General features: G+C 70.2%; 54 protein-coding genes and 1 riboswitch (2 of these 55 only partly in view). Of the genes, 20 read left to right on the forward strand and 34 right to left on the reverse strand.

The window, feature by feature from the left end:
* Positions 1 to 380: the 3' portion of an anthranilate synthase family protein gene (locus AB0I66_RS15055; RefSeq protein WP_363208259.1), read on the forward strand. The gene continues 1504 nt to the left of window position 1, outside the view; only the last 380 of its 1884 coding nucleotides appear in the window; its start codon lies off the left edge, out of view; the stop codon is at positions 378 to 380.
* On the opposite strand, the gene AB0I66_RS15060 is transcribed toward AB0I66_RS15055, so the two are convergent.
* The 5 genes from AB0I66_RS15060 to AB0I66_RS15080 form a co-directional block, all read right to left on the reverse strand.
* A complete protein-coding gene (locus AB0I66_RS15060; protein WP_363208260.1) occupies positions 377 to 1381 on the reverse strand; it encodes a 2-hydroxyacid dehydrogenase in 1005 nt (334 codons plus the stop codon). The genes AB0I66_RS15055 and AB0I66_RS15060 overlap by 4 nt on opposite strands.
* Before the next feature lie 107 nt (positions 1382 to 1488).
* On the reverse strand, positions 1489 to 2526 hold the full coding sequence (locus tag AB0I66_RS15065) for a 6-phosphofructokinase (protein ID WP_363208261.1): 1038 nt from the start codon (positions 2524 to 2526) through the stop codon (positions 1489 to 1491).
* Positions 2527 to 2671: 145 nt separating this feature from the next.
* Positions 2672 to 3355: a response regulator transcription factor gene (locus AB0I66_RS15070; RefSeq protein ID WP_363208262.1), complete on the reverse strand. Its 684-nt coding sequence runs from the start codon at positions 3353 to 3355 to the stop codon at positions 2672 to 2674.
* Positions 3352 to 4572 carry a DUF5931 domain-containing protein gene (locus AB0I66_RS15075; RefSeq protein ID WP_363208263.1) on the reverse strand — a complete coding sequence of 407 codons (1221 nt, stop codon included), beginning with the start codon at positions 4570 to 4572 and terminating at the stop codon, positions 3352 to 3354. The genes AB0I66_RS15070 and AB0I66_RS15075 overlap by 4 nt, the downstream gene beginning before the upstream one ends.
* Before the next feature lie 64 nt (positions 4573 to 4636).
* Positions 4637 to 5383, reverse strand: a complete 747-nt coding sequence (locus AB0I66_RS15080) for a lysophospholipid acyltransferase family protein (RefSeq protein ID WP_363208684.1) — start codon at positions 5381 to 5383, stop codon at positions 4637 to 4639.
* Between the two features lie 156 nt (positions 5384 to 5539).
* Here AB0I66_RS15080 and AB0I66_RS15085 point away from each other — a divergent pair, with 156 nt between their 5' ends.
* Together AB0I66_RS15085 and AB0I66_RS15090 are read left to right on the forward strand one after the other, a co-directional pair.
* On the forward strand, positions 5540 to 6319 hold the full coding sequence (locus AB0I66_RS15085) for an alpha/beta fold hydrolase (protein ID WP_363208265.1): 780 nt from the start codon (positions 5540 to 5542) through the stop codon (positions 6317 to 6319).
* On the forward strand, positions 6312 to 6977 hold the full coding sequence (locus tag AB0I66_RS15090) for a hypothetical protein (RefSeq protein WP_363208266.1): 666 nt from the start codon (positions 6312 to 6314) through the stop codon (positions 6975 to 6977). Before AB0I66_RS15085 ends, AB0I66_RS15090 begins: the two co-directional genes overlap by 8 nt.
* Before the next feature lie 5 nt (positions 6978 to 6982).
* On the opposite strand, the gene AB0I66_RS15095 is transcribed toward AB0I66_RS15090, so the two are convergent.
* From AB0I66_RS15095 to AB0I66_RS15120, 6 genes are all read right to left on the reverse strand, one after another.
* The gene (locus tag AB0I66_RS15095) at positions 6983 to 7738 is read right to left on the reverse strand and encodes an endonuclease/exonuclease/phosphatase family protein (protein ID WP_363208267.1); all 756 of its coding nucleotides are present in this window, start codon (positions 7736 to 7738) and stop codon (positions 6983 to 6985) included.
* A 92-nt stretch (positions 7739 to 7830) separates the two neighbouring features.
* Complete coding sequence (locus AB0I66_RS15100; RefSeq protein WP_363208268.1) at positions 7831 to 8772, reverse strand: ROK family glucokinase; 942 nt, start codon at positions 8770 to 8772, stop codon at positions 7831 to 7833.
* 54 nt (positions 8773 to 8826) lie between these two features.
* Positions 8827 to 9297 (reverse strand): DUF5304 domain-containing protein, encoded by a 471-nt coding sequence (locus AB0I66_RS15105; RefSeq protein WP_363208269.1) that lies wholly within the window; start codon positions 9295 to 9297, stop codon positions 8827 to 8829.
* Positions 9298 to 9370: 73 nt separating this feature from the next.
* Complete coding sequence (locus AB0I66_RS15110) at positions 9371 to 10498, reverse strand: ArsA-related P-loop ATPase (protein WP_363208270.1); 1128 nt, start codon at positions 10496 to 10498, stop codon at positions 9371 to 9373.
* A 60-nt stretch (positions 10499 to 10558) separates the two neighbouring features.
* Positions 10559 to 10999 carry an SRPBCC family protein gene (locus tag AB0I66_RS15115; RefSeq protein WP_363208271.1) on the reverse strand — a complete coding sequence of 147 codons (441 nt, stop codon included), beginning with the start codon at positions 10997 to 10999 and terminating at the stop codon, positions 10559 to 10561.
* A 90-nt stretch (positions 11000 to 11089) separates the two neighbouring features.
* Positions 11090 to 11860 (reverse strand): metallophosphoesterase, encoded by a 771-nt coding sequence (locus tag AB0I66_RS15120; protein WP_363208272.1) that lies wholly within the window; start codon positions 11858 to 11860, stop codon positions 11090 to 11092.
* Positions 11861 to 12169: 309 nt separating this feature from the next.
* Here AB0I66_RS15120 and AB0I66_RS15125 point away from each other — a divergent pair, with 309 nt between their 5' ends.
* The gene (locus AB0I66_RS15125) at positions 12170 to 13966 is read left to right on the forward strand and encodes an AMP-dependent synthetase/ligase (protein ID WP_363208273.1); all 1797 of its coding nucleotides are present in this window, start codon (positions 12170 to 12172) and stop codon (positions 13964 to 13966) included.
* A gap of 296 nt (positions 13967 to 14262) precedes the next feature.
* Here the strand turns inward: AB0I66_RS15125 and AB0I66_RS15130 are convergent, their stop codons facing one another.
* Positions 14263 to 15405 carry a glycosyltransferase family 4 protein gene (locus AB0I66_RS15130; RefSeq protein WP_363208274.1) on the reverse strand — a complete coding sequence of 381 codons (1143 nt, stop codon included), beginning with the start codon at positions 15403 to 15405 and terminating at the stop codon, positions 14263 to 14265.
* 86 nt (positions 15406 to 15491) lie between these two features.
* Here AB0I66_RS15130 and AB0I66_RS15135 point away from each other — a divergent pair, with 86 nt between their 5' ends.
* On the forward strand, positions 15492 to 16760 hold the full coding sequence (locus AB0I66_RS15135; protein ID WP_363208275.1) for a glycosyltransferase family 87 protein: 1269 nt from the start codon (positions 15492 to 15494) through the stop codon (positions 16758 to 16760).
* On the opposite strand, the gene AB0I66_RS15140 is transcribed toward AB0I66_RS15135, so the two are convergent.
* From AB0I66_RS15140 to AB0I66_RS15160, 5 genes are all read right to left on the reverse strand, one after another.
* Complete coding sequence (locus AB0I66_RS15140; protein ID WP_363208685.1) at positions 16717 to 17874, reverse strand: hypothetical protein; 1158 nt, start codon at positions 17872 to 17874, stop codon at positions 16717 to 16719. The two genes, AB0I66_RS15135 and AB0I66_RS15140, sit on opposite strands and share 44 nt — an antisense overlap.
* Before the next feature lie 74 nt (positions 17875 to 17948).
* Positions 17949 to 18974 carry an NlpC/P60 family protein gene (locus AB0I66_RS15145; protein ID WP_363208276.1) on the reverse strand — a complete coding sequence of 342 codons (1026 nt, stop codon included), beginning with the start codon at positions 18972 to 18974 and terminating at the stop codon, positions 17949 to 17951.
* Between the two features lie 224 nt (positions 18975 to 19198).
* Positions 19199 to 20230, reverse strand: coding sequence for an NlpC/P60 family protein (locus tag AB0I66_RS15150; protein ID WP_363208277.1), 1032 nt, complete (start codon positions 20228 to 20230; stop codon positions 19199 to 19201).
* 317 nt (positions 20231 to 20547) lie between these two features.
* A complete protein-coding gene (locus tag AB0I66_RS15155; RefSeq protein WP_363208278.1) occupies positions 20548 to 21897 on the reverse strand; it encodes an NYN domain-containing protein in 1350 nt (449 codons plus the stop codon).
* A gap of 34 nt (positions 21898 to 21931) precedes the next feature.
* Positions 21932 to 22171 carry a hypothetical protein gene (locus AB0I66_RS15160; RefSeq protein ID WP_363208279.1) on the reverse strand — a complete coding sequence of 80 codons (240 nt, stop codon included), beginning with the start codon at positions 22169 to 22171 and terminating at the stop codon, positions 21932 to 21934.
* A 138-nt stretch (positions 22172 to 22309) separates the two neighbouring features.
* Here AB0I66_RS15160 and AB0I66_RS15165 point away from each other — a divergent pair, with 138 nt between their 5' ends.
* The 7 genes from AB0I66_RS15165 (at position 22310) to AB0I66_RS15195 (ending at position 28629) form a co-directional block, all read left to right on the forward strand.
* Positions 22310 to 23053, forward strand: coding sequence for a rhomboid family intramembrane serine protease (locus AB0I66_RS15165; RefSeq protein ID WP_363208280.1), 744 nt, complete (start codon positions 22310 to 22312; stop codon positions 23051 to 23053).
* Positions 23054 to 23090: 37 nt separating this feature from the next.
* Positions 23091 to 23372, forward strand: coding sequence for an Lrp/AsnC ligand binding domain-containing protein (locus tag AB0I66_RS15170; RefSeq protein ID WP_363208281.1), 282 nt, complete (start codon positions 23091 to 23093; stop codon positions 23370 to 23372).
* Positions 23373 to 23477: 105 nt separating this feature from the next.
* Positions 23478 to 23810, forward strand: coding sequence for a small secreted hydrophilic protein (locus tag AB0I66_RS15175; protein ID WP_363208282.1), 333 nt, complete (start codon positions 23478 to 23480; stop codon positions 23808 to 23810).
* Positions 23743 to 25242 carry an ATP-binding protein gene (locus tag AB0I66_RS15180; RefSeq protein WP_363208283.1) on the forward strand — a complete coding sequence of 500 codons (1500 nt, stop codon included), beginning with the start codon at positions 23743 to 23745 and terminating at the stop codon, positions 25240 to 25242. The genes AB0I66_RS15175 and AB0I66_RS15180 overlap by 68 nt, the downstream gene beginning before the upstream one ends.
* Entirely contained in the window at positions 25239 to 25901 is a 663-nt protein-coding gene (locus AB0I66_RS15185; protein WP_344520200.1) for a response regulator transcription factor, read from the forward strand. Before AB0I66_RS15180 ends, AB0I66_RS15185 begins: the two co-directional genes overlap by 4 nt.
* 75 nt (positions 25902 to 25976) lie before the next feature.
* Positions 25977 to 27389, forward strand: a complete 1413-nt coding sequence (locus AB0I66_RS15190) for an SLC13 family permease (protein WP_363208284.1) — start codon at positions 25977 to 25979, stop codon at positions 27387 to 27389.
* A gap of 31 nt (positions 27390 to 27420) precedes the next feature.
* Positions 27421 to 28629 carry a glycerate kinase gene (locus AB0I66_RS15195; protein ID WP_363208285.1) on the forward strand — a complete coding sequence of 403 codons (1209 nt, stop codon included), beginning with the start codon at positions 27421 to 27423 and terminating at the stop codon, positions 28627 to 28629.
* On the opposite strand, the gene AB0I66_RS15200 is transcribed toward AB0I66_RS15195, so the two are convergent.
* The 6 genes from AB0I66_RS15200 to AB0I66_RS15225 form a co-directional block, all read right to left on the reverse strand.
* Complete coding sequence (locus AB0I66_RS15200; protein ID WP_363208286.1) at positions 28581 to 29978, reverse strand: aminotransferase class V-fold PLP-dependent enzyme; 1398 nt, start codon at positions 29976 to 29978, stop codon at positions 28581 to 28583. The genes AB0I66_RS15195 and AB0I66_RS15200 overlap by 49 nt on opposite strands.
* A gap of 167 nt (positions 29979 to 30145) precedes the next feature.
* Positions 30146 to 30262: riboswitch (SAM riboswitch) on the reverse strand.
* A gap of 74 nt (positions 30263 to 30336) precedes the next feature.
* A complete protein-coding gene (trpD, locus tag AB0I66_RS15205) occupies positions 30337 to 31401 on the reverse strand; it encodes an anthranilate phosphoribosyltransferase (RefSeq protein ID WP_363208287.1) in 1065 nt (354 codons plus the stop codon).
* Positions 31402 to 31537: 136 nt separating this feature from the next.
* On the reverse strand, positions 31538 to 33169 hold the full coding sequence (locus AB0I66_RS15210; RefSeq protein WP_363208288.1) for a cytochrome bc complex cytochrome b subunit: 1632 nt from the start codon (positions 33167 to 33169) through the stop codon (positions 31538 to 31540).
* The gene (locus AB0I66_RS15215) at positions 33166 to 34221 is read right to left on the reverse strand and encodes a Rieske 2Fe-2S domain-containing protein (protein WP_363208289.1); all 1056 of its coding nucleotides are present in this window, start codon (positions 34219 to 34221) and stop codon (positions 33166 to 33168) included. The genes AB0I66_RS15210 and AB0I66_RS15215 overlap by 4 nt, the downstream gene beginning before the upstream one ends.
* Positions 34218 to 35027, reverse strand: a complete 810-nt coding sequence (locus AB0I66_RS15220) for a c-type cytochrome (protein ID WP_363208290.1) — start codon at positions 35025 to 35027, stop codon at positions 34218 to 34220. The genes AB0I66_RS15215 and AB0I66_RS15220 overlap by 4 nt, the downstream gene beginning before the upstream one ends.
* 82 nt (positions 35028 to 35109) lie before the next feature.
* Positions 35110 to 35730, reverse strand: a complete 621-nt coding sequence (locus AB0I66_RS15225; protein ID WP_363208291.1) for a heme-copper oxidase subunit III — start codon at positions 35728 to 35730, stop codon at positions 35110 to 35112.
* Positions 35731 to 35909: 179 nt separating this feature from the next.
* Here AB0I66_RS15225 and AB0I66_RS15230 point away from each other — a divergent pair, with 179 nt between their 5' ends.
* Positions 35910 to 36311 carry a hypothetical protein gene (locus AB0I66_RS15230; protein WP_363208292.1) on the forward strand — a complete coding sequence of 134 codons (402 nt, stop codon included), beginning with the start codon at positions 35910 to 35912 and terminating at the stop codon, positions 36309 to 36311.
* Positions 36312 to 36371: 60 nt separating this feature from the next.
* Here AB0I66_RS15230 and AB0I66_RS15235 read toward each other — a convergent pair whose 3' ends face one another.
* The 4 genes from AB0I66_RS15235 to coxB all read right to left on the reverse strand — a co-directional run bounded on the left by AB0I66_RS15235 (position 36372) and on the right by coxB (position 40844).
* Positions 36372 to 37619, reverse strand: coding sequence for an Ig-like domain-containing protein (locus AB0I66_RS15235; protein WP_363208293.1), 1248 nt, complete (start codon positions 37617 to 37619; stop codon positions 36372 to 36374).
* A 134-nt stretch (positions 37620 to 37753) separates the two neighbouring features.
* Entirely contained in the window at positions 37754 to 38152 is a 399-nt protein-coding gene (locus AB0I66_RS15240; protein ID WP_363208294.1) for a cytochrome c oxidase subunit 4, read from the reverse strand.
* Positions 38149 to 39885, reverse strand: a complete 1737-nt coding sequence (ctaD, locus tag AB0I66_RS15245) for a cytochrome c oxidase subunit I (RefSeq protein WP_363208295.1) — start codon at positions 39883 to 39885, stop codon at positions 38149 to 38151. Before ctaD ends, AB0I66_RS15240 begins: the two co-directional genes overlap by 4 nt.
* A complete protein-coding gene (gene coxB / locus AB0I66_RS15250) occupies positions 39882 to 40844 on the reverse strand; it encodes a cytochrome c oxidase subunit II (protein WP_363208296.1) in 963 nt (320 codons plus the stop codon). The genes ctaD and coxB overlap by 4 nt, the downstream gene beginning before the upstream one ends.
* A 315-nt stretch (positions 40845 to 41159) precedes the next feature.
* Here coxB and AB0I66_RS15255 point away from each other — a divergent pair, with 315 nt between their 5' ends.
* On the forward strand, positions 41160 to 42542 hold the full coding sequence (locus tag AB0I66_RS15255; RefSeq protein ID WP_363208297.1) for an aminotransferase class V-fold PLP-dependent enzyme: 1383 nt from the start codon (positions 41160 to 41162) through the stop codon (positions 42540 to 42542).
* On the opposite strand, the gene AB0I66_RS15260 is transcribed toward AB0I66_RS15255, so the two are convergent.
* Positions 42543 to 43517, reverse strand: coding sequence for a carbohydrate kinase family protein (locus AB0I66_RS15260; protein WP_363208298.1), 975 nt, complete (start codon positions 43515 to 43517; stop codon positions 42543 to 42545).
* A 135-nt stretch (positions 43518 to 43652) separates the two neighbouring features.
* Between AB0I66_RS15260 and AB0I66_RS15265 the strand changes: the two genes are divergently transcribed.
* Together AB0I66_RS15265 and AB0I66_RS15270 are read left to right on the forward strand one after the other, a co-directional pair.
* Entirely contained in the window at positions 43653 to 43871 is a 219-nt protein-coding gene (locus AB0I66_RS15265; RefSeq protein ID WP_363208299.1) for a hypothetical protein, read from the forward strand.
* A gap of 143 nt (positions 43872 to 44014) precedes the next feature.
* Complete coding sequence (locus tag AB0I66_RS15270) at positions 44015 to 45538, forward strand: hypothetical protein (RefSeq protein WP_363208300.1); 1524 nt, start codon at positions 44015 to 44017, stop codon at positions 45536 to 45538.
* 101 nt (positions 45539 to 45639) lie between these two features.
* On the opposite strand, the gene AB0I66_RS15275 is transcribed toward AB0I66_RS15270, so the two are convergent.
* Positions 45640 to 45996, reverse strand: coding sequence for an iron-sulfur cluster assembly accessory protein (locus tag AB0I66_RS15275; protein ID WP_030933606.1), 357 nt, complete (start codon positions 45994 to 45996; stop codon positions 45640 to 45642).
* Positions 45997 to 46324: 328 nt separating this feature from the next.
* Here AB0I66_RS15275 and nadA point away from each other — a divergent pair, with 328 nt between their 5' ends.
* Entirely contained in the window at positions 46325 to 47521 is a 1197-nt protein-coding gene (gene nadA / locus AB0I66_RS15280; RefSeq protein WP_363208301.1) for a quinolinate synthase NadA, read from the forward strand.
* 79 nt (positions 47522 to 47600) lie between these two features.
* Here nadA and AB0I66_RS15285 read toward each other — a convergent pair whose 3' ends face one another.
* The 5 genes from AB0I66_RS15285 to AB0I66_RS15305 all read right to left on the reverse strand — a co-directional run bounded on the left by AB0I66_RS15285 (position 47601) and on the right by AB0I66_RS15305 (position 53976).
* Positions 47601 to 50747, reverse strand: a complete 3147-nt coding sequence (locus AB0I66_RS15285; RefSeq protein WP_363208302.1) for an efflux RND transporter permease subunit — start codon at positions 50745 to 50747, stop codon at positions 47601 to 47603.
* A 151-nt stretch (positions 50748 to 50898) separates the two neighbouring features.
* On the reverse strand, positions 50899 to 51579 hold the full coding sequence (locus tag AB0I66_RS15290) for a response regulator transcription factor (RefSeq protein WP_363208303.1): 681 nt from the start codon (positions 51577 to 51579) through the stop codon (positions 50899 to 50901).
* Complete coding sequence (locus AB0I66_RS15295) at positions 51576 to 52814, reverse strand: sensor histidine kinase (protein ID WP_363208304.1); 1239 nt, start codon at positions 52812 to 52814, stop codon at positions 51576 to 51578. Before AB0I66_RS15295 ends, AB0I66_RS15290 begins: the two co-directional genes overlap by 4 nt.
* 63 nt (positions 52815 to 52877) lie before the next feature.
* Positions 52878 to 53156: a hypothetical protein gene (locus AB0I66_RS15300; RefSeq protein ID WP_363208305.1), complete on the reverse strand. Its 279-nt coding sequence runs from the start codon at positions 53154 to 53156 to the stop codon at positions 52878 to 52880.
* A 28-nt stretch (positions 53157 to 53184) separates the two neighbouring features.
* Positions 53185 to 53976: a PspA/IM30 family protein gene (locus AB0I66_RS15305; RefSeq protein WP_351159509.1), complete on the reverse strand. Its 792-nt coding sequence runs from the start codon at positions 53974 to 53976 to the stop codon at positions 53185 to 53187.
* Between the two features lie 219 nt (positions 53977 to 54195).
* On the opposite strand from AB0I66_RS15305, the gene AB0I66_RS15310 reads away from it, so the two are divergent.
* The 3 genes from AB0I66_RS15310 to AB0I66_RS15320 form a co-directional block, all read left to right on the forward strand.
* On the forward strand, positions 54196 to 54870 hold the full coding sequence (locus AB0I66_RS15310; RefSeq protein WP_363208686.1) for a DUF3043 domain-containing protein: 675 nt from the start codon (positions 54196 to 54198) through the stop codon (positions 54868 to 54870).
* A 74-nt stretch (positions 54871 to 54944) separates the two neighbouring features.
* A complete protein-coding gene (locus AB0I66_RS15315; RefSeq protein ID WP_363208306.1) occupies positions 54945 to 55655 on the forward strand; it encodes a class I SAM-dependent methyltransferase in 711 nt (236 codons plus the stop codon).
* A gap of 119 nt (positions 55656 to 55774) precedes the next feature.
* Positions 55775 to 55907 carry the start of a trypsin-like peptidase domain-containing protein gene (locus AB0I66_RS15320; RefSeq protein ID WP_363208307.1) on the forward strand. Its footprint extends 920 nt past the window's final position, so only the first 133 of its 1053 coding nucleotides appear in the window; the start codon lies at positions 55775 to 55777; its stop codon lies off the right edge, out of view.

Here is a 55907-nt window from a genome sequence, read left to right on the forward strand (position 1 = left end):
TCCGCGATCACCGCCACGGCGTCCTCGGTGTCTGCCTCGGCCATGAGCTCCTGGCCTCGGAACTGGGCCTGGGGATCGTCCGCAAGGAGGTGCCCTACCAGGGCGCCCAGACGCGGATCGACCTGTTCGGGCGGCCGGAGACGGTCGGCTACTACAACAGCTTCGCGGCCCACTGCGACGAGGAGACGTCGCTCGAACTGGCGGCGCACGGCATCGAGGTCAGCAGGGACCCGGCCACGGGCGAGGTGCACGCGCTGCGGGGGCCGGGCTTCGCGGGGGTCCAGTTCCACCCCGAGTCGGTGCTCTCGCTGCGCGGGACGGCGATCGTGCGGGAGCTGCTCTCCGGACTGCTGGTCCAGGGTCTCCGACAGCAGGCCTAGGGCTTGGGGGCCGCCGGGACCAGCACGTTCTCGCTGCGGCGGCCCTCCTTGTAGTCCAGGACGTTCTGCACCGTGGTGTCGATGATCTGGCCGACCGCGTCCACGGTGTAGTACGCCTGGTGCGAGGTGACCACGACGTTCGGGAACGTCACCAGGCGGGCCAGGATGTCGTCCTCGATGGCTTCGAGCGACTTGTCGAGGAAGAAGAGCCCCGCCTCCGCCTCGTACACGTCGAGCCCGACGCCCGCGAAGCGCCCCACCCGCAGCTCCGAGACCAGTGCGTCCGTGTCGATCAGGCCGCCGCGGCTGGAGTTCACCAGGATCGCGTCGTCCTTCATCGCCCGCAGCGCGTCGGCGCCGATGATGTGCTGCGTGGCGGGGAGCAGCGGAACGTGCAGGCTGATCAGGTCGGCCTCGGCGAAGAGTTCCTCCTTCGCGACGTACTTCATGCCCAGCTCGACGCAGGCGGGATTCTCGGCGACGTCCCAGCCGAGCAGCTTCATCCCGAAGCCGTGCGCGATCCGCGTGAACGCCTCGCCGATCTTCCCGGTGCCGAGCACGCCGACCGTGCGGCCCCGCAGGTCCCTGCCCATCAGGCCGTCGAGCCGGAAGTCGAAGTCGCGGGTGCGGTTGCTGGCGCGGACGATGCGGCGATTGACGGCCATCGCCAGGGTCCAGGCGAACTCGGCCACGGAGTACGGCGAGTAGTACGAGACGCGGGCGATGGTGAATCCGAGGCGCTCGGCGACCAGGAGATCGATGTTGTTGAAGCCCGTCGAGCGCTGCGCGATCATCTGCGTCCCGCCCGCCGCGAGGGTCTGCAGGACGCGGTTGCCGAGATCGGCGTTGACGCTGGTCGAGATGATCTCGTAGCCGGCGGCGATGGGGGCGGTGTCCTCGGTGAGGAAGACGTCGAGACAGCGCACGTCGTGGTGCGCGGCGAAGGCCTTCTCGATCAGCGGCTTCTCGTCGGCCTGCACGCCGAAGGCGAGGATCTCCATGGGGCGAGTGTAGGTATGACGGGGTGGATCGGCACTGCGGGGAACGGGTGGGCGGGTGGGAGAGATCCGCCGCGAAGCGGCGGCACAGGGCACCCGCCCACCGGAGATCAGCCGAAGAAGACGCCCACCTCGGAGTAAAGCTTCGGGTCCACGGTCTTCAGCTTCGCCGTCGCGTCAGCGATCGGTACCCGCACGATGTCCGTGCCCTGCAACGCGACCATCTTCCCGAAGTCGCCGTCCCGCACGGCCTCGATCGCGTGCAGCCCGAAGCGCGTGGCCAGCCACCGGTCGAAGGCGCTCGGCGTACCGCCGCGCTGGACGTGCCCGAGGACGGTCGTCCGCGCTTCCTTGCCCGTCCGCCCCTCGATCTCCTTGGCCAGCCATTCCCCGACGCCCGAGAGCCGCACATGCCCGAAGGAGTCCTGCGTGCCGTCCTTGAGGACCATCTCGCCGTCCTTGGGCATGGCCCCTTCCGCGACGACGACGATCGGCGCGTACGACGCCTTGAACCGCGAGGTCACCCAGGCGCACACCTGGTCGACGTCGAAGCGCTGCTCGGGGATGAGGATGACGTTCGCGCCGCCCGCGAGCCCGGAGTGCAGCGCGATCCAGCCCGCGTGCCGCCCCATGACCTCGACCACGAGGACCCGCATGTGCGACTCGGCGGTCGTGTGCAGCCGGTCGATCGCCTCGGTGGCGATGCCCACCGCGGTGTCGAAGCCGAAGGTGTAGTCCGTGGCGGAGAGGTCGTTGTCGATGGTCTTCGGTACGCCGACGACGTTGATGCCGTACTCGTCGGTGAGCCGGGCGGCGACGCCGAGGGTGTCCTCGCCGCCGATCGCGATGAGGGAGTCGACCTCATGCTTGGCGAGGTTCTCCTTGATGCGACGGATGCCGTTCTCCGCCTTGAGCGGGTTGGTGCGCGAGGAGCCGAGGATGGTGCCGCCCCGGGGCAGGATGCCCCGCACGGCCGGGATGTCGAGCGGGACGGTGTCACCCTCCAGCGGACCGCGCCAGCCGTCGCGGAAGCCGACGAAGTCGTAGCCGTACTCCTGCACGCCCTTGCGGACGACGCCCCGGATGACGGCGTTGAGCCCGGGGCAGTCGCCGCCTCCGGTCAGTACTCCGATTTTCTTGGCCGCCATGGAAACGTCCCTTCGCCTCAGTGACCTGATGCGAGTCACGCTAATGGTGATCCAGGTCACTCGGGGACGGTCGGGATGGTCAATTCCTTGCCGTTCAAGGGGAGTTGATCACGCGAGTTCACCCTTATGAGGGGTCGCCCGAGGCTCACGCGTCGTCGAGACCTCGCTCGATCGCGTACCGCACGAGCTCCACGCGGTTGTGCAGCTGGAGCTTGCCCAGGGTGTTCTGCACGTGGTTCTGCACGGTGCGGTGCGAAATGACCAGGCGCTCGGCGATCTGCTTGTAGCTCAGGCCCTTGGCGACGAGCCGCAGCACCTCGGTCTCGCGGTCGGTCAGCTGCGGGGCCTTCGGCTCGTCCGGGGCGCCGGGCACCGGATCGGACGCCAGGCGGCGGTACTCGCCGAGGACGAGGCCCGCGAGCCCCGGGGTGAAGACCGTGTCGCCGACGGCAGTGCGGCGCACCGCGTCGGTCAGCTCGGCGGTCGAGGCCGACTTCAGGAGATAGCCGGTGGCGCCGGACTTGACCGCCTCCAGGACGTCGGCGTGCTCGCCGCTCGCCGAGAGGACCAGTACGCGCAGGGCCGGGTTGGCGGCGACGAGTTCCTTGCAGACCTGGACGCCCGGCTTCAGGGGCAGGTTCAGGTCGAGGACCAGGACGTCGGGCGCGGCGGCCTGTGCGCGGCGTACGGCCTGCTCGCCGTCGCCCGCCGTGGCGACCACGTCGAACCCGGCCTCCGCGAGGTCGCGGGCGACCGCGTCCCGCCACATCGGGTGGTCGTCGACCACCATGACCCGGACGGCGCCGTCCTGCTGTGGTTGCTCGCTCATCGTTCCTTTCCTGCCTTCCCCCGTGGGACTCTCAGTTCTACTTCCGTGCCCTGGCCGGGCACCGAGATCAGCTCGGCCGTGCCGCCGATCTCCCGCAGGCGCCCCCTGATCGACAGGGCGACGCCGAGCCGCCCCTCCCCCTCGGCCTCCGCGAGCCGGCCCTCGGGGATGCCGGGGCCGTCGTCCCGCACCGTCACGATCACGGCGTCCGGCTCGTCCTCGACCAGGATCCAGGCTCCGGCGTCCGGGCCCGCGTGCCGGTGGACGTTGTCCAGGGCGGCGCCCACCGCGGCGGCAAGCTCCCGGGCGGCCTTCGGCGCGAGGGCGACCGGAGCGCCCGGCTCCGAGACGGTGATCTTCGCGCCCGCGTACGGGAAGAGCAGCGACCGCAGGTCACAGCTGTCCCCGTCAGCGGTGTCGTCGTCCGGTTCCTCCACCGCGCGGACCACGGCGCCGAGCGAGGCGTCCTCCGACTCGTGCGAGGGCAGGACCAGGCCGCCCGCCACCAGCGTGCGGAGCGCGACCTCCTGCTCCCCCGCCATCCTGCCGAGCTCCGCCGCCTCGCCGCCGATCGCGGTGCCGCGCCGCTGCACCATCGCGAGGACCTGCAGCACGCTGTCGTGGATGTCGCGGGCCAGCCGCTCCCGCTCGCGGGTCGCGGCCTCGATCTCCAGGGCGCGGGCGAGGGTGCGTTCGGAGGCGCGGGCCACCTCGACGACGTAACCGATGGCGATGGAGGCGATGCAGACGAGCAGGACGTTGTGGAGGGTGTCCTGGGTGGGCCTGCCGCGCTGCGCGATGTTGGCCACGCCGACGAGCGCCGAGGCGAACGCCGCCCAGCGCCAGCCGCCCTTGATCGCGAACGCGAGCACCGCGCCCGCCGTCCATATCGACGGCAGCGTCGGGCCGTCGTGCACGATCCGCTGGTGCGAGTCGGCGACCGGCGTGAGCAGGATGCCGACCAGCGCGATGGTCAGGTCGGTGATCAAAAACCGCTTGGTGCAGCTCGCCGCGTTCGCGACCTTCGGGAGCGTGCCGAGGGTCCAGCCGGCGAGCACCGCGTAGAACGCGACGGCCACCCAGGGGCGGTCGAACTTGTCGTACGCGGCCACGAACAGGCCGATCGCGTACAGCATCGTCAGCACGCGGTAGCCGGTCAGCGCACGCCACAGCGGCTGCTCGACCGACATCCTCATGACGCGCACACGCTTGGCCATGGCCCCCCACCCCTTGGGCCGCCGACGGCCACCCCTTGCGCTCGCTCCCCCATGACGGACGCGATTACGCGCCGGACCGTTCCTTCTCGGCCGCCGCGGCCGCTTTCTCCGCCTTCTTCTCCGCTTCCTTCTCGGCCTTCGCCTCGTCCGAGAGGCGGCGCTTGGCCGCCGTCGCGTACTCGTCGACGTACTCCTGGCCGGAAAGCTTCATGATCTCGTACATGACCTCGTCGGTCACCGCCCGCAGGACGAACCGGTCCTGCTCCATGCCGTGGTAGCGGCTGAAGTCGAGCGGCTCGCCGATCTTGATGCCGGGCCGCATCAGCTTCGGCATCACCTTGCCGGGCGGCTGGATCTTCTCCGTGTCGATCATGGCCACGGGGAGCACGGGCGCCCCGGTGGCGAGGGCCACGCGCGCGAGCCCCCCGGGCTTGCCACGGTAGAGCCTGCCGTCGGGCGAACGGGTGCCTTCCGGGTAGATGCCGAAGAGCTCGCCGCGCTCCAGGACCTCGATGCCGCTCTTGATGGCCGCCTCGCCCGCGCCCCGGCCGCCGGAGCGGTCCACGGGCAGCTGGCCCACGCCCTTGAAGAAGGCCGCCGTGAGCCTGCCCTTCACGCCCGGGGACGTGAAGTACTCCGCCTTCGCGATGAAGGTGACCTTGCGGTCGAGCACCGCGGGCAGGAAGAAGGAGTCCGAGAAGGAGAGATGGTTGCTCGCCAGGATGGCCGGTCCCTCGGCGGGTACGTTCACAAGGCCCTCCACCCAGGGCCTGAAGCCGAGCTTCAGCGGCCCTCCGATGGCGACCTTCATTGCGCCGTAGATCAAACCGAGTGCCTCCTGTTAAGTGTGGATCAGACCTTAACCCGCAGTAAGGCCAAAGGGCCCGACGACCCTGGTCGGTGTCAGTCCGGTCGCGTACGGTGAAGTACTCCCACCCCGCAGCAACATCTGACGAAGGAGACCGAAGTGCCGGTCCTCCCCGGAGCCGAGCCGTACCGCCACGAGGGCGGCGAGGTCGGCGTCCTCCTCTGCCACGGCTTCACCGGAAGCCCGCAGTCACTGCGCCCCTGGGCGGAGTTCCTCGCGGCCCGCGGCCTGACCGTCTCGCTCCCGCTGCTGCCGGGGCACGGCACACGCTGGGAAGACCTCCAGGTCACCGGCTGGCAGGACTGGTACGCGGAGATGGAGCGCGAGCTGCGCGCACTCCTCGAGCGGTGCACGGAGGTCTTCGTGTTCGGCCTCTCCATGGGCGGGGCGCTGGCGCTGCGGCTCGCGGCGAAGCACGGCGACGAGGTGCGCGGCGTCGTCGTGGTGAACCCGGGGAACAAGGTGCACGGCCTCGCGGCGCACGCGCTGCCGGTCGCCCGGTATCTGGTGCCGTCCACGAAGGGCATCGTGAGCGACATCGCACTGGAGGGTTCGGAGGAGGTCGGCTACCACCGGATCCCGCTGCACGCGGCGCACTCCCTGCGCCGGTTCTTCCAGCGGGTGGACGGTGAACTGCCGCAGGTGACGCAGCCGTTGCTGCTGCTGCACAGCCCGCAGGACCATGTGGTGCCGCCGGCCGACTCGGCCAGGATCCTCGGCCGGGTCTCGTCCACGGACGTCACCGAGATCCTCCTGGAACAGAGTTACCACGTCGCGACGTTGGACCATGATGCGGACCGGATCTTCGAGGAGAGCTACGCGTTCATCGGCCGGCTCGCCCCCAGTGTCGGTAAGGAAGGGACGGCCACCGGTGGCTGAGCAGGACCGAATCGAACCCGACGGCGAGAGCCGCGAGCCCGAGAAGCGGCAGGAGCCCGCAGAAGGCCTGGGGCTGCCGCTCGACGAGGACGCGGCCTGGCAGGCGATCGTCGCGGGGTACGGCCAGGAGCCGGCGGACCCGCCGGGCGCCAAGCCGTTCAAGTCCATCGAGGACCTGGCCCTGCTGGAGCCGGAGACGAACGACACCCCGGCCGGCGACAAGAGCGACGCCGGCGACAAGGGCGGCAAGAGCACCAAGAACCCCACGGCTCCCGACGACCCGGACGACTCCGGGTCCAAGAAGACACTGGGCGGCTCCGTCTCCTTCGCCCCCGGCGTGGGCGGCGGCGGCCCGCGTGACTATGACGCGCCCGAGGCGTCGGACGACGACCTGGGCGCCGACGACGAGGGCCACTTCGTCCCGCCGGAGCCGCCGCCGCTGCCCGCCGCGGACGTGACGGCGAAGTTCGCCTGGCTCGCGGTGCTCGGCGGCCCGCTGCTGCTCCTGCTCACCGTGCTGCTCGGCTGGCAGATGACGTGGTGGCTGGCGACCCTCAGCATCGGCGGTTTCCTCGGCGGCTTCGCCACGCTGGTGTCGCGGATGAAGGGCGACGACGACGAGGAGAACGAGGACCCGGGCCGCGGCGCCGTGGTCTGAGGGCCCTACGCCTTCGGGGCGGCGGGAATCCTGAGGGCGGCGAGCACCGGCAGGTGGTCGGTGGCCGCCCGCAGATCCGCCTCGCTCACCCCTTCGAGATCCAACGGCACGCCGCAGCCGAGGACTTCGACGCCCGAGGTGGCGAAGATCGCGTCGATGCGCTGATGCGGGTCCCCCGGCGTCGAGGTGTTCTCGCCGCCCCAGGGCGCGGTCGCCCAGCAGTCCCGCAGCTCCGAGGCGAGCCTTTGGAACGTGCGCCCCTTGGGCCGGTCGTTGAGGTCACCGCCCGCGACGGCGTGTTCCACGCCCATCCCGGCAAGCCGGTCGAGCAGCATCCCGCCCTGCTCGTACCGCTCGTCGCTCTGCAGGCTCAGATGGCAGCTCAGCACGCCCAGCCGGGCCCCGCCGAAGCGCACGACGGCGGTGGCGAAGCCGCGCCGGTGCAGCCCCGGCGTCAGCGGAAGCAGCACGTCCTCGGTCCGCTCGACGGTGGCCCGCAGCGAGCAGAGCAGCGCGGGCCCCGACGCGGTGGCACCGCCCGAGAGCATCACCAGATCGGCGGCGCGTGCCAGCCGTGCCAGCTTCTTGCGCCACCGGAAGAACCGGGGCGCCTCCTGGACGAGTACGAGGTCGGGCGCGCAGGCGGCGATCACCCGGGCCAGCGCCTCGGTGTCGTCCCGCATGGACCGGATGTTGTAGCTGAGCACCCGGATCACGGCTGAACCGTCGTCTTCGGTGCGGGAGTTGGGCAGCGTCACCATGGGGATCAAGATACGCGCCGCGCGGTGCCGCCACGACGAGGCCCGCCGCCCCCGGAAGGGAACAGCGGGCCTCGTTCGAGATCAGCCGGAGGTCACCCCTGGCGCGCCAGGTCGGCGGCGCCCACGAGCCCCGCCTTGTTGCCCAGCTGCGCGGCGAGCACCTGCGCGTGCGGACGCCACTGCCCGCCGATGAGCCACCGGCGGAACGACTTGCGGATCGGGTCGAGCACCAACTCGCCCTCGTCGGAGAGACCGCCGCCCACGATGAACGCGGAGGGGTCGAAGAGCGAGGCCAGGTCGGCGAGGCCCGCGCCGACCCAGCGGGCCAGCTCGCGGTAGGAGTCGACGGCGACGGGGTCGCCGTGCCGGGCCGCCTCGCTGATGTGCTTGCCCTCGATGCCCTCCACGGTGCCGTCACCGAGACCGAGCAGGATCTCCGCGTTCTCCGGCGTCGCGTTGGCGCGCTGCCGCCCGTACCGCAGAAGGGCGCGCCCCGAGGCGTACTGCTCCCAGCAGCCCTGGCTCCCGCAGCCGCACAGCAGCCCGTCGGGAACCACCCGGATGTGTCCGAACTCGGCGGCCACGCCGAAGCGCCCGCGCCGCAGCTTGTTGCCGATGATGATGCCGCCGCCCAGGCCCGTGCCGAGCGTGATGACGATGACGTCCTCGTGGCCCTGGCCCGCGCCGAAGCGGTACTCGCCCCAGGCCGCGGCGTTCGCGTCGTTCTCCACGACGACCGGCAGGCCGACCCGCTGCTCGACCTTGTCCTTCAGCGGCTCGTGGCGCCAGTCGATGTTCGGTGCGAAGAGAACGGTGGCGCGCTTGTCGTCCACGTAGCCGGCGGCGCCGATGCCGACGGCCTCCACGTCGTTCCCCTTGCCGGCTCCGGAGACGGCGGCACAGATCGCGTCCACGATGCCTTCGGCGGTCGGCGGCGTGGGCACCTTGTGGGTGTCGAGAATGGTGCCCTCTTCGTCGACCACTCCGGCCGCGATTTTGGTGCCGCCGATATCGACGCCGATGGTGAGTCCCATGTGTCCCTCAGTTTCGGTCGAGCCCCGCTATGGGCAACCGTACCCGAGGGGTGTTCAGTCCAGGTCGATGTGTTCGGCGGGACCGGGGCCCTCGTCGCGCGGGTCGGGGCCCTTCGCGGCGTCGCTCCCGCGGGTCCAGCGGCCCTCCTGGCCCTCGACCGCGGAGCGGTAGGCGGCGAGCAGTTCGCTGCCGGCGGATGCGAGGTGGTCGAAGACGTCGGGGTTGCGCTCGATGACGGGCTCGACGGCGGCCTTCGCCTGCTGCACGACCTGCCGCACGGTCTGCTCGACGGCGCCCTGCGCGACCGCGCCGAACAGCGGGCCCTGGAGCCCGGACAGCTTCTCCGAGACGGCGTCGACGAGCTTGCGCAGCTCCTCGCCGGCCGATGCGGGCGGCGGCCCGTACTGGGCACGGCGCCGGGCCTTCTCCGCCGCGAGATCCTCGGCGCACGCCTTCTCCCACGCGTCGGCGTCGGTGTCGGCCACTTCGGGTTCGGGCACTTCGCGCTCGGTGGCATCACTCATGACGGAAGACTCCTGCGGAGGGCGGTCCAGGTGGATTCGTACCCTCGACGTTACCCGAACGGCGGTTGTGCGTTCACCGTGTCCGCGGCCACAGATCGGGGTCCGGCGCGAACCTGACCCGCAGCTCGCCGTCGCGCAGCCCGGCGCCCGCGACGGAGCAGCGGCGCAGGGCGGACGGCAGGGGCACGATGCGCCGGAGGGTGCCGACGGTGAGGACGAGCTCGTCCCCGCGCCGGATCAGGCCGAGCTCCTCGCGTACGGCGCCGGGGAGCGGGATGTGCCAGACCAGTACGCCTTCGTCCGCCAGTGCGTCGACCACGCGCCACGGGACGGGGGCCGGGGCCGCGGCGGGGGCGGGCGCCCCCAGGGCGGCCAGGTCGTCGGCGCCCCGCGGGTCGCGGCCCAGGTGCGGGAGCGTGCCGAGGCTGTCGCCGTACGTCTGTGCCCACTCGACCAGCGTCTTGCGCTGCTGGGCGACGAGCCCGGAGAGCCAGATGTCGGCGGTGTCGTCCGGGAGGACCCGGTTGGCGTGCAGGGCGTCGGTGCGCAGGCCCTGCAGGGCGAGGCCGGTGGCGGCGGCGCGCACGGCGTCGGAGCCCGCGGGTCCGGGCTCGGCGACCAGGCGGACCGTCGTGCCGGGGTGCTCGATCACCGCCTGCGCGGCGGCGAGTTCGGTGTCCCAGCGGGCCGCGGTCTCGTACAGCCAGGAGGCGGGCATCGGGACGCCCGCGATGCGGCCGAGCATGGGCCGCAGGGCGCGGGCCGCCTGCCGCTCGGGCGGCAGCAGCCTGCGCAGATAGCGGCGCAGCTGCTCGGGGAGGGCGAGGACCGCGAGGGCGCGGGGCACCGGGGGCAGGTCCACCACGACGGTGTCGTACGCGCTCTGTCCGGCGTCGCGCAGGGCGCGCAGCAGGGCCAGTTCGTCGCTGCCGGGCAGGGGGGTGAGCTCCTCGCCGTCGAGGCGTCCGGCGCCGAGCAGGTCGAGCGCGGAGCCCGCGCGGTTCTGCAGGGCCAGGAGGTCGTCCCGGAACTCGTCGCCTGGGGTCAGTCCGCGCAGGGTGAGGTTCGCGTGGTCCGCGTCGAGGGGGTCGGCGGAGATCAGCAGCGTCCGGTGCCCCTCGCGGGCCGCGGACAGCGCGGTGGCCGCGGCGACGGTGGTCCGGCCCGAGCCGCCGGGGCCGGTGACGAGGAGGGTGCGCATGGGAGTGAACGGTACGTGAGGTGAGTCCCGCCGCCGCGCGGCGGATCTCCCCCGCCGGTGCTACTTCGCGCCGGACTCCACGCGCTTCTTCAGGCCCGCGAGCGCCCGGTCGGTGATGACCTTCTCCGCCTTGCGCTTGATCATGCCGAGCATGGGGATCTTGACGTCGACGGTCAGCCGGTAGGTGACCTCCGTGCCGGTCCCCACGGGCTTCAGGAGGTACGAGCCGTCGAGCGAGCGCAGCATCTGCGACTTGACGAGGGTCCAGCTGACCTCGTTCGCGCCGGTCCAGGTGTACCCGAGCGTCTGGTCGTCCTTGATCGCGCCCGCGTCCATGACGAGGCGGACCTGCTTGGCGCGGCCCTGCTCGTCGGTGTCGAGCACCTCCGCCTCCTTCACCTCACCCGTCCAGTCCGGGTAGCGCGCGAAGTCGGCGATCACCCCCATCACCTCGGCCGGTGCCGCCTCGATCGTGATGCTCGAGCTGGTGTGTTCCGCCATCTCTGTGGCTCCTCCAGATGCGGTCCGGTACGGGGGGTGGTGTGTACGTGTGTGACGCGTGAAGGCTACCGCGCACGAAGTGGCCCACCATCACCACTCCAGGGCCCATGGTCTGCCCGAGCTCGCGAAGTGCCCCACGTTCACACACTCCGTCGCCCCGATCCGCATGCGCCGGGTCAACGGCTGGTGAACGTGGCCGAAAAGTGCGTATCGCGGGCGGGTCTTGTGAATGGCGGCGAGCAGGGCTCGGCTGCCGCGCTCGAAGCGGCGCGCGACGGTGTCGTACACCAGCTCGGGGACGTCCGGCGGGATGTGCGTGCAGAGCACGTCGACCTCGCCGACGGCCTCGATCTTGGCCGCGTACTCCTCGTCGCTGATCTCGTACGGCGTCCGCATGGGCGTGCGCAGGCCGCCGCCGACGAAGCCGAAGACCCGGCCGCCGATCTCGGCCCGGCCGCCGTCGATGACGGTGGTGCCGGGGTTCGCGTACTCGGACCAGAGGGTCGGTATGTCGACATTGCCGTAGGTGGCGTACGTCGGTGTGGGAAGGGCGGCGAACATCTCGGCGTACTGCTTGCGCACCGCTTTCTCGATGGCGGGCGCGCGGTCTATCCCCGCCCACAGCCGGGATCCGAACTCCCTGGCCTCCTCGAACCGGCGGGCGGTGCGCAGCTCGACCAGGTGATCGGCGTTCTCCTTGCCGAAGAGGTCGGGGAAGATGCCGCGCGAGTGGTCGGCGTAGTCGAGGAAGAGGACCAGGTCACCGAGACAGACGAGCGCGTCGGCTCCCTCGCCCGCGCGGGCGAGGTCCTTCGTGTTGCCGTGCACGTCACTGACCACATTGACCCGGAAACCTGGCATGCCGATCACCCTAGAACGAGCGGGCAGACGTGGGTAGAGGCCCGCAGAAGGGGGCGGACCTGCGGTTACTTCCGAGTCGGGAATGGCGTGGCGTACTGTGCGGTTCAGACCACAACGTCGTGTGACGCACCGAACATCTGGCCCGGACCCCCTACCGAACAAGCCATACCCATGGGTAACGTCCGGGCAGTCCAGTAGTGCTCCAGCTGTCTTTCCCCCCATTTCCCCCGGAGCACCTGCCCGATCTTGGACCGCACCGTCGCATCGCACAACGTCGTGGCGCCGGCGCCCTATGTAGGAGCAGCAGTCTTGCGCGAGTTCAGCCTTCCGGCCCTGTACGAGGTCCCTGCGGACGGCAATCTGACCGACATCGTCCGCAGAAATGCCGCACAGCACCCGGATGTCGCCGTCATCGGCCGCAAGGTGGACGGCACCTGGCAGGACGTCAACGCCAAGACCTTCCTCGCCGAGGTACGCGCGGCGGCCAAGGGGCTCATCGCCTCCGGAGTGCGCCCCGGCGACCGTGTCGCCCTGATGTCCCGCACCCGTTACGAGTGGACGCTCCTCGACTTCGCCATCTGGAGCGCGGGCGCGGTCACCGTGCCCGTGTACGAGACGAGTTCGGCCGAGCAGATCCAGTGGATCCTCGGCGACTCCGGCGCCGCGGGCATCATCGTGGAGCTCGACGCGCACCGCGCGGCCGTCGAATCCGTGCGCGACCGTCTTCCCGACCTGGTCAACGTCTGGCAGATCGACGGCGGCGGCGTCGACGAGCTGAACCGCACGGGCGCCGAGGTCTCCGAGGAGACCGTCGACGAGCGCAGCGCGGTCGCCGGAGCCGACGACCCGGCCACCATCGTCTACACCTCCGGCACCACCGGCCGCCCCAAGGGCTGTGTGCTCACCCACCGCAGCTTCTTCGCGGAGTGCGGCAACGTGGTGGAGCGCCTCAAACCCCTCTTCCGTACCGGCGAGTGCTCGGTGCTCCTCTTCCTGCCCGTCGCGCACGTCTTCGGCCGCCTGGTCCAGGTCGGCGCGCTGATGGCGCCGATCAAGCTGGGCCACGCGCCCGACGTCAAGAACCTCACGGACGAGCTGGCCTCGTTCCGGCCGACCATGATCCTGGGCGTCCCCCGCGTCTTCGAGAAGGTCTACAACTCGGCGCGCGCCAAGGCGCAGGCCGACGGCAAGGGCAAGATCTTCGACAAGGCCGCGGACACGGCGATCGCGTACAGCCGCGCGCTCGACACCGCGAGCGGGCCCTCGCTCGGCCTGAAGATCAAGTACAAGACGTTCGACAAGCTGGTCTACAGCAAGCTGCGGGCCGTCCTCGGCGGGCGCGGCGAGTACGCCATCTCGGGCGGCGCGCCGCTGGGTGAGCGGCTGGGCCACTTCTTCCGCGGCATCGGCTTCACCGTCCTTGAGGGCTACGGCCTGACGGAGTCCTGCGCGGCCACCGCCTTCAACCCGTGGGACCGCCAGAAGATCGGCACGGTCGGTCAGCCGCTGCCCGGCTCGGTCGTCCGGATCGCCGACGACGGCGAGGTGCTGCTGCACGGCGAGCACCTGTTCACGGAGTACTGGAACAACGAGGGCGCGACCGAAGAGGCGCTGGCCGACGGCTGGTTCCACACCGGTGACATCGGCACGCTCGACGAGGACGGCTACCTCCGGATCACCGGCCGCAAGAAGGAGATCATCGTGACGGCGGGCGGCAAGAATGTCGCTCCCGCGGTGATCGAGGACCGTATCCGCGCGCACGCGCTTGTCGCGGAGTGCATGGTCGTGGGCGACGGGCGGCCCTTCGTGGGCGCGCTCGTCACGGTGGACGACGAGTTCGTGGGGCGGTGGGCCCTGGACCACGGGAAGCCGGCGGACTCCACGGCGGCGTCGCTCCGCGAGGACCCGGACCTTCTCGCCGCGATCCAGACCGCGGTGGACGACGGCAACGCGGCGGTCTCCAAGGCGGAGTCCGTCCGCAAGTTCCGTGTCCTCGCCTCGCAGTTCACGGAGGAGTCGGGCCATCTGACGCCGTCCCTGAAGCTGAAGCGGAACGTTGTCGCCAAGGACTACGCAGACGAAATCGAGGCGTTGTACCGCGGGTAGCGTTGACGGATCCGCCCACTCGCCGTGGGGGGTCCTGCTTCCTCGGCGACTTGCGGTCGTGCGTGGTTGCTCGCGCAGTTCCCCGCGCCCCGGGGGGGGGGGGGGGGGCGCCCGCCCCCCCCCCCCCCACCGGGCGCCCCCCCCCACCCCCCCGCGACAAGCCCAAGACGGCGGTCAGCCGCGCAACAACAGCCAGCGGCACCCCAGTAGGCGTTTGAGGGGCGCGGGGAACTGCGCGGCCAGCCCCAGACGGCCGTCAGTCGCCCCGCAACCCCCGGCGGCAACCCCTCAGGCGCTCAGAGCAACTCCCTGAGCCTCTCCGCCAGGAGATCCCAGCGCCACTTCTCCTCCACCCACTCCCGGCCCCGCTCCCCCATGCGCCGCCGCAACTCCCCGTCGGCGAGCAGGGGGATGATCCGGTCCGCGGCGGCCTCCGGGGAGTCGCCCCGGACGACCCAGCCCGTCTCACCGTCGAGCACCGCGTCCGGCGCCCCGCCGGAGTCGCCGGCCACGACCGGAAGGCCCGTCGCCGAAGCCTCCAGGTAGACGATCCCGAGGCCCTCGACGTCGAGCCCGCCCCGCCGGGTCCTGCACGGCATCGCGAAGACGTCACCCGCGCCGTAGTGGGCGGGAAGTTCCTCCCAGGGCACGGACCCCGTGAAGCGGACGGAGTCGGAGACCCCGGTCTCGGCGGCCAGCTTGTGCAGGTCCGCCTCGTAGGGGCCGCCCCCCACGACCAGCAGCACCGCCTCAGGCTCCCGAGCCAGAATCCGCGGCATGGCGAGGATCAGCGTGTCCTGCCCCTTGCGCGGCACGAGCCGCGAGACGCACACCACGACCGGCCGGTCCGTCAGGCCGAGACGGGCCCGCACGGCCTCACCACCCGAGCCCGGGTGGAACGTCTTCTCGTCGACGCCCGGCGGCAGTTGCACCATCCGCCCCGCCGCCGCGGGCGAGAGCGCCGCGGCGATGCGCGAGCGCGTGTATTCGCCCAGATAGGTGATCGTGTCCGTCGAATCGCCGATGCGGCGGAGCAGTTGGCGTGAGGCGGGCAGCTGCGCCCACCCCGCCTCATGTCCGTGCGTCGTGGCGACGAGGCGCCTCGCGCCCGCCTTGCGCAGCGCCGGGGCCATCAACCCCAGCGGCGCCGCTGCCCCGAACCACACCGACTCGCAGCCGTGTTCCCGCAGCAGCGAGATCGCGCGCCGCGTGACGCGCGGGGTCGGGAGCAGCATCGTCGTGGGGTCGCGTACGACCTTGAAGGGCTGCTCCGCGTCGAAGGCGGCCGTCGCCTCGGCGCCCTCGCGCCCCCGCTTCCACGTGGAGGCATAGACGACGAGCTGCTCGGGGTCCAGGCGCAGCGCCATGTTGTGCAGGAACGCCTGGATGCCACCGGGCCTGGGCGGGAAGTCGTTCGTGACGATCAGGGTCTTGTGCATCGTCGCCGACAGTACCGAAAGCCCGGCAGAGCGTGCCTCTCGGCCCATTCGCGGCCACGCCCGGCATCATGACTCCACGAACCACAATGAAGTATCCGAAAAGGGGCGTGGTGTGCGTGGCGCGGATCCTGACCGTCTGGGTCCTGACCAGGACAGTGCTGCTGCTCTGCGTCTTCAAGGTGCTCACCGCCCCCGGCCCCGACGTGACCAGCGACGTCGCCGTCATCTACCAGGGCTGGTACGAGGTCCTGCGCACCGGCACCTTCCCCTTGGACGACGTCACCTGGCAGTACCCGCCCGCCGCCGCCCTCGCGGTCCTCTCCCCCGCCCTGCTGCCCTTCGTGGACTACACGTCGGCTTTCTTCCTGCTCGCCCTCCTCGCCGACGCCCTCGTCTGCGGACTGCTCCTGTACGCGGGCCGGCGGCCCGGCAAGTCCCTCCGCGGGGCCTGGGTGTGGGTTCTCGGCGTGGCGCTGCTCGGGCCGACCGTCTACGCCCGTTACGACGTGATGGTGACGGCCGTCGCGGTCGCCGCGCTGCTCGCCGGGGCGCGGCACCCCCGCGCGATGGGGGCCCTCGCGGGGTTCGGCGCGCTGCTGAAGGTGTGGCCCGCCCTGCTGCTCGTCGGCATGCCACGCGCGCGTGCCACCCGGAGTTCCTGGGGCGCGGCGGTCGCCACCGCACTCGGCCTGACCCTCGCCTTCCTGGTGACGATGCCCGGCGCGCTCGCCTTCCTGACCTTCCAGCGCGACCGCGGCACCGAGGTCGAGTCGCTCGGCGCGCTCGTCTTCCACGTCGCGCGCCACCTCGGCTGGGAGGGCGAGGTACAGCTCAACTACGGCTCGGTGGAGTTCCTCGGCCCCTACGTCTCGCTGGTCAGCACGGTGGCGCAGGGGCTCTCCGTGGCCGCCTTCTGCTGGCTCCTCCTGTGGCGGCTCCGGGCCCGTGTGTGGTCCGCGAGCACGGTCGCGGACACGGCCTTCGTCGCCGTACTGCTGTTCACGACGACGAGCCGGGTCATCAGCCCGCAGTACCTGCTGTGGCTGGTCGGGGTCGCCGCCGTGTGCATGGCGTTTCGCGCGAGCCGCATGGCGCTGCCCGCACACCTGGTGCTCGCGGCCACGTTCGTCACGTTCCTGGAGTTCCCCGTCTGGTTCTCGCACGTCGTGGCGAGCGACCCGCTGGGCATCACCCTGCTCTTCGTCCGCAACGGTCTGCTCGTCGCGGCGGCGCTGCTCGCCTGCCGGAACCTGTGGCGGCAGACGGTGTCCGAACCGCGGGCCCGTGCGCGGGCGTCGGCGTCCGAGGAGGTCAGCCGAGCTCGGCCCGCAGATACGTACGCCACTGCGCCGTGAACTCCTCCAGGGAGATGTCCAGGACGTCCCGCAGCGCGTCCTCCACCGCACCGGGCCTCTTCTCCCGCTCGCCGACGGCTTCGTAGAAGTCCGTCAGGCTCTCCTCGCCCCACTGGTCCGCGATCATCCGGCAGGCCAGCCACGACCCCTCGTACGCCTGCGCGAGCTTGCCCGCGTCCCCGCTGAAGCCGAAGTCGTCGTCCTCGGGGAGCGCGCCCGGCAGTCGCTCCCCCTGGACGGCACGGCGCAGCTCGGGAGCGGCCTGTGCGGCGGTGCGGCCCGTGCCGCGGTAGCCCACCCAGTCGGCGAAGCCCTCGGAGAGCCACAAGGGGGTGGCCGGCGAGGTGTGCGCGCGGGTCGCGACATGGGTCGCCTCATGGGTGAGCACGACCTGCTTGCCGAAGTCGCCGAGCACGCCGTACGCCTCGGGGTTGACGATGATGCGGTCCGCGGGCGCCTCGCCGGAGCCGCCCGTCTCCCCCGTGGTCACCGCCGCGATCCCCTGATAGCCCGAAGCGGGCGCGCCGAGCAGCCCCGCCATGCCGTCGAGGGACTTGGGCACCATGACGACGACCCGCCGCGGCCACTTGCCCTCCCAGGCGTCCCGCACCAGGGGGACCGCCCGGTCGGCGAGGGCCGCGTACTCGCGCAGCGTCGTCTTCTCCCGCTCGCCGCGCCCCACGCCGAGCACGAGGCTGTGAGCGCCCCGTACGGACGTCACGGGCCCCTGGTCCCAGAGTTGCTGCGTGGCCTTCTTCGCGGGCCGCTCAGCGACGACGTACCACCGCTCGTCGCGCTTCTGGAGCGTGAGCGAGCGCGAGGTGATGAGCGGCTCGCTGTCGTAGCCCTTGATGCGGTACCGCAGGTCGGCGGTCACGGTGGCGCGCGCGCCGCTGCGCCGGAACCCGGTCAGGCGGTACTCCCAGGACTCCAGCGGGACCTCGCGCAGGTTGTCGTAGGCGGCGGTCCCGGCGCCGCTGCCCGTCGCGCGGTACGCCTTCGCGTCCCGGTCGAGCACCGCATCCGCCCGCCGGTCGAGCAGCCTGCGCACGTCGCCGGGCGCGGCATCGGGCGCCGAGGGACCGCCGCACCCGACGAGCAGGGCGACACACATCCCAAGGACCCACGACCCACGCCCGCGACCAGCCACGTTTCAGATCGTAAGGGCAGCGGGCCGCCGACCGCCGGTCAGATCCGCGTCACCGACGAGACCGGCATCATCCCGACCGGGTCGTAGCGCACGGGAGCGCCGGGGTAGGGCGCGTGCACGACCTGGCCATTGCCCATGTACATCCCGATGTGGCTGGCGTCGTCGCGGTAGGCGACCAGGTCACCGGGTTGCGCCTGCGCCAGGGGCACCTGACGCCCCGCGTACCGCTGGGCCTGCGAGGTGCGCGGCAGGCCCACGCCCGCCTGCGCGTACGACCACTGGGTGAGCCCCGAGCAGTCGAAGCCGGAGGGGCCGTTGGCGCCCCACACGTAGGGCTTGCCGATGGCCGACCTGGCCGCCGCGATGGCGGCCGCGGCCCGCGACGAGGCCGGCCCGGCGCTCCCGAGGTCCGGCATCTCGTCACGTCCCGAGCGCGATGACCTGTCGTACGCCTCACGGTCCCGCGAGGACAGCGAGTTCAGGAGCCGCCGGGCCTTGGCGAGCTTGTGTTCGACGGCTCGCTTCTGGCGGGCCACGGCGGTGCGGCTCTTCTCCAGCTCGGCGAGCTTGTGTCCGGCCTCCGTGCGCTCCTGGGCAAGGCTGCGCTGGGCCCGCTGCAGATCGGTCAGTTCACCGGCCTGCCGGGCGCTGATGCGGTCGAGTGTGGCCGCCCTGTCCAGGTAGCCGTCCGGGTCGGAGGAGAGCATCAGGGCCAGGGAGGGGTCGATGCCGCCCGAGCGGTACTGCGCCCCGGCGAGCGAACCGAGCGCGCCGCGCATCGTGTTGATGCGCTCCTGGCCGCGGGCGACGCTGTCCTTGGCCCGCTCGACCTGCCCGCGCAGGGTGTCCGCGCGCTCGTCGGCCTTGTTGTACGCCTCGGTGGCCTTCTCTGCCTGCTCGAAGAGGCGGTCCACCTTGGCCTTGGTGGTCGCCGGGGTGTCCTGCGGTGCGGCGCCCGCCGGTGCGGCGAAGGCGGCCGCGGCGGTCGCCGCGGCGGCTGACAGGACGGTTACGCGCGTGCTCCGGTCCAGACCGGACAGCGCGGGACGACGATGGGACCCCACGGGAAGCCGCTCTCCCTCCGCATGACGGACCCCCGGGCGAACCGGGGGAAAGTCCCCCGATCCGTCGGGGGAATGGGCGCGAGAGTAGCCGTGGGATCACGTCACGGCCAAAGACCCCGCCGTGCACACAACGTGACGCCCCGCCGGAGACGCAGGTCACCGACGGGGCGTGGGGTCAGCGTGAGTTGCCGGAATTCGCCCGTTTGGGCGGCACTCCGGTCGTTTCAGATGCGGACGCCGAACTGGAAGGAGCCGATGGTCGACATCGACTCGTAGCGCACCACGGCGCCCGGCTTCGGGGCGTGCAGCACCTGGCCGTTGCCCGCGTACAGACCGACGTGCGCGAGGCTGTTGAAGAACACCAGGTCGCCGGGCTTGAGCTCGCCTCGGCCGATCTTCGGCCCGTCGTTCTGCTGGGTGTACGTGGTCCGGGTGATCTGCACACCGGCCTGGTTGTACGCCCACTGCGTGAGGCCGGAGCAGTCGTAGGAGTTGGGGCCGCTGCCGCCGGAGACGTACGGCTTGCCGATCTGCGTGGCGGCGGCGCTCAGGGCGGCCTGGCCGCGCTGCGAGGCCGGGGCCTCCTTGCCGAGGTCCACACGGTCGCCGGCGTCGCGGCTCGCGCGCTGCTCCTTGGCGGCGAGCTCCTGCTTCTCCTTGGCGGTCAGCGTGTTGAGCAGCTTCTGGGCGGCGCCGAGCTTGCTCTGGACTTCCTTCTTCTTCTTGCCCAGTTCCTTGCGCGTGTCGGCGAGGTCCTTGAGCTTGTCGGACGCCTCCTTGCGCTCCTGCGCGAGGGTCCGCTGCTTCTCCTGGACCTTCTTGAGCGCCTCGACCTGCTGACTGCTCAACTGGTCCATGGCGGACGCCTTGTCGAGGTAGTCGTCCGGGTCGGAGGAGAGGAACAGCTGGACGGAGGGGTCGATGCCGCCGGAGCGGTACTGCGCGCTGGCCATCGAACCGAGGCCGCCGCGAAGGTCGTTGAGGTCCTCCTGGCCGCGGGCCACCTTGTCCTGAAGCTCGCCGATCTCCTTCTCGAGCTTCTCCTGCTTCTCCTTGGCGCCGTTGTAGCGGTCGGTGGCCCGGCCCGCGTCCTCGTAGAGCTTGTCGACCTTGGACTTGACCTCGTCCTTGCTCGGCTTCTCGCTCGGCGTCGCGTTGGCCGCCTGGGAGGTGAGTGCGACGGCAGCGGCGGCGGTGGCGGTGAGCACGGTCACGCGCGCGCGGCTCGGCTGCTTGGGTCGACGGTGGGACGCCACGAAGGCGGCTCCTTCTTCCTCCAGCCGCCTACCGAGGACCGGTCGGCGGGTACCACCGCTGTCACCCCGGATGGGTGATCAACCGAGCGGAGGTTCGAGGCGAGACCCTAGTGACCTTCTTGTGATCAGTTCAAATCCTGACCGGCAAAAAGTCGGGTGCGGGAGGCATATTTTACCGATAACGCACAGCCGGTGATGATCTCTTGACGCTACGTCGCGTCACCTGGGCCTCAATTCGGGCATAGGGAACAGGAGTTACGTGCACGCCTTTAGGAGTGCGAAACCGGCGTACGCCGGGCGTGCGAAAACGGCGCGCGTCAGCCGCGCGAGAGCCGCTTCAGAAGCACGGCCGAAGCAACGGGCCGCGCACCCGCCTTCGCGATCCCGTCGGCCACTTCGCGGTCGGTCGACACGACGACCACGGGGCGCCCGGGAGGCTCGGCGCGCACCAGCTGGCGGATCAGTTCGTCCGCGGTGACGCCCGCCTTGGAGAACAGCACCCGCACCCCGCGCGGCGGCGCGAGCAGCACGGGCGCGGCGAGTTCGGCCCCGTCGAAGACGCAGGTCATCTCGGCGCCGGTCTGCGCGGCGAGCTGCGAGAGCGAGCCGAGAAGGCGCAGCCGCTGCTTCTCCAGGGGCATCGTCGGATAGCCGGTCTTGGTGACGTTGTAGCCGTCCACGACCATGTGCGCCTGCGGCAGCGCGAGCAGTTGGTCGATGATCGCCGGGTCGTTCTCGGAGAGCGCCCGCGCGGCGATGTCCTTCGGCGTCATCCGTCCCGGCTCGACCGCGTCCACGGTCTCGGCGGGCCGCACGGAGACGGGCGGCAGGGCCAGTTCGCGGCGCAGCCCCTGGGCGGACTCAAGGACCGTGTCGAGCAGCAGCCGTACCCGCATGTCCTCGACGCTGCGGCCCTCGCGCGCCGCCCTGCGGCTGGCCTCCAGGGCGGCCTCGGTCTCGCTGAGCCGGGCCTTGAGCCGCCGGCCCTCGCTCTCGGCGGCGGACAGCTGCGCCTGGCCGTCGGCGCGTGCCGCGTCGTGCTCGGCGGCGGCCTTGCGCAGGGCCGCCTCGCCGCGCTTGACGTCGCTGAGAGCGCCGCGCAGCTTGCGATGCATCGATTCGGCTTCCTTCTTCGCCGACTCGAGTTCCGTGCGCAGCCGCTCGGTCTCGGCCTTCGTCTGGCCGCGGGCCGCCGCGAGTTCCTCGCGCAGCCGTTCGAGCTCGGCCCGGGTTTCGTCGTCGACGCGCTCGGCGTCCGCCCGCAGGGCCTCCTCACCCGCGGCGGTCACCAGCTTCACCCAGCCGGTGGGACGCAGCACATAGGCCGCGGCCGCCACATCGAGGGGGTCCGCGGCCGGGGGCGGTGAGCCCGCGTCCAGGGCGCCGGTGAGCTCGGGCTGCGCCTCTCTGAGACGTTCGCCGATGCGCTGCCGGAAGAGCGCGTCGCCCTCCAGGGCCGCCGCCATCGCGTTGCCCGCGAACTTCGTGCGCCGGGTCGGCGTGAAGCGGGCGTACTGCCGCAGCTGTGCGGGCAGTTCGCTGACCGTGAGCCCGCCGAAGCCGTCCGAGACGATCTGGACGACTCTTCGGCGCACTCCGTCGGGCAGCGGACGGTCGAGCACCTCAGCGGCGCCGTCGTCCGGCTCCCCGCTCGCGCTCTCCACCATCCGTCACCCCACTAGCTGTGCGGGGCCCGCTCCGTCAGGAGCCGGCACCCGGCCTGTCCACGAGTTCCACCTGGTCCACCGCGTTGCACCAACGGCAGCGCACCGACTCGATGGTCTCACTGACCACCTCGCGTTCCTCGATGTTCGACTCACCGGCCAGGTCGAGGTGCACATATTCGACGACCTTCGAACTGCGGGTCACGTCGAAGCGCGTGAGGTTGCCGCAGAGCTGGCAGCGCCACCTGGTCGTGTCGGTCGGCAGAGGAACCGTCATCGTGGCTGTTCGCTTTCCTTCGGAATTCCATGGTGCGTGGTGCCCGTAACCCTAAGGCCTGTAAGGGTCTCCATGCGGCGGCCTCCCACGCGGCGGGGCGCTCTGTACGGTTTGCTGCCCTTACGTCATGCTCTGTTCATGATCAGGACTTGGGGTACGACGGCGGGCCGCATGCTCAGGGGGCAGTCCGCCCCGGTGACGTACGGCCTGATCGCCGCCTGCTGTCTGGTCTTCGTGATCTCGCCGGTGTCCGGGCTCAATCCCGCGTACGGCACCGGAGACGAGGTGCTCGCCGCCCAGCAGGCCTACTTCGAGCGCTGGGGCGTGATCCCCTCCGAGTTGTTCAGCGGCGCGGCGCGGCCCCTGCTCGCCCCCGCCACCGCGCTCTTCGTGCACGGCAGCTGGCTGCATCTCCTGGGCAACATGCTCTTCCTCTTCGTCTTCGGGGCGATGGCCGAGGAACGGATGGGGCACGTCCAGTTCGCGCTCTTCTATCTCGGCTGCGGCTATCTCGCCCTGTTCGCCTACGCCGTCGCGCACGCGGACTCCGACCAGACCCTGGTGGGCGCCTCGGGGGCGATCTCCGCGGTGCTCGGCGCCTTCCTGAGCCTCTTCCCGAAGGCGCGGGTCACCAGTCTCTTCCCGTTCCTCTTCTTCCTGCCGCTGCGGTTCCCGGCGTGGGTGGTGCTGCCGTTCTGGGTGGTGCTGCAGTGGCTCGCGGCCTGGCAGGGCGCGGCGGGCCCGGGGGTCGCGTATCTGGCGCATCTGGTCGGGTTCTCGCTCGGCTTTCTGTACGCGTGGGTGCGCTACAGGAGAATGAGGAGGCGGGCTCGGAGCGCCTCCTTGGAAGGGCGGGGGCGGGAGACGGGAGGGCTAGAGTGAAGAGGCCAGCACCGGCTACCGAGGGAGACAGTCAGCCGTGATCACCGCGATCGTGCTCATCAAGACCAGCGTGGACCGGATCCCGGAGATCGCCGAGTCGATCGCCGCCCTCGACTGCGTCAGTGAGGTCTTCTCCGTGACCGGCACGTACGACCTGATCGCCATGGTGCGCGTCTCGCGCCACGACGACCTGGCCGATGTCATCCCCGGCAAGATCAGCAAGATCCCCGGCGTGGAGGGGACGGACACGCACGTCGCGTTCCGCACGTACTCGCAGCACGACCTGGAGGCGGCGTTCGCGATCGGCCTCGACTCCTGAGGCTTCCGGTCCCGGGTCACCCGTCGTCCGCCGCACGAGCCGGATGAGGGTTTCTTCATCTGCGGCTCATGCTTCTGACGCGCTACGCCCCGCACGCTCACCCTCATGGTCTTCTCCCACCGCATGGCCGCTCTGGCCGCCGTCGTGGCGATCCCCCTCGGCATCGCCGCGACCAGCTACGCCCTGACCGACAGCCCCGAGCCGCCGAAGGCCCCGCCCAAGGTGGAGTTGGAGAGCGGTTCGCCGTCCTCAGCCCCCTCTTCGTCCTCTTCCTCCTCGCCGTCAGGGAAGCCCGCCACGCCCCGGGCGACGCCCAGCGACGAGACGGTGTCCCCGCCGCCGGTGAGCGAGAATTCCACGGGCGATGACGATGACGACGGCAACGAAGGCAGCGGACAGGGCGACAACGACGACGACGGTCCCGGTGACGACGGCTGAGCGCCCGCACCGCTGGATATCCGCCCGTGTCCGCATCCTGCTCTGGCTGCTCGTGGTGATGGCCGTCGCGCTCACCGCCGTCGCGGCCACCACGCGTTCCGTCCTGCTGCGCGACGTCGACCACCGCATCGACCGGCTGCTCGCACAGGAGACCGGAGAGTTCACCAACCTCGCCCGGGAAGGCGTCGACCCGCACACGGGCCGGAAGTTCACCGCTCCCGATCCCCTCCTGCGGCTCTTCCTCTCCCGGCAGTACGCCGACCCCGACGAGGAGCTGCTCGGCCTCGTCGGCCGCTCCGGCAAGCCGCCCGCCAAGAAGGAACAGGCACGCGAGCAGCGGATAGATCATCCGCTCGCCGAGGACCCCACCGCGCTGCGCACGGTCTTCGACTCCCCCGACGCGACCGGCACACTGCACCGCGACCGAGGTGAGGTCCGCTGGGCCAAGGTGGAGATCGCGGCGAGCGCCGGACATCCGGCGGCCGCGTTCGTCGTCGCCTTCCACCCGGAGGGCGAACAGGCCAAGGCGGGCGACGTGTTCACGATGCTGCTCGCCATCTCCGGGGTCGCCCTCCTGATGACGACCGGCATCGGCTGGGCGGTCGCCGGCCGCATCCTCAAGCCCGTACGCCTGGTGCGGACGACCGCCGCGCAGCTCACCGAGCAGGATCTGACCCGGCGCATCCCGGTGCAGGGCAGGGACGACATCGCCGCGCTCGCCGAGACCTTCAACGGCATGCTCGACCGCCTGGAGCGCGCGTTCGCCGCCCAGCGCGAGTTCGTCGACGACGCGGGGCACGAGCTGCGCACGCCCATCACCATCGTGCGCGGCCACCTGGAGCTGATGGGCGACGACCCGGGAGAACGGGAGGAGACGGTCCGGATCGTCATGGAGGAACTGGACCGGATGAGCCGCATCGTCGAGGACCTCCTGCTCCTCGCCAAGTCCGAGCGGCCCGACTTCGTCACCCCGCAGCCGGTGCAGCTGGCCGAGCTGACCGCGGACGTCTTCGTCAAGGCACGGGCACTCGGCGACCGGGACTGGCGGCTCGCCGAAGTGGCCGAAGGAGAGACCGGTCTCGACCCGCAGCGCATCACCCAGGCGATGGTGCAGCTCGCCCAGAACGCCGTCCAGCACACCGTCCCGGGCCAGCGCATCGGCATCGGCTCACGCAGCGCGGGGGGCCGCGTCGAGTTGTACGTCGCCGACAGCGGACCCGGCGTCCAGGCACAGGACGCCGCGGTGATCTTCGAGCGCTTCCGGCGCGGCACCGCCCGCCGCGGTGCCCGCGCCACCGGCGCCGGACTCGGCCTCGCCATCGTGCGGGCGATCGCCGAAGGACACGGCGGCCAGGTCGAGCTGCGGCCCACGGAAGGCGGCGGCGCCACCTTCGTACTCGACCTGCGAGAACAGGAAGCGGGACTGACATGAACCGGATTCTCATCGTCGAGGACGAGGAGCGCATCGCCTCCTTCGTCGAGAAGGGCCTGCGCGCCAACGGCTTCACCACCAGCGTCGTCGGCGACGGCGACGCCGCCTACGACTACGCCCTGACCGGCGGCTTCGACCTGGTCGTCCTGGACATCGGCCTGCCCGGCAAAGACGGCTTCACGGTCCTGCGGCAGTTGCGCGAGGCCCGCGTGACCACACCGGTCATCGTGCTGACCGCGCGCGACTCGGTCCGCGACACCGTGGCGGGCCTGGAAGGCGGCGCGGACGACTGGATGACCAAGCCGTTCCGCTTCGAGGAACTCCTCGCGCGGGTCCGCCTCAGACTGCGTACGGCGGCGGGTGCCCCGGAGGTGACGGTGCTGCGCGGCGGGGACCTGACGCTGGACCTGCGCACGCGCAGGGCGCGCTCGGGTGAACGGACGGTGGATCTGACGGCACGTGAGTTCGTGCTGCTCGAACTCTTCCTGCGCCATCCGGGGCAGGTGCTCTCGCGGGAGCAGATCCTTTCGCACGTGTGGGGGTACGACTTCGACCCCGGGTCCAACATCGTCGACGTGTACGTCCGGGCGCTGCGCAAGAAGCTGGGCGCGCAGCGCGTGGAGACGGTACGCGGGATGGGGTACCGCCTACCGGGGTAATGAGTGGCCTCCCGGGTGAATTTCCTTTCATCCACGGCTCATTGAGGACTCACGGCCGGGCCCGAGGCTCAGTGCGTGACCCTGAATCCCCGCCAAGCCATCACTCTCTGCGTCGCGCTGAGCCTGTGCGCGCTGCTCCTGGTGCCGGGCAACTTCCCCGGCCTGAGCGGCGACGCACGCCTCACCCTCGGCGTGTTCGCCCTGGCGACCTGTGCGTGGATCAGCACCCCGATCGACGACACGTACATCGCGCTGGGCGCCGGGCTCGCGCTCACCGCGACCGGGGTGATCAGCAGCGACACGCTCTTCGGCACCCTCGGTGACGAGACGGTCTGGCTGCTGATCTGCGCCTTCGTGCTGGCGGCCGCGGTCGCCCGCAGCGGTCTCGCGGGCCGGGCCGCGGCCTTTCTCGTCAGCGGAGCGCGCACCGTACGGCAGTTGACTCATCTGACGACGGCCGCCCTGGTCGTGACGGCCTTCGCGGTGCCCGCCACATCGGGCCGCGCCGCGCTCGCTCTGCCGGTCTTCCTGGCGCTCGCCAAGGTCCTCGCCGACCGCAGGCGCCTCGTGGTGATGCTGGCGCTGCTGTTCCCGACCGTGATCCTGCTCTCCGCGGTCGCGACCCTGATCGGCGCGGGCGCGCATCTGATCACGGTGTCCGTGCTGTGGGAGGCCACCGGCGAGCGGATCGGCTTCACGCAGTGGATGCTGCTCGGTCTTCCGCTCGCCGTCGCCTCGTCCCATCTGGCGGCGGAGGCCGTCCTGTTGACGACGACGCGGCGGGAGGACCGCAAGGGCCCGGTGCACATCACCGTCGAGCAGCTCCAGGAGCACAGCGAGCAGCCGGTCACCGGGGCCTGGGAGCCCGCCGAGACCCGCTGCGCGCTCCTCCTCGCCACGGTCGTCGCCCTGTGGTGCAGCGAGCCGCTGCACCAAGTACCGCCCGCCGTCGTCGCGTTGATCGGCGCGGTCGTCGCCTCGTCCCCCGCGCTTGGCACCGTACGCCTCAAGGACGCGCTGAAGACCGTGCCCTGGGCGCTGCTGCTCTTCATGGCGGCGACGATGGCGATGGGTGTCGCGCTCGCCGAGTCGGGGGCGGCGAAGTGGCTGGTGGGCGGGGTCCCCCTCGATGTGCCGCCCTGGCTCTTCCTGGCCCTCGTGGTGGCGGTCAGCACGGCCGCCCACCTGGTCCTGCAGTCCCGTTCGGCCCGCTCGTCCGTCCTGGTCCCGCTGGTCGTCGCGGCGGCCGTCGGCGCGGGCGTCAACCCGGTCGCCGCCGCGCTCGCCTCCACGGCGGCCGCCGGCTTCTGCCACACCCTGCCCGCCTCGGCGAAGCCCGTCACGCTCTTCGCCGACATCCCGGGCACCCCCACCTACACCCGGCGCGACCTGCTGCGCCTCTCCGCGGTCCTGGCACCGCTGACCGCCGCCCTCGTCCTGCTCTTCGCCGTGGCGCTCTGGCCGCTGCTCGGCGTACCCGTCCGCTGATCCCGCCCTTGAACCCACTCTGGAGACCCACGTGCTGACCCACTTCGCCATCGCCCCTAGCGGTTTCAAGGAGTCTCTGTCCGCGCAGTCCGCGGCCGAGGCCATCGCCGAAGGAGTACGCCGCGTCGTCCCGCACGCCGAGACCGATCTGATCCCGTTGGTGGACGGCGGCGAGGGCACCGCGCGCGCCCTGGCCGCCTCGGGCGGCGGCCGTCTGGTCGCGCTGCCCGCCACCGGGCCCGTCGGCCAGCGGATCGGCACGCACTTCGCGCTGCTCCCGGACGGCACGGCGGTGGTGGAGATGGCGGCCGTGGCCGGGCTCTCGCTGGTCCCCCGCGATCTGCGCGACCCGGGCGCCACGACGACGTACGGCGTCGGGGAACTGATCGGCGCCGCCCTGGACGCGGGCGCCCGCCGCATCCTGGTGGGCTGCGGCGACTCCGGCACGTCGGACGGGGGCGCGGGGGCGCTTCAGGCACTCGGCGCCCGGCTCCTGGACGCGGACGGCTGGGAACTGCCGCGTGGCGGGCGGGAGTTGACCCGGCTGAGCCGCATCGACCCCACGGGCCTCGACCCCCGCCTGCGGGACACCGAGATCCGCGTCGCCTGCAACCCCTTCAACGTCCTGACCGGCGAGCGCGGCGTCGCCCGCGTCTTCGGCCCCCAGAAGGGCGCCACGCCCGCCCAGGTCGAACAGCTGGCGGCGGGCCTCGAACACTGGGCGCACGTCCTGACCCGCGACCTGCGTGCCACCGGGGACCTCGCCCTCGGCCCCGGCACCGGCGCGTCCGGCGGCCTGGGAGCCGGCCTCGCGGCCCTCGGCGCCCAGCTGCTCCCCCGCTTCGACGTCCTCCTGGACCACCTGGACCTGAACGCGCGCCTGGCCCGCGCCGACCTCGTCGTCACCGCCGAGGGCGCCCTCGACCACCAGACGCCCCGCGGCAAGGTCCCCGCCGAAGTGGCACGCCGCGCGAAGCGGTTCGGCCGCCCGGTGCTGGTCCTGGCGGGCACCATCGGCCAGGGCGCCCATCACGTACGGGCGGAGGGCGTGGACGCCTACAGCGCGATTCTGCCCGCGCCGGTCTCGCTCACCGAAGCGCTCGGCCGCGGCGGCGAATTCCTCACCGACGCTACCGAGCGCGCCCTGCGGATGATCGTCCTGGGATCACGCCTGAAGGGACGGGCCAAGGCTCAGGCGGCGTTGGTGTCCGGCACGCAACGCCCGTCCTCGGTGCGGTAGTTCCAGCGCGCGCCGTCCGCCACGAGCTCCTTGACGGCGCGCACGAAGCGCTCCACGTGCTCGTCGGGGGTGCCCGCGCCGAAGCTGACGCGGATGGCGTTCAGCGACTTCTCGCCGGGCGCGGCCTCGGGCGCCCCGCACTCGCCCTGGGTCTGCGGGTCGCTGCCGAGGAGGGTGCGCACCAGCGGGTGGGCGCAGAAGAGGCCGTCGCGCACGCCGATGCCGTACTCGGCGGAGAGCGCGGCGGCGAAGTGCGAGCTGTTCCAGCCGTCGACGACGAAGGAGATGACGCCGACGCGCGGCGCGTCGTCGCCGAAGAGCGAGAGCACCTTCACCGCGGGCACCTCGGCGAGGCCCTCGCGCACCTTCGCGATGAGGTGACGCTCACGGGCGACGAGCTCGTCGAAGCCCGCCTCGGTGAGCGCCTTGCAGGCGGCGGCGATGGAGTACACGCCGATGACGTTCGGCGAGCCGGCCTCGTGCCGCGCGGCGGTGTCGTGCCACTCGACGTCCACGCCGCCGTCGGTACGCCGCGCGACCTTCCGCGAGGCGCCGCCGCCGGCGAGGTACGGCTCGGCCGCCTTCAGCCAGTCGGAGCGGCCCGCGAGGACGCCGGAGCCGAAGGGCGCGTACAGCTTGTGGCCGGAGAAGGCGACCCAGTCGACGTCGAGCTCGCTGATGGAGACCGGGTGGTGCGGCGCGAGCTGCGCGGCGTCCAGGACGATGCGGGCGCCGTGCGCGTGGGCGGCGGCGGCGAGCTCCTTGACCGGCCACAGCTCACCGGTGACGTTCGAGGCGCCGGTCACGCAGACCAGGGCGGGCCCGTAGGGATCGCGGTCGGCGAGGGCGCGCTCCAGGGTGGCGACGGCTTGGTCGGCGGTGCGCGGGGCGTTGAGGTACGTCACGCGGGCGTCGCGCCACGGGAGCAGCGAGGCGTGGTGCTCGGTCTCGAAGACGAAGACCTGGCAGTCGGCGGGCAGCGCGGCGGCGAGCAGGTTGAGCGAGTCGGTGGTCGAACGGGTGAAGACGACCTGGTCGTCCTCGCGGCAGCCGAGGAACTCCGCGACGGTGACCCGGCTGTTCTCGAAGAGGTCGGTGGAGAGCTGCGAGAGGTAGCCGGCACCGCGGTGCACGCTGCCGTAGTACGGCGCGTAGGCGGCCACGTCGTCCCACACCCGCTGCAGGGCCGGGGCGCTGGCCGCGTAGTCGAGCGCCGCGTAGGTCACCTCGCCGCCGGTGACGAGCGGCACGGTGACGTCACGGCCGAGCACCGGAAGCGGCGCGGCACAGCAGGGGTCGGCGGACTCGGCGGAGGCGGCTTCGGTGGTGGCGACGATGCGTGCGGACATGGCGAACTCCCGTGGGAAGGCAGGCGAGTTCACTGCGAGAGCGCGCATACGGCGCCGCAGTGACGAAGAGAAAAAGGGGTGCGGAAAAGGGGCCGGAAAGCCCTATCGCATTCGCTTGCTCACGAGACTGCTCCCTTGAGGACCAGGACCCCAGGGTTGTTCGCAGGGGTCCGCGCTTGCCATGGACCTTGCTGTCCACGGCCTGGTCTTCACCCGGGGCACCCCGCCACGGACGGAGGGTTGCCGGACAGCGAGCCGGGGCCTAATCGCTGTCACTCATGACCTGCGCAGCATCTTGCCACACGATCTTCCCGGTGCCCACCGCAGTCCGGAATACGGACTGCGGTGTGCGCCACATTCACCGGTTGCTGGCCGCCACCCACAGCTCGAGGGCCTTCTTCGCCGACCCGGAGTCGATCGACTCCGCCGCCTTCGCGATGCCGGCGCCGATCTGTTCCACCAGGGTCCCCTCGCCCGGCGAGAGGGCCACCAGGGCCGCCGCCGTGTTGAGCAGGACGGCGTCCCGCACAGGGCCCTGCTCGCCGTCCAGGAGGCGCAGCGCCACCTCGGCGTTGTACGAGGCGTCGGCGCCCCGCAGCGCCTCGACGGGGACGAGGTCGATGCCCACGTCCCGCGGGTCGAAGGCCTCCTCGCGCACGGCTCCGTCCCGCACCACCCAGACCCGCGACGTCGCCGTGGTCGTCAGCTCGTCGAGACCGTCGTCGCCGCGGAAGACCAGGGAGGAGTTGCCGCGCTCGGCGAAGACCCCGGCCACGATCGGCGCCATCCTCGGGTCGGCGACGCCGACCGCCTGGGCGCGCACCCTGGCCGGGTTGGTGAGCGGACCCAGCGCGTTGAAGACGGTCCGGATGCCCAACTGGCTGCGCGCCGCTCCCGCGTGCCGCAGCGCCGGGTGGAACTTCACGGCGAAGCAGAAGGTGATCCCGGCTTCCTCGGCCACCTCGACGACCCGCTTCAGCGGCAGCTCCAGGTTCACCCCGAGCTTCTCCAGGACGTCGGAGGCACCCGAGGCACTGGAGGCCGCGCGGTTGCCGTGCTTGACGACCTTCGCGCCCGCGCCAGCGGCCACGATCGCGGACATCGTGGAGATGTTGACGGTCTTGGCGCCGTCACCGCCGGTGCCGACGATGTCGACGGTCCGCCCCGGCACCTCGATCACGTTGGCGTGCTCGTACATCGTGCGGACGAGGCCGGAGATCTCCTCCACGGTCTCGCCCTTGGCCCGCAGCGCGACGACGAAGCCGGCGATCTGCGCGTCGGTCGCCTCGCCCCGCATGATGCGGTCCATGGCCCAGGCCGTGTCCTCGGTGCTCTGGTCACGTCCTTCGAGCAGTCCGTTCAGCACACCCGGCCAGGAACGGGCCGCCGCGGTGTTGCCTCCTGCGGGGGTCACAGCGCTCATCTGCCGCTCCTGGGTTCGTCTAGACACGGGACAGGAACACCTTATCCAGCCCGGGGGACGGCAAAGAGCCCCGTCCATGCAGTGGAACGCATGGACGGGGCTCTCGCCGTGGCGACCTTGTCAGAGTCTCAGGTGATCAGTGGTGACCGTGGCCGCTGGTGATCTCCTTGTACTCCTCGGTGGTGGGCTTGGGGATCTGGTTGTCCTCCCCGTAGTAGCCCTTGCTGAGCTTGGCCCGGAGCTTCTGCGAACCGGACACCTTGCGCTCGACGCCGTTCTCGTCGACCCCGGGGCCGATCTCGAGCGGCGCGTACTGCTCGTGCGCGGTGAGCGTGTGCAGCTGCTCCTGGTTGAGCGGCTCGTGGACCTCGATGAACTCACCGTGCGGCAGGCGCTTGATGATGCCCGACTCGCGGCCGTGCAAGACCTTCTCCTTGTCACGCCGCTGCAGACCCAGGCAGATCCGCTTGGTGATGATGAAGGCGAGGACCGGTGCCACGAAGAAGGCGATGCGCACGAACCAGGTGATCGAGTTGATCGACAGGTGGAAGTGCGTGGCCCAGAGGTCGTTTCCACCACCGATGAGCAGCACCATGTACCAGGTGATCCACGCGACGCCGAAGCCCGTACGGGTCGGGACGTTGCGCGGGCGGTCCAGGATGTGGTGCTCGCGCTTGTCGCCGGTGACCCAGGACTCGATGAACGGGTAGACCGCGATCGCGACCAGGACCAGCGGGAAGATCACCAGCGGGATGAACACGCCCAGGACGAGCGTGTGACCCCAGGCGTTGATCTCCCAGCCCGGCATGACACGGATCAGGCCTTCGGAGAAGCCCATGTACCAGTCGGGCTGCGCTCCGGTGGAGACCTGGTCCGGACGGTAGGGACCGAGCGCCCAGATCGGGTTGATCGTGGCGATCGCCGAGATGGCCGCGATCACACCGAAGACCAGGAAGAAGAAGCCTCCGGCCTTCGCCATGTAGACCGGCAGCAGCGGCATGCCGACGACGTTCTTGTTCGTCTTGCCGGGACCCGCGAACTGGGTGTGCTTGTGGTAGAAGACCAGGATCAGGTGCGCCACCACGAGCCCGAGCATGATGCCCGGCAGCAGCAGGATGTGCACCGAGTAGAACCGGGCCACGAAGTCGCCGCCGGGGAACTCCCCGCCGAACAGGAACATCGCCAGGTACGTGCCCACGATCGGCACGGACAGGACGGCGCCCTGCATGAAGCGCACACCGGTACCGGAGAGCAGGTCGTCGGGGAGCGAGTAACCGGTGAAGCCGGTGAACATGCCCAGGACGAACAGCAGGAACCCGAAGACCCAGTTGACCTCGCGGGGCTTGCGGAAGGCACCCGTGAAGAAGACGCGCATCATGTGCACGAACATCGCCGCGAGGAAGATCAGCGCCGCCCAGTGGTGGATCTGCCGGATCAGCAGACCACCGCGCACATCGAAGCTGATGTGCATGGTCGAGTTGAACGCCTCGGACATCAGCTGGCCCTGCAGCGGGATGTAGCTGCCGTGGTACTCCACCTCGTTCATCGACGGGTGGAAGAACAGGGTCAGGTACACACCCGTGAGGATGATGATGATGAAGCTGTAGAGGCAGATCTCACCGAGCATGAAGGACCAGTGGTCCGGGAAGATCTTGCGCATGTTGGCCTTGGCCAGGGAGTAGATCCCCAGACGTCCGTCGGCCCAGTCGGCCACCCGCTCTCCGGCGGGCGCCTCCTTCTTACGCGTCTCAGTCGTCTTAGTGCTCATCCGCGCTCCCAGAAAGCAGGACCGACGGGCTCAGCGAAGTCGCCGAGCGCCTCGAGGTAGCCCTCTTCGTTCACGCCGATGCGCAGCTGCGGCAGCGCGTGACCGGCCGGGCCGAAGATCACTCGGGCACCGTCGGAGAGGTCGAAGGTGGACTGGTGGCACGGGCAGAGGACGTGGTGCGTCTGCTGCTCGTACAGGGAGATCGGGCAGCCGACGTGGGTGCAGATCTTGGAGTACGCGACGACACCGTCGTGCGACCACTCGAGCTCCTGCTTGTCCTTGATGTTGTCCGGCTGGATCCGGACGATCATCAGGGCCGCCTTGGCGATCTCCTTCTGGAAGTCGTGGTCGTGCTCCTCCAGGCCCTCGGGCTTGGCGAAGGTCAGCGAACCGACCTGCACGTCCGACGGACGCAGCGGCTCGTTCGTGTTCATGTTCACGAGCAGCTTGCCCTTGGCCCACAGGGTGTGCCGCAGCTTGTCCTCCGGCAGCGGACCGAGGTCGCGCAGCAGGACGACGCCGGACAGCGGCACCATGGCCAGCGCGCCGAACATCGTGTTGCGGATCAGCTTGCGACGGCCGAACTGCGACTCCGCGGCACCGGCCTTGAAGTCGGCCATGACCTTGGCCTTGACCTCGGGCTCGGCCTCGATCGGGTGCCGCTCGTCGGCGACCTCCACGTCGGACATCAGGGTGCGGGCCCAGTGGACCGCGCCCGCGCCGATGCAGAAGAGCGCGATGCCGAGGGTCATTCCCAGGGAGAAGTTCAGCGCGCTGATGTGGCCGATCGGCCAGATGTAGACGCGCTTGTCGACCGGGAACGCCACGTACGAGGCGATGAAGCCGATCGTGGCGAGCATCGACAACGTGAACAGGAAGGCGACCGCACGCTCGGACCGCTTGGCGGCCCGCTCGTCGATGTCCTGGACACGGTGCTCATGGGGCGGAAGGCCCGGGTCGGCGAACGGGTTCTCGTCCGCGACCGCCACCGAGCCGTGCTCGGTCTCCTGCACGCTGGGCAGGTTCTCTTCTGATTTCTCTTGGCTACTCATGACTTCTTGGCCTTTGCGGTCCGAGCGGCGACCCACACGGCGACCGCGATCAGCGTGCCGAGACCGAAGATCCAGCCGAACAGGCCTTCACTGACCGGACCCAGTCCACCCAGCTTGAGACCGCCAGGGCTCTCGGTCTGTTCGCCGTTGACCGCGTCGAGGTACGCGATGATGTCCTTCTTGTTCTTCTCCGGCATCACGGTGTCGGGGAAGGACGGCATGTTCTGCGGGCCGGTCTGCATGGCCTCGTAGATGTGCTTCGGGGAGACATCCTCCAACGAAGGAGCGAACTTGCCCTTCGTCAACGCGCCGCCCTCACCGGTGAAGTTGTGGCACTGCGCGCAGTTGGTGCGGAACAGCTCGCCACCCTTGGCGATGTCCGCCCCGTCCGGGCTGTACTGCTTCTCGGTGGGGACGGTCGGGCCCGCGCCCAGCGAGGCGATGTACGCCGCGAGCTGGTCGATCTGGGCCTGGTTGTAGATGGCCTTCTTCTTCGGCGCCTGGGCGCCCGGCTGCTGCAGCGGCATACGGCCGGTGCTGACCTGGAAGTCGACGGCGGCTGCGCCGACGCCCACCAGGCTAGGACCGTCGGAGGACCCCTGACCGCCGGTTCCGTGGCAGCTGGAGCAGCCCACGGAGTACAACTTCTTGCCCTCGTCGATGGCGAGGGACTGGGCGGTGTCGTCGGCCTGCGCCTTGTCCGCGGGTGCGAACGCGGCGTACAGCCCCCCGGTGGCCGCCAGCGCGAGGAGTAGGACGACGACCGCCGCCAGCGGGTGGCGTCGTCGTGCGGAGAGCTTTTTCACGGATTACCCCGGTGTCAGGATCTTCTGCGTCGATGCTTCTGGAATGAGTCGGAACGTCGGGCCCGGCTGGGCCCGGCCCCGTTTACTTGATCATGTAGATCGTGGCAAAGAGACCGATCCAGACAACATCGACGAAGTGCCAGTAGTAGGACACGACGATGGCTGCGGTCGCCTGCTCATGGGTGAACCTCTTGGCCGCGTACGTCCTGCCGAGGACCAGCAGGAAGGCGATGAGACCGCCTGTCACATGCATGCCATGGAAGCCGGTGGTCAGGTAGAACACCGATCCGTACGGGTCGGACGAGAGCGAGAGACCCTCGTGCTTGACCAGCTCGGTGTACTCGAAGACCTGACCGCCGATGAAGACCGCACCCATGATGAAGGTGACGATGAACCACATCCGGAGCTTCTTCACGTCACCACGCTCAGCGGCGAACACGCCTAGCTGACACGTGAGAGAAGAGAGCACCAGGATCGTGGTGTTCGTCGCCGAGAACGGGAAGTTCAGCGCGGACGCCATTTCCTTCCAGTGCTCAGGTCCTGTCACCGATCGCAGGGTGAAGTACATCGCGAAGAGGGCCGCGAAGAACATCAGCTCGGAACTCAGCCAAATGATGGTTCCGACGCTGGTGAGGTTCGGCCGATTGACCGGCGGGTGCGCGTGCCCGGTATCTACTGTCGTTGCTGTCGCCACGACCGACATTATGTCGGTCGCTTATCCCGCCCTCACCCCGGGGGGTGCCGTTCGGAGTGTCTGCGGGGTGTGTCCTGCCCGTATGGCCCATCGAAGGGCTGTCCGAACCGCTGTTGACGGGGTGTCCGGAGAGGTAGCATCCGCGCATCGGTCCCCGGCCGAGAGCCCCTCAACGAAGCGGAGGAACCATGCAGCCGACCGCCACGGTGCTGGTCTACAGCGACAACGCGAGCACCCGCGAGCAGGTCAGGTTGGCCACCGGACGCAGGCCGGCGGCGGACGTTCCCGCGGTCGAGTTCATCGAGTGCGCGACGCTGCCCGCCGTGCTGAAGGAACTCGACCGGGGCGGCATCGACGTCTGCGTCCTGGACGGCGAGGCCACCCCCGTCGGCGGCATGGGGGTCTGCCGTCAGCTCAAGGACGAGATCTTCCGCTGCCCGCCCGTGCTCCTGCTCATGGGACGCCCGCAGGACGCCTGGCTGGCCACCTGGAGCCGCGCGGAGGCCGCGGTGACCCTTCCGGTCGATCCGGTCGAGTTCGCGAACTCCCTGGCCTCTCTCCTGCGCGAGAAGCTGGCCGTCCAGGCCTGACGCCACGGCAGAAGGCCCCGCGCCTCGGCACGGGGCCTTCTGTGCTGTTCTGCGGAGCCGCTAGACCTGCGGCCGCAGCCGGGCCGCGTCGAGCGCCGTGGGGCCGTCCTTGGCGCCGCCGAGGAGCGCGCTGCCGTCCCGCCAGTTCTTCCAGTCGACGTTCCAGTCGCCGAAGCCGTTGCCGAACGGGTCCATGTCCGCACCCAGGCTGTTGACGACCCGTACGAGGTCACCCTGCCGGACGGTCTCGTAGAACCAGGCGGCGTCGCCGGTGCTCATGCCCGTGCAGCCGTGGCTGGTGTTCGCGTTCCCCTGTGAGCCGACCGACCAGGGGGCGGCGTGCACGTACTCACCGGAATCGGTGACCCGCGTCGCGTAGTAGACCATCTTGTCGTAGAAGTCCGATGCGCCGATGCTGGCACTGGTCATACGTACGGAGTACTCCTTGCCCAGCACCACCTTGACGCCGTTGCGCGTGGAGTAGCCGGGCTTGCCCGTCGTCACCGGCATGGAGTTGATCTCCTCGCCGTTGCGGTAGACCGTCATCCAGTGCGAGCCGGCGTCCGTGACGGCCTCGACGCGGTCGCCGATGGTCATGCGCAGCGGCTTGGCCTCGCCGCCCCAGAGCTTGTCGCGGACCTTGATGCCCGCGAGGTTGCTGCGGACGTTGACGGTGGCGCCCACGGGCCAGTACTCCTTGGGACGGTAGTGCAGCGTCTTGCTGTCCACCCAGTGCCACACGCCCTTCGTGGCGGGCTGCGTCTCGACCTTCAGCGCGCGCTCCACGATGGCCCTGGCCTTCTTGTCCTTCACCTTGGCGCTGAGCTTGGCCGTGACCGGCTGCCCCACCCCGTACTTGCCCGATTCGGGGCCGAAGGTGACGTCGAGCCGCTTCTTCTTGGCCGCCTCGTTCGTGTCGAACGCGAGGACCTTGCGGCCCGGTGAGCCCTCCTCGTCCTCCGTGCTGACCCGCACCGTGTAGTGCGCGCCCGCCGCGAGAGGCTCCGTGCTGTGCCACCGGGCGCCGTCGGCCGCGAGTTCACCCGCCACGTACCGCCCCTGCGCGTCGGTGGCCGTCACATCGGTGATGCGCCCGTCCTCGCCCTGGGCGGTGACCTCCAAGGGCTTGTCCGGATCCGCCTTCTGACTGCCCACCGGGCCGTTGAAGGCGATCTGGCCCGCCGCGTCGTACGGCTTCGCCGAGAGCGGATGGCCGTCGGAGCTGCCGCACGCCGTGGTTCCCACCCCGAGGGCGGCCACCAGCATGGTGCAGCTCAGTACCGTGCGGATTCGCGGTGAGTGGCTCATGAACACACGGTATGAACGTTCCCGGGCTCCGGCGCGCCGAGTGACCCGTACGAGTGTCAAGCGCGACACGCCGAAGGGCCCGGACACTCCTGACGGAGTGTCCGGGCCCTTCGGTGGAGCGGGAAGTCACAGACTCACTGGGTCTGGTTCTCGCCCCGGTAGTACTCGAAGACCCAGCCGAAGAGGCCGATCATCAGGATGGGGGCCGAGAAGTACAGCAGCCACCAGCCGAAGACGACGCCCATGAAGGCGAGCGCGCCACCGATGGCCAGCGAGAGCGGCTGCCAGCTGTGCGGGCTGAAGAAGCCCACCTCGCCGGCCTCGTCCGCTACGTCGGCCTCCTTGTTGTCCTGTGCGGCCGCGTCGACACGCCGGGCCGTGAAGGCCAGGTAGTAGCCGATCATGATGCACAGGCCGAAGGCCAGGAACAGCGCGGTCGTACCCGCCGGCTCCTTGGACCACCAGCCGTAGACGATCGCCATGACGAGCACGAAGACGCTCAGCCAGATGAACATCTTGCCTTGGACCTTCACTTGCCGGCCTCCTTGCCGCCCGCGAGCGCCTTGTCACCGTGGCCGCTGTTCTCGAGCTGGTCGAGAGCCGCGATCTCAGGGTGATGCAGGTCGAACGCCGGGGATTCGGAACGGATCCTCGGCAGGGTGAGGAAGTTGTGCCGCGGCGGCGGGCAGGACGTCGCCCACTCGAGCGAACGGCCGTAGCCCCACGGGTCGTCGACCTCGATCTTCTTGCCGTACTTGGCCGTCTTCCAGATGTTGTAGAAGAACGGCAGGATCGACAGGCCGAGCAGGAACGAGGAGATCGTCGAGATCGTGTTCAGCGCGGTGAAACCGTCGGCCGCGAGGTAGTCCGCGTAACGACGCGGCATGCCCTCGGCGCCCAGCCAGTGCTGCACCAGGAACGTGCCGTGGAAGCCGATGAACAGCGTCCAGAAGGTGATCTTGCCGAGCCGCTCGTCCAGCATCTTGCCGGTGAACTTCGGCCACCAGAAGTGGAAGCCGGAGAACATCGCGAAGACCACGGTGCCGAAGACGACGTAGTGGAAGTGCGCGACCACGAAGTACGAGTCGGAGACGTGGAAGTCCATCGGCGGCGAGGCCAGGATGACGCCGGTCAGACCACCGAAGGTGAAGGTGATCAGGAAGCCGACGGCCCAGAGCATCGGTGTCTCGAAACTCAGTGAGCCCTTCCACATCGTTCCGATCCAGTTGAAGAACTTCACGCCTGTCGGGACGGCGATCAAGAACGTCATGAAGGAGAAGAACGGTAGGAGCACGCCTCCGGTGACGTACATGTGGTGCGCCCACACGGTCACGGAGAGACCCGCGATGGCGATCGTCGCGCCGATCAGACCCATGTAGCCGAACATCGGCTTCCGGGAGAAGACCGGGATGACCTCGGAAATGATTCCGAAGAATGGCAACGCGATGATGTACACCTCTGGATGGCCGAAGAACCAGAAGAGGTGTTGCCATAGCAGCGCGCCACCGTTGGACGCGTCGAAGATATGGGCGCCGAATTTACGGTCCGCCTCCAGGGCGAACAGCGCGGCGGCCAGCACCGGGAAGGCCAGCAGGACCAGAACCGCGGTCAGCAGGACGTTCCACACGAAGATCGGCATCCGGAACATCGTCATGCCGGGTGCGCGCATGCAGATGATCGTGGTGATGAAGTTGACCGAGCCGAGGATCGTGCCGAAGCCGGAGAAGGCCAGACCCATGATCCACATGTCGGCGCCGATGCCCGGCGAGCGGACGGCGTCCGACAGCGGAGAGTAGGCGAACCAGCCGAAGTCGGCCGCACCCTGCGGGGTGAGGAAGCCGCCCACCGCGATGAGCGAGCCGAAGAGGTACAGCCAGTACGCGAACATGTTCAGCCGCGGGAACGCCACGTCGGGCGCGCCGATCTGCAGCGGCATGATCCAGTTCGCGAATCCGGCGAACAGCGGCGTCGCGAACATCAGCAGCATGATCGTGCCGTGCATCGTGAACGCCTGGTTGAACTGCTCGTTCGACATGAGCTGCGAGCCGGGACGAGCGAGTTCGGCGCGCATGAAGAGCGCCATGACGCCGCCGATGCAGAAGAACGCGAACGACGTGACCAGGTAGAGCGTGCCGATGGTCTTGTGGTCGGTGGTCGTCAGCCACTTGATCACCACATTGCCCGGCTGCTTGCGCCGTACCGGCAGCTCGTTCGCGTACGAGTCTTCTGCTGCCGCGGCACCCTGAGGTTCGTTGAGGATGCTCACAGGTTGTTCGTCTCCCGGTTCTTCTCGTGCTTCGTCTGCTCGATGCCGGCCGGGATGTAACCGGTCTGGTTCTTCTTCGCCAGGTCCTCGAGGTGCTTCTGGTAGCGCTCGGGGGAAACGACCTTGACGTTGAAGAGCATCCGGGAGTGGTCGACACCGCAGAGCTCGGCGCACTTGCCCATGAAGGTGCCCTCCTTGTTCGGAGTCACCTCGAAGGCGTTCGTGTGGCCCGGGATGACGTCCTGCTTCATGAGGAACGGCACCACCCAGAAGGAGTGGATGACGTCACGCGAAGTCAGTACGAACCGGACCTTCTCGCCCTTGGGGAGCCAGAGGGTCGGGCCGGGGTTGCCGTTCTGCGGGTTCCGCTGGCCGGGCGTACCGACGTCGTAGACGCCCCCGGCGTTGGACGGGAACGCCTTCCGGAACTTGTCCGGGATGGCTTCCAGCTCCTTGGCGGACTTGGCGTCCCCCTTGTCGGAACCCGGCACGTCCTCGATGTAGTTGAAGCCCCAGCTCCACTGGTAGCCGACCACGTTGACCGTGTGGGCGGGCTTGTCCTCCAGAGCGAGGAGCTTCGTCTCATCACGTGCCGTGAAGTAGAAGAGCACCGAGACGATGATGAGAGGCACCACCGTGTAGAGCGCCTCGATGGGCATGTTGTAACGCGTCTGCGGAGGTACCTCGACCTTGGTGCGGCTGCGCCGGTGGAAGATGACACTCCACAGGATCAGACCCCAGACCAGCACGCCCGTGGCGAGCGCTGCCGCCCACGAGCCCTGCCAGAGGGAGAGGATCCGGGGAGCCTCCTCCGTTACGGGGGTGGGCATACCAAGGCGGGGAAAGTCCTTGTATGTGCAACCGGTCGCGGTTGCCAAGATCAGGCCCGCAGTCAGCACCTGCGGCAGCTTCCGCCGCATCGGGCGCCGCGACGAGCGGTCGGAGCCGTTGGGACTCACGTAGCGCCTTCCCGAGAGTCTCGGCCCGCGCGGTCGGGTGCGGCCTTCTCGGTCGTCGGTCGCCGCCCTGCGGCGGGCAGGGGTTTGGATGTTTATGCGGGCCAAACCTTACTGGACGCTATTTGGGGTCGCGCGGGGAGGGTGCCTAACGCGCCGCGGGTCACCCGGGAGGGTGGGCGCGCCGCCGCTGGCCGCTTTCTGACGGAGCTTCGGTACGCCCACCGGGTCGGTGGAATCCATCGGTCCGCGGCCGCGGGTGCGTCGTGGCTGATCGCGCAGTTCCCCGCGCCCCTGCGGGGCGCTTAGCGTTGCGGCGTGTCCTACTTTGATGTTGCGTCCTCCGCTCCCCTGCATCCCGTGGCCCGCCAGGCGTTGCAGGCCTCGCTCGATGAAGGGTGGGCCGATCCCGCGCGGCTCTATCGCGAGGGGCGGCGGGCCAGGTTGCTGCTCGACGCGGCGCGGGAGGCGGCCGCGGAGGCCGTGGGGTGCCGCCCCGACGAGCTCTCCTTCACCCCTTCGGGCACCCGGGCGGTGCATTCCGGGATGGCCGGGGCCCTCGCGGGGCGTCGGCGTGTCGGGCGCCATCTGGTGGTGTCGGCGGTCGAACACTCTTCGGTGCTCCATGCGGCGGCGGCCCTCGAAGCCGACGGGGGGACGGTGACGGAGATCCCGGTGGACAGGTCAGGGGCGGTGCCCCCGGCCGCGTACGCCGCCGGCCTGCGCCCCGACACGGCGCTCGCCTGCCTCCAGTCCGCCAACCACGAGGTGGGCACCGAGCAGCCGGTGGCCGATGTCGCTTCGGCGTGTCGGGCCGCCGGGGTGCCGCTCCTGGTGGACGCCGCGCAGTCGCTGCCGTGGGGCCCGGTGGGCGGGGAGTGGTCACTGCTCGCCGCCAGTGCCCACAAGTGGGGCGGGCCCGCGGGCGTGGGGCTGCTCGTGGTGCGCAAGGGGGTGCGGTTCGCCCCGCAAGGCCCGGCCGACGAGCGCGAGTCGGGGCGCGCCCCGGGCTTCGAGAACATCCCGGCGGTGGTCGCCGCCGCGGCCTCGCTGCGTGCCGTGCAGGCCGAGGCCGCCGAGGAGGGCGCCCGGCTGCGGGAGTTGACCGAGCGGATCAGGGCGCGGGTACCGGGTCTGGTGCCGGACGTGGAGGTGGTGGGCGATCCGGAGCGGCGACTCCCCCACCTGGTGACCTTCTCGTGTCTCTATGTCGACGGGGAGACAGTGCTGCACGAGCTGGACCGGGCGGGCTTCTCGGTCTCGTCCGGCTCGTCCTGCACCAGCTCGACGCTGACCCCGAGCCACGTCCTGAAGGCGATGGGCGTGCTGAGCGAGGGCAACGTCCGGGTGTCACTCCCACGGGGGACGCAGGAAGCTGACGTCGAGCGTTTTCTGGGGGTTCTGCCGGGCGTGGTGGCCGGCGTACGGGAGCAACTGGGCGCACCGGTGGCCCCGGCCGCCCCGCGTGCGGAGTCCGGCTCGCTGGTCGTGGACGCGCTCGGCAAGCGGTGCCCGCTCCCTGTCATCGAGCTCGCGAAGGTCATCGGGGACGTGCCGGTGGGCGGCACCGTCACCGTCCTCGCCGACGACGAGGCGGCGCGGCTCGACATCCCGGCGTGGTGCGAGATGCGGGGGCAGGAGTACGTGGGCGAGGAGCCGGCGGACCACGGCGTCGCCTATGTGGTCCGCCGGAGTTCCTGACTAGACCAGGTGGGTCTGCACCTCGGACGCCGCCTCATGGCCGTACGCCTTGGTGAAGCGGTCCATGAAGTTGCTGCGCTGCAGCTCGTACTCCTGGGTGCCGACGGTCTCGATGACCAGGGTGGCGAGCATGCAGCCGACCTGCGCCGCGCGCTCGTGGGAGACGCCCCAGGCGAGGCCCGAGAGGAAGCCCGCGCGGAAGGCGTCGCCGACGCCGGTCGGCTCGACCTTCGCCTCCTCCTCCGGGACGCCGACCTCGATCGGGTCCTGGCCCGTCGCCTCGATGCGCACGCCGCGCGAGCCGAGGGTCGTCACGCGGTGGCCGACCTTGGAGAGGATCTCGGCGTCGGTCCAGCCGGTCTTGGACTCGATGAGCCCCTTCTCGTACTCGTTCGAGAAGAGGTACGTGGCGCCGTCGAGGAGGGTCCGGATCTCCTCGCCCTCCATGCGCGCGATCTGCTGGGAGAAGTCGGCGGCGAAGGGGATCTTCCGCGTCCGGCACTCCTCGGTGTGGCGCATCATCGCCTCGGGGTCGTCCGCACCGATGAGGACCAGGTCGAGGCCGCCCACACGGTCGGCCACGGTCTTCAGTTCGATGAGGCGGGCCTCGCTCATCGCGCCCGTGTAGAACGAGCCGATCTGGTTGTGGTCGGCGTCCGTGGTGCACACGAAGCGGGCCGTGTGCAGCGTCTCGGAGATGCGGACCGATGCCGTGTCGACGCCGTGCCGGTCGAGCCAGGCGCGGTACTCGCCGAAGTCCGAGCCCGCGGCGCCGGCCAGGATCGGGCTCGTGCCGAGCTGACCCATGCCGAAACAGATGTTGGCGGCCACTCCTCCCCTGCGTACGTCTAGGGCGTCGACCAGGAAAGAGAGAGAAACCGTGTGCAGCTGATCCGCGACCAGTTGGTCGGCGAAGCGGCCGGGGAAGGTCATCAGGTGGTCGGTGGCGATGGAGCCGGTGACTGCGATACGCACGACGGCATGCTCCTGTGGAGGAGAGGCGAGGGGTTGACACTTCACGCTACCGGGTCGGTACACCCTCACTGAAGAGGCCAAACTACCCGTTAGTAGGTCTTTTTTCGCGAGGTGTGTGATGCGTACGGTGCGGTTATGGCCGTTATCTCGAAGCATGTCGTGAACGCCCGTCCCGCAGAGCTGCCCGCCGAGTCCCTGGAGACCTTGCGCGGCGACTGCGCCCGTATGGCCCCGCACTGGGTGACCCCCGCGGCCACCGCGACCGCCCCGGTGTCGCCCGCGCTGATCCATGGCGTCAGCGTTCCGTCCGCCTCCGCGCGGCTGATCGACGGCATGTCCGAGTACGGCGACTGAGCCAGGGGCATCGGCGCGCGCCGAGGGAACCGCGCGCTCCCCCGCTGCGTCCCACCGCTGTCCCCCGTAAAGGGGACGCGGAATACGAACGAGGCCCGCCCATGGGCCTCCAGGGACAGCAGTGCAGTCGAAGGAGCGATGCGGTGAGCACCGAGCGACCCGACCATGACGCGGCCGAGCAGCACCGGCGGCGTTCCCGCCTTGCCGTCGCGTCGGTGGCGGCCACGGTGCTGCTCGTCGGTGGCGGCGGCGCGTACTTCGCCGCCACCGCCTCAGGCGGCAGCGACGGCAACGGCAGTTCTCCCGCCGCCGGCGGCGGCACGCCCCCGCCCCTTGCCCTCGACGGCCACACGGACGGCGACCGGCAGGAAGGCGGCACCGGCAGCACGAACGGCATCGCCCCGGGAGAGCCCGACCCGAGCGGCGCCACCTACCGCGCCGAGGGCAAGCTGCCCGGCGGCCCCGACGAGGCGCCCGTGTACCACGCGCGGGGCACCGTCAGCCAGGACCAGGTCACCGAGCTGGCCAAGGCTCTCGGAGTCACCGGCAAGCCCACGTCGCAGGACGGCGCCTGGAAGATCGGCCCCACGAAGGACGGTTCCGGACCCTCGCTCCAGGTGAGCAAGCAGGCGCCCGCCACCTGGACGTTCACGAAGTACACCACCGGTGGCAGCGACAACTGCAAGAAGGGCAAGCCCTGTTCGGAGGACTCGGGAACGTCCTCCGCGCCGAACGGCGAGGGTGACGCGGTCGGCGAGAGCGCGGCGAAGAAGGCGGCGGCGCCGGTCCTGAAGGCCGTCGGCCAGGACGACGCGAAGCTGGACGCGGGCCAACTCATGGGCGGCGTACGGGTGGTGAACGCCGACCCGAAGGTGGGCGGCCTGCCGACGTACGGCTGGTCGACCGGCATCCAGGTCGGCTCGGACGGCCAAGTGGTCGGCGGCAGCGGCCAGTTGAAGGCGCCGGAGAAGGGCGACACCTACCCGGTGATCAGCGCCGGGAAGACCCTGGAGCAGCTCAACGCGTCGGGCGACGCCGGCGGCCGGGTCGGCATCGGCGGCTGCGCGTCGGCGGTGCCGAACCCCGCGGGCGACACCGCGGACAGCTCGGAGGGTGAGGGCCCCGCGGTCGAGGAGGGGACGAAGGCGCCGTGCGAGGAGCCCTCCTCCGCGCCTCCGAAGCCGCAGCCGGTCACGGTGAAGGGCGCCACCTTCGGGCTCGCGGTGCAGTTCGTGGACGGGCGCCAGGCGCTCGTGCCCTCCTGGCTCTTCGACGTGCAGCCGCAGGGCGCGCAGGACACCTTCACGGTGACGCACACGGCCGTGGAGCCGAAGTTCCTCACGTCGCCGAACACGCCGTCCGCCGCCCCGACGCCCACCGAGAAGCCGGGCAAGGGCGAGCAGGACCCGACCGCGCGCGTCGAGTCCTACCGCGCGGACGGCAAGTCCCTGACGCTGCACTTCTGGGGCGGCGTCTGCAGCGACTACTCGGCTTCGGCCGACGAGAGCAAGGGCAGCGTGCGCGTGGAGGTGACCGAGACCCACAAGAAGGGCGAGGTCTGCGTGATGATGGCCAAGGAGTTCACCGAGACCGTGACCCTGGACCAGCCGCTCGGCGACCGCAAGGTCGTGGACGCGAAGGGCGGCGGGACGGTGCCGCGCAAGTAGCCGCGCGAGCAGGAACATTCGCTGACCCACACGAAGGCGGCCCCCGAAGTGCTTCGGGGGCCGCCTTTCGTGTGGTCGGACCCGGCTGGGTCCGTGCCGGTCTAGCTGAACGAGTCGCCGCAGGCGCAGGAGCCCGTGGCGTTCGGGTTGTCGATCGTGAAGCCCTGCTTCTCGATGGTGTCGACGAAGTCGATGGAGGCGCCGCCCAGGTACGGGGCGCTCATCCGGTCGGTGACGACCTTGACGCCGTCGAAGTCCTTGACCACGTCGCCGTCGAGCGAGCGCTCGTCGAAGAACAGCTGGTAGCGAAGGCCGGAGCAGCCGCCGGGCTGAACGGCGACGCGCAGCGCCAGGTCGTCCCGGCCCTCCTGCTCCAGAAGGCCCTTGACCTTGGCCGCGGCGGCGTCGGACAGGAGGATGCCGTCGCTCACGGTGGTGGTCTCGTCCGATACGGACATCTGCTTCTCTCCCGGGTTGTACGGAGACTGCTTGCCGACGGTTGCAACCATCGGGGCCGCGGATTCATTCCGGGCCGAGTGCTGTGTCTCCCGGCTGTCTGTCGACTGTCTCTCGGCTGTCTGTCCCTTCATGCTCGCACATGCCGCCCGGCGGGGCATCGACCCGTCGGAGGCGAACGCGTCACATCGACACTATGGCCATCGTCAAACTGACGTGAAGCGGTTATGATAGATAACGTCAATTAGACGAGAAGGCTCCCCGGTGCAAGCACCGGCTCCACCGGAGCGGCTGCCGCCGCGCTCATCACATTCAGAAAGGGTGCGTGTCGTGACCACCGCCCAGTCCCCCGTGGACCTTGTGGAACTCGATGTTCAGCCCACACCGCTCGCTCTGCTGCTGCTCGGCCGCGAGGCCGACCCCAAGAGCGAGCGCGGCGTGGAGTGCCCCGGCGATCTGCCGTCGCCCTCCGACCCCGACCTGGTGGAACGCGCCCGTGCCGCCAAGGAGAAGCTCGGCGAGAAGGTCTTCGTTCTCGGCCACCACTACCAGCGCGACGAGGTCATCCAATTCGCGGATGTCACCGGCGACTCCTTCAAGCTGGCCAAGGACGCGGCCGCCAGGCCGGAGGCGGAGTACATCGTCTTCTGCGGCGTGCACTTCATGGCCGAGTCCGCGGACATCCTGACCACCGACGACCAGAAGGTCGTCCTGCCCGACCTGGCCGCCGGCTGCTCGATGGCCGACATGGCCACCGCCGAGCAGGTCGCGGAGTGCTGGGACGTGCTGACCGAGGCCGGGATAGCCGAGCAGGTCGTGCCCGTCTCGTACATGAACTCATCGGCCGACATCAAGGCCTTCACCGGCAAGCACGGCGGGACGATCTGCACCTCGTCCAACGCCAAGCGGGCCCTGGAGTGGGCCTTCGAGCAGGGCGAGAAGATCCTCTTCCTGCCCGACCAGCACCTCGGCCGGAACACCGCGGTCCGCGACATGGGCCTCTCGCTCGACGACTGCGTGCTCTACAACCCGCACAAGCCGAACGGCGGCCTGACGCCTCAGCAGCTGCGTGACGCGAAGATGATCCTGTGGCGCGGGCACTGCTCGGTGCACGGGCGCTTCTCGCTGGAGTCCGTCGAGGACGTGCGCGCGCGGATTCCCGGCGTGAACGTCCTGGTGCACCCCGAGTGCAAGCACGAGGTCGTGGCCGCGGCGGACTACGTGGGCTCCACGGAGCACATCATCCAGACACTGGAGGCGGCCCCCGCCGGATCCAAGTGGGCGATCGGGACCGAACTGAACCTCGTGCGCCGTCTGGCGAACCGTTTCGCCGCCGAGGACAAGGAGATCGTCTTCCTCGACAAGACGGTCTGCTTCTGCTCGACCATGAACCGGATCGACCTGCCGCACCTGGTCTGGGCCCTGGAGTCCCTGGCCGAGGGCAAGCTGGTCAACCAGATCGAGGTCGACCGCGAGACGGAGCAGTTCGCGAAGCTGGCCTTGGAGCGGATGCTGGCCCTGCCGTAGGCCTGCTGTGCATGTGCGTAAGGGGCACCCGGCATTGCCGGGTGCCCCTTACCTCGTTCTGCGCTCCTTGCGGGTGGTGCTAGACCGTCGCGGGCTCCTGGTCCCCGGAGTCCGCACCCGCCTGCGGCGGAACACCCGCCTTCTTCGCCCGCTTAGCCTCCCGCTTCCCGCGCCTCTTCTCCTTGCGGAGCTCGACCATCGCGTACAGCGTCGGGACGAGGAGGAGGGTGAGGAGCGTCGAGGTGATCAGGCCGCCGATGACGACCACCGCGAGCGGCTGGGCGATGAAGCCGCCCTCGCCCGTGATGCCGAGAGCCATCGGGAGCAGGGCGAAGATCGTCGCGAGGGCCGTCATCAGGATCGGGCGGAGGCGGTGCCTGCCGCCCTCGATGACCGCGTCGACCACGCCGTGACCCTGCCCGCGGTACTGGTTGATCAGGTCGATCAGGACGATCGCGTTCGTCACCACGATGCCGATCAGCATGAGCATGCCGATCATCGCCGGGACGCCCATCGGGGTGTCGGTGGCGATCAGCAGACCGATCGCGCCCGTGGCCGCGAACGGGATCGAGACAAGCAGGATCAGCGGCTGCACGAGCGAGCGGAACGTCGCCACGAGCAGCATGAAGACGATCGCGATGGCCGCGAGCATCGCGAGGCCGAGCGAGGCGAACGCCTCGTCCTGGTCCTCGGAGACGCCGCCGATGGACGCCGTGGCGCCGTCCGGCAGCTTCAGCGCGTCGAGCTTCTTGGTGAGGTCGGCGCTGACCGCGCCGGTGTTCTCGCCGGTCGGCTTCGCGGTGATCGTCGCGGCGCGGGCGCCGTCGATGCGGGTCATCGAGACCGGGCCGTCGACCAGCTCGACGTCCGCTATCTCACCGAGCTTCACGGCGCCGAGGTTCAGCTTCCGCAGCTCCGCGAGGGTCTGCGCCGACTGCTTGGACTTCACCACGACGTCGCGCTCGGTGTCGTCCAGGATCGCCTTGCCGCTCTCGGTGCCGCGGACCGCCTGGGCGACGGCCTGGCCGAGGGTGGTCTCGTTGAACCCGGCCGCGGCGGCCTTGGCGTTCGCCTTGACCGAGATCCGCGGGATGCTCTGCGACAGGTCGCTCTGCACGTCCGTGACGTCGTCGAGCTTCGCGACCTCGTCCCGCACCTCGTCGGACGCCTTGCGCAGCACATCGCCGTCGGCGGCCTTGACGACCACGCTCAGGTCCTGGCTGCCGAAGCCGTCACCGGCCGCGATGGACGTCTGCCCGATGCCGGAGAGCTTGCCGAGCTCCGCCTCGACCTTGTCCTGCGTCTTGTCGTACGAGGACTTGTCCTTGAGCGTCAGGGTGTACGAGGCCTGATTGGTGTCCGTGGAGCCGCCGAAGGCCGCCATGAAACCGGAGGAGCCGACCGTGACCTGGTAGTCCTTGATCTCGTCGAGACCGTCCAGCATCTTCTCGACCTTCTTGGCCGAGGCGTCGGACGCCGCCAGGCTGGTGCCCGGCTTCAGCTCCTGCTTGATGGTCAGGACTTCCTGCTCGCCCTGGTCGAAGAAGTTGGTCTTCAGGAGCGGTGCCATGCCGAACGTGCCCACGAGGACCACGACCGCGATGACGAGGCTGGTGAAGCGGCGACGGGTCGCGAACCGCAGGACCGGGACGTAGAAGCGCTGGAGCCTGCTCTTCGCCTCCTTCTCCTCGGCCTTGCGGCGGGCCTCCTCCGGGTCGGCGCCCCGGACGTCCTTGGGGGGACGCAGGAACCAGTACGAGAGGACCGGCACGACCGTCAGCGAGACGAGCAGGGAGGCCAGGAGCGCCGCCGTGACCGTCAGCGAGAAGGAGCCGAAGAGCTCGCCCACCATGCCGCCGGTCAGGCCGATCGGCAGGAAGACCGCGACGGTCGTCAGGGTCGAGGACGTCACGGCGCCCGCGACCTCCTTGACCGCGGTGATGATCGCTGCCTCGCGCTCCTCGCCGTAGCCGAGGTGACGCTTGATGTTCTCCAGGACCACGATCGAGTCGTCGACGACTCGGCCGATGGCGATGGTCAGCGCGCCGAGCGTGAGCATGTTGAGCGAGAGGTCCCGCGTCCACAGCACGATCAGGGCGAGGACGACCGAGAGCGGGATGGAGACCGCGGTGACCAGCGTCGAGCGGATCGACGCGAGGAAGACCAGGATCACCAGGACCGCGAAGACCAGGCCGAGGGCGCCCTCGGTGGTGAGGCCGTCGATGGACTTGGAGACCGCCGGGCCCTGGTCGCTGGCGACCGTCAGTTCGGAGCCCGCCCCCAGGTCCTTGCGCAGGCCGGGCAGCTTGTCCTTGACCTCGTCGGAGATGGCGACGGCGCTGCCGTCCTGGTCCATCGTGATCGCGAGGGCGAGGCTCGGCTTGCCGTTGGTGCGCGTGATGGACGTGGCCTCGGAGGGCGCCTGCTTCACCGTGGCGACGTCACCGAGGCGCACCGGCTTGGCGGGGCGCTGTCCCGGCTTGGCCTCGGGGGCGACCATCAGGTCCTGGATCTGCTTCAGGGAGGTGTAGCCGCCGCCGACCTGGACGGTGCGGTTCTTGCCGTCCTCGTCGAAGGAGCCCGCGGGGAGCGTGGCGCCGCCTGCCTGGAGCGCCTGGCCGAGCGCGGCCGGGGTCAGGCCCGCCTTCGCCAGCTTCTTGTCGTCCGGGATGACGTCGACCTGGAGGTCACGCACGCCGTCGACGGTGACCTGGGCGACGCCGTCGATGTCCTTGAGGGACGGCACGACGGTCCGGTCGAGCTGGTCGGAGAGCGCCTGCTGGTCCTTGTCGGAGGTGACGGAGAGGACCACGGTCGGGATGTCGTCCGTGGAGCCCGCGATGACCTGCGGGTCCACGTCGTCGGGGAGCTGGGCCCCGGCGCGGTTCACGGCCTGCTGGACGTCGGCGACGAGCTGCTTGGAGCCGCTGCCGTAGTCGAACTGGGCCATGATCACGGCGTTGCCCTCGCTCGCCGTGGAGGTGATGCCGGTGATGCCGTCGACGGCGTCGATCGAGGACTCGAGGGGTTCGACGACCTGCTTTTCCACCACATCGGGGGACGCGCCCTGATACGGGGCCAGGACGGACACCATCGGCAGTTCGATGGAGGGCAGCAGCTGCTGCTTGAGCTGAGGGATCGCGATGGCGCCGAAGACGAGCGCGATGATCGATATCAGCCCGACAAGGGCCCGTTGGGCGAGGCTGAACCGGGACAGCCAGGACATGGTGGTCTCTCTCTGTGGCGTACTGCGCAGGAACGGCACCGGCAGGGCCGGTGCCCCCTACACGATCTGCCATGTCCAGAGCAGGAATCGTCACTCCGAGGACCCGTTCTTATACGGCGCATACTGCGAGTGCAGTACGTCGCGCCCGCAATCACTCCACCCTTGGACGTACCAGGCCCGATTCGTAGGCGATCACGACGAGTTGTGCCCGGTCGCGGGCGCCCAGCTTCGCCATCGCACGGTTCACGTGCGTCTTCACGGTGAGCGGGCTGACCTCGAGACGCTCGGCGATCTCGTCGTTCGAGTGACCGCCCGCGACCTGTACGAGCACCTCGCGCTCACGCCCGGTGAGCGCGTCGAGCCGCTCGCCGCGCACCCCGCCCTCCTCGTCCGAACTGCCGCCCTGCGCGAGGAACTTGGCGATCAGGCCCTTCGTCGCCACCGGGGAGAGCAGGGCGTCTCCGGCGGCCGCGATCCGGATGGCGCCGAGCAGCTCGTCCGGCTCCGCGCCCTTCCCGAGGAAGCCGGAGGCACCGGCGCGCAGCGACTGCACCACGTACTCGTCGACCTCGAAGGTCGTCAGCATGACCACGCGTACGTGGGCGAGCCCGGGGTCGGCGCTGATCAGCCGGGTGGCGGCGAGGCCGTCCGTGCCGGGCATGCGGATGTCCATCAGGACGACGTCCGCAGCCGCGGATCTGGCGAGCTCGACGGCCTCCGCGCCGTCCGACGCCTCGGCGACGACCTCCATGTCGGGCTCGGAGTCGACGAGCACCTTGAACGCGCTGCGCAGCAAGGCCTGGTCGTCGGCCAGCAGCACCCGGATCGTCACGCGGTCCCTCCCTCTGCCGGGGTGACCGGCGTTGCCGTGACCGGCAGGATCGCATGGACGCGGAAGCCGCCGCCGTAGCGGGGTCCGGCGGTGCAGCGGCCGTTCAGGGCGCTGACGCGCTCGCGCATGCCGAGGAGGCCGTGGCCGCCGCCGTCGCTCTCACCGGCCGGTTCCTTCTTCTCGCCCCCGCCGTCGTCCAGGATCGTGACCTCGGCGTTCGGCCCCACGCGGATGACGCTGACCTCGGCCTTGGCGCCCGTACCCGCGTGCTTCTGCACGTTCGTGAGGGCTTCCTGGATGATGCGGTAGGCGGCCAGGTCGACTCCGGCGGGCAGGTCGGCCACGGTGTCGTCGCAGGTCACCTCGACGGGGAGGCCCGCGTGCCGGAAGGTCTCGACGAGGTCGTCGAGGCGGGCCAGGCCCGGGGCCGGCTCGGTGGGGGCCTCGGGGTCGCCGGTCTGCCGCAACAGGCCGACGGTGGCGCGCAGTTCGTTGAGCGCGGAGCGGCTGGCGTCGCGTACGTGCGAGAGGGCTTCCTTGGCCTGGTCGGGCCGCTTGTCCATGACGTGGGCGGCGACTCCCGCCTGGACGTTGACGAGGGCGATGTGGTGGGCGACCACGTCGTGCAGGTCGCGGGCGATGCGGAGCCGTTCCTCGGCGACGCGGCGCCGGGCCTCCTCCTCGCGGGTGCGTTCCGCGCGTTCGGCGCGCTCGCGTATGGCGTCCACGAAGGCGCGGCGGCTGCGGACGGCGTCACCGGCGGCCGCGGCCATGCCGGTCCAGGCGAAGATGCCGAGGTTCTCCTGCGCGTACCAGGGCAGGGGGCCCGCCAGCATCGCGACCGCGGTGAGCCCGGTCATGGTGATGACGCCGATGCGCCAGGTGGTGGGGCGGTTGGTGGTGGCGGCGACGGTGTAGAGGGCGATGACCGCGCTCATGACGACGCTTCCGCGGAATTCGCCGGTGATCAGGTCGACGACGGTGCAGGTGCAGGTCGCCGCGAGCACGATCCAGGGGGCCCGGCGGCGGAAGATCAGCGCGGAGGCGCCGAGCAGCATCAGGACGAGGCTGAGGGTGCCCGGGGTGCGGGTGCCCCAGGAGGGGCCGCCGTCATGGCCGTACGGCTCCACGAAGGAGCCGATGACCATGCATACGAGGACGGCTGCCGCGAGGGTTCCGTCCACGGCCAGCGGGTGCGCCTTGGCCCAGCAGCGGCCTCGCCCGAGAGTGGTCACGCGTCGCCTTGCCCTATGTCATGGCTGAGCTCCGACTCCCCGGGCGGCCTGGTTGTCCAGGGTCTAACCGGGGATCAAGCCGTCGTCGCTCAGCATTTCCCGGACCTCGTCCAGCGTCGCGTCCGGGCCGGGAAGGATCAGTTCTGAGGGTTCGAGGGCGTCGTCCGGGAGGGGGTCGCCCAGCTCCCGGACCTTGTCCAGCAACGCGTTCAGCGTCCGGCGGAAGCCGGACTCGTCGCCGCTCTCCATCTCGGCGAGCAACTCGTCGTCCAGCTTGTTCAGTTCGGCGAAGTGGCCGTCGGCCAGCTTCACCTGCCCCTCCCCCATGATCCGTACGATCATGTCGCCCTCCTCGGACGTGAGCGGTGAACTACTGCTTGTCGAAGCGCGGGGTGTCCTGCGGCTGCTGGGCCTGGGGCTGACCCTGGCCCGGCTCGATGGCCTGCTTCGACGTCGAGCCTCCGGCGAGTTCCGCCTTCATCCGCTGCAGTTCCAGCTCTACATCAGTACCACCGGAGAGGCGGTCCAGCTCGGACTGGATGTCGTCCTTGGCGAGCCCGGAGGAGTCGTCGAGAGCACCGGAGGCCAGGAGCTCGTCGATCGCGCCCGCCCGCGCCTGGAGCTGCGCGGTCTTGTCCTCGGCGCGCTGGATCGCCATGCCGACGTCGCCCATCTCCTCGGAGATGCCGGAGAAGGCCTCGCCGATCCGGGTCTGCGCCTGGGCGGCGGTGTACGTGGCCTTGATCGTCTCCTTCTTCGTGCGGAAGGCGTCGACCTTGGCCTGCAGGCGCTGCGCCGCGAGGGTGAGCTTCTCCTCCTCGCCCTGGAGCGTCTGGTGCTGCGTCTCCAGGTCGGTCACCTGCTGCTGCAGGGCCGCACGGCGCGAGAGCGCCTCGCGGGCCAGGTCCTCACGGCCGAGGGCGAGGGCCTTGCGGCCCTGGTCCTCAAGGGTGGAGGACTGCTTCTGGAGCTGGCTCAGCTGCAGCTCCAGGCGCTTGCGCGAGGTCGCCACGTCGGCGACACCACGGCGCACCTTCTGCAGCAGCTCGAGCTGCTTCTGATACGAGTAATCGAGGGTTTCGCGCGGGTCCTCGGCCCGGTCAAGGGCCTTGTTCGCCTTCGCGCGGAAGATCATCCCCATACGCTTCATGACACCGCTCATGGGCTTCGCGCGCCCCCTTCTGACGGACTTCCAGCTCCAGGTACTGCTCAGAACCCACAGTACGGGCCCTGCATCCATTACCGCACTGTTCGCGTGCGGATGCGCTCATCCCCAAGGACGACTGTGTCCGGCCGGGCTCAGGCGTAGGGAGTAGGTGCACCCCCGGGAACTGCCCGAAAACCACTTGTAAACCACACGGAACGTCCCCTTAGCCACACAATCAAGACGCCCGGTGTTGCCGGATCGTTCCCCGTGGGGCTGGGGTCCACACGTCCGCACCCCGTACCCTTGGGTTTTGTGTTCCGTAGCCGATCCAAGGACGAGAAGGCCCCGGTAGCCAAGGCCCCGGTGACCGACTCCCAGCAGCCCCGTGACCCGCAGGCCCCCAAGGGCCGCCCCACGCCCAAGCGCAGTGAGGCCCAGACCCAGCGCCGCAGCGTGGCCAACACGCCTGTGACGCGCAAGGAGGCGGCCAAGCGGCAGCGCAATGAACGCCGCGTCCAGATGGACAAGCAGCGTCAGGCGCTCGCCAGCGGTGACGAGCGCTATCTGCCCGCCCGCGACAAGGGGCCCGTGCGCAAGTTCGCGCGTGACTTCGTCGACTCGCGCTTCTGCATCGCGGAGTTCTTCCTGCCGCTCGCGGTGATCATCCTCGTGCTGAGCATGGTCCGCATCCCGCAGCTGCAGAACATCGCGCTTCTTCTCTGGCTCTTCGTGATCGTCCTGATCATCGTGGACTCGGTGACGACGGCGGTGCGCCTGAAGAAGCGCCTGAACGAGCGCTTCCCGAGCGAGAGCAAGAAGGGCGCGGTCGCCTACGCCCTGATGCGTACGCTCCAGATGCGCCGTCTGCGTCTGCCGAAGCCGCAGGTCAAGCGCGGAGAGCGGCCCTGAGCGGATTCGCCGGCGGGGCCGCCGCGTGGCTGGAGAAGCTGGGCGGCCTTCGTAACGCCGTACGCCAGGAGCTGGTGACCCGGCAGCTCGACGAGCAGATAGCCGGGCGCTTCCCCGTGGGGCAGCGGCTGCGGGTGCTCGACGTGGGCATGGGCCAGGGCACGCAGGCCCTGCGGCTGGCCCGCGCCGGGCACAAGGTCACCGGCGTCGAGCAGGATCCGGCGATGGTGGCCGCGGCGCGCGCCGCGCTCGCCGCCGAGCCCGAGGGGATCCAGGGCCGGGTGCGCATCGTCGAGGGCGACGGGCGCGAGACCGGGGTGCACTTCCTGCCGGGCAGCTTCGACGTCGTGCTGTGCCACGGCGTCCTGATGTACGTCGAGGAGCCGGACGCGCTGCTGGCGGGCCTGGCCCGGATGCTGGCACACGGTGGGCTGCTCTCCCTTCTCGTGCGGAACGCGGACGCGCTGGCCATGCGGCCGGGGCTCGCCGGGGACTGGGCGGGGGCGATGGGCGCCTTCGACTCCACCGTGTACCGCAATCGCATCGGGCTCGAGGCGCGGGCCGACCGGCTCGACGCCGTCTCGGCCTCACTGGCGGGGATCGCGGCGCCGCTGCATGCCTGGTACGGGGTGCGGGTCTTCACCGATGGCGCGGCGGATGATGCGGTTCCGCCGTCGGAGGACGCGGAGTTGGCGGCGTTGCTTGCCGCCGAGGAGCGGGCCGGGCGTACGGATCCCTATCGGCGGGTGGCCGCGTTGCTGCACGTCTGCGGCGTGCGGGACTGAACTGACTGGACCGCCGCTCCGCGGCGGATGTTTCCCGCCCACCCACTCGGCACCCCGCAGCCCCCTGATCGGCCGCCTATTTCAGGGCGGCACATCGGGGCAAAAGCGACACTCAAGGCATGAAAGCCTCGCGTATCCGTGCCATCACCGTGACCGCCTCCCTCGCCTCGGCGCTTCTCGTCGCCGGCTGCTCGAGCCCCGGTTCCGGGGACTCCGGTGAGTCCACCACTCAGGCCGCGCCCATGGCGGAGA

The sequence above is a fragment of the Streptomyces sp. NPDC050439 genome, from assembly GCF_040655335.1.
In the GTDB taxonomy this organism is placed as follows: Bacteria; Actinomycetota; Actinomycetes; order Streptomycetales; family Streptomycetaceae; genus Streptomyces.

Coding starts and splice junctions, on each gene's coding strand:
- AB0I66_RS15060 (WP_363208260.1), bottom strand. CDS start 1,381: ATGGAGATCCTCGCCTTCGGCGTGCAGGCCGACGAGAAGCCGCTGATC.
- AB0I66_RS15065 (WP_363208261.1), bottom strand. CDS start 2,526: ATGGCGGCCAAGAAAATCGGAGTACTGACCGGAGGCGGCGACTGCCCC.
- AB0I66_RS15070 (WP_363208262.1), bottom strand. CDS start 3,355: ATGAGCGAGCAACCACAGCAGGACGGCGCCGTCCGGGTCATGGTGGTC.
- AB0I66_RS15075 (WP_363208263.1), bottom strand. CDS start 4,572: ATGGCCAAGCGTGTGCGCGTCATGAGGATGTCGGTCGAGCAGCCGCTG.
- AB0I66_RS15080 (WP_363208684.1), bottom strand. CDS start 5,383: ATGAAGGTCGCCATCGGAGGGCCGCTGAAGCTCGGCTTCAGGCCCTGG.
- AB0I66_RS15095 (WP_363208267.1), bottom strand. CDS start 7,738: ATGGTGACGCTGCCCAACTCCCGCACCGAAGACGACGGTTCAGCCGTG.
- AB0I66_RS15100 (WP_363208268.1), bottom strand. CDS start 8,772: ATGGGACTCACCATCGGCGTCGATATCGGCGGCACCAAAATCGCGGCC.
- AB0I66_RS15105 (WP_363208269.1), bottom strand. CDS start 9,297: ATGAGTGATGCCACCGAGCGCGAAGTGCCCGAACCCGAAGTGGCCGAC.
- AB0I66_RS15110 (WP_363208270.1), bottom strand. CDS start 10,498: ATGCGCACCCTCCTCGTCACCGGCCCCGGCGGCTCGGGCCGGACCACC.
- AB0I66_RS15115 (WP_363208271.1), bottom strand. CDS start 10,999: ATGGCGGAACACACCAGCTCGAGCATCACGATCGAGGCGGCACCGGCC.
- AB0I66_RS15120 (WP_363208272.1), bottom strand. CDS start 11,860: ATGCCAGGTTTCCGGGTCAATGTGGTCAGTGACGTGCACGGCAACACG.
- AB0I66_RS15130 (WP_363208274.1), bottom strand. CDS start 15,405: ATGCACAAGACCCTGATCGTCACGAACGACTTCCCGCCCAGGCCCGGT.
- AB0I66_RS15135 (WP_363208275.1), top strand. CDS start 15,492: ATGAAGTATCCGAAAAGGGGCGTGGTGTGCGTGGCGCGGATCCTGACC.
- AB0I66_RS15140 (WP_363208685.1), bottom strand. CDS start 17,874: ATGTGTGTCGCCCTGCTCGTCGGGTGCGGCGGTCCCTCGGCGCCCGAT.
- AB0I66_RS15155 (WP_363208278.1), bottom strand. CDS start 21,897: ATGGTGGAGAGCGCGAGCGGGGAGCCGGACGACGGCGCCGCTGAGGTG.
- AB0I66_RS15160 (WP_363208279.1), bottom strand. CDS start 22,171: ATGACGGTTCCTCTGCCGACCGACACGACCAGGTGGCGCTGCCAGCTC.
- AB0I66_RS15165 (WP_363208280.1), top strand. CDS start 22,310: ATGATCAGGACTTGGGGTACGACGGCGGGCCGCATGCTCAGGGGGCAG.
- AB0I66_RS15175 (WP_363208282.1), top strand. CDS start 23,478: ATGGTCTTCTCCCACCGCATGGCCGCTCTGGCCGCCGTCGTGGCGATC.
- AB0I66_RS15180 (WP_363208283.1), top strand. CDS start 23,743: ATGACGACGGCAACGAAGGCAGCGGACAGGGCGACAACGACGACGACG.
- AB0I66_RS15185 (WP_344520200.1), top strand. CDS start 25,239: ATGAACCGGATTCTCATCGTCGAGGACGAGGAGCGCATCGCCTCCTTC.
- AB0I66_RS15200 (WP_363208286.1), bottom strand. CDS start 29,978: ATGTCCGCACGCATCGTCGCCACCACCGAAGCCGCCTCCGCCGAGTCC.
- trpD (WP_363208287.1), bottom strand. CDS start 31,401: ATGAGCGCTGTGACCCCCGCAGGAGGCAACACCGCGGCGGCCCGTTCC.
- AB0I66_RS15210 (WP_363208288.1), bottom strand. CDS start 33,169: ATGAGCACTAAGACGACTGAGACGCGTAAGAAGGAGGCGCCCGCCGGA.
- AB0I66_RS15215 (WP_363208289.1), bottom strand. CDS start 34,221: ATGAGTAGCCAAGAGAAATCAGAAGAGAACCTGCCCAGCGTGCAGGAG.
- AB0I66_RS15225 (WP_363208291.1), bottom strand. CDS start 35,730: ATGTCGGTCGTGGCGACAGCAACGACAGTAGATACCGGGCACGCGCAC.
- AB0I66_RS15230 (WP_363208292.1), top strand. CDS start 35,910: ATGCAGCCGACCGCCACGGTGCTGGTCTACAGCGACAACGCGAGCACC.
- AB0I66_RS15235 (WP_363208293.1), bottom strand. CDS start 37,619: ATGAGCCACTCACCGCGAATCCGCACGGTACTGAGCTGCACCATGCTG.
- AB0I66_RS15265 (WP_363208299.1), top strand. CDS start 43,653: ATGGCCGTTATCTCGAAGCATGTCGTGAACGCCCGTCCCGCAGAGCTG.
- AB0I66_RS15275 (WP_030933606.1), bottom strand. CDS start 45,996: ATGTCCGTATCGGACGAGACCACCACCGTGAGCGACGGCATCCTCCTG.
- AB0I66_RS15285 (WP_363208302.1), bottom strand. CDS start 50,747: ATGTCCTGGCTGTCCCGGTTCAGCCTCGCCCAACGGGCCCTTGTCGGG.
- AB0I66_RS15300 (WP_363208305.1), bottom strand. CDS start 53,156: ATGATCGTACGGATCATGGGGGAGGGGCAGGTGAAGCTGGCCGACGGC.
- AB0I66_RS15305 (WP_351159509.1), bottom strand. CDS start 53,976: ATGAGCGGTGTCATGAAGCGTATGGGGATGATCTTCCGCGCGAAGGCG.